Source organism: Micromonospora sp. CPCC 206171 (assembly GCF_036906755.1).
Taxonomy (GTDB): Bacteria; Actinomycetota; Actinomycetes; order Mycobacteriales; family Micromonosporaceae; genus Micromonospora; species Micromonospora purpureochromogenes.
On record NZ_JBAKHT010000039.1, the window covers coordinates 1 to 45,018 of the forward strand.

General features: G+C 74.0%; 45 protein-coding genes, 1 other RNA gene and 2 pseudogenes. 19 read left to right on the forward strand and 29 right to left on the reverse strand.

Features of this window, described 5'->3' with window-relative positions:
• Positions 1-130 precede the first annotated feature (130 nt).
• Positions 131-1,612 carry a polyprenol phosphomannose-dependent alpha 1,6 mannosyltransferase MptB gene (mptB, locus tag V6U89_RS27920; RefSeq protein ID WP_334575544.1) on the reverse strand — a complete coding sequence of 494 codons (1,482 nt, stop codon included), beginning with the start codon at positions 1,610-1,612 and terminating at the stop codon, positions 131-133.
• A 14-nt stretch (positions 1,613-1,626) separates the two neighbouring features.
• Positions 1,627-3,036, reverse strand: a complete 1,410-nt coding sequence (gene mptB / locus V6U89_RS27925) for a polyprenol phosphomannose-dependent alpha 1,6 mannosyltransferase MptB (RefSeq protein ID WP_442933997.1) — start codon at positions 3,034-3,036, stop codon at positions 1,627-1,629.
• A gap of 35 nt (positions 3,037-3,071) precedes the next feature.
• On the opposite strand from mptB (V6U89_RS27925), the gene V6U89_RS27930 reads away from it, so the two are divergent.
• Positions 3,072-4,664 (forward strand): hypothetical protein, encoded by a 1,593-nt coding sequence (locus V6U89_RS27930; RefSeq protein WP_334575548.1) that lies wholly within the window; start codon positions 3,072-3,074, stop codon positions 4,662-4,664.
• Positions 4,665-4,839: 175 nt separating this feature from the next.
• Here the strand turns inward: V6U89_RS27930 and V6U89_RS27935 are convergent, their stop codons facing one another.
• Entirely contained in the window at positions 4,840-5,463 is a 624-nt protein-coding gene (locus V6U89_RS27935) for a helix-turn-helix domain-containing protein (RefSeq protein ID WP_334575552.1), read from the reverse strand.
• An 86-nt stretch (positions 5,464-5,549) separates the two neighbouring features.
• Here V6U89_RS27935 and V6U89_RS27940 point away from each other — a divergent pair.
• Positions 5,550-6,575, forward strand: a pseudogene (locus V6U89_RS27940) (NAD(P)/FAD-dependent oxidoreductase); the annotation flags it as partial.
• Between the two features lie 51 nt (positions 6,576-6,626).
• Positions 6,627-7,247, forward strand: coding sequence for a class I SAM-dependent methyltransferase (locus tag V6U89_RS27945; protein ID WP_334575688.1), 621 nt, complete (start codon positions 6,627-6,629; stop codon positions 7,245-7,247).
• 6 nt (positions 7,248-7,253) lie between these two features.
• Here V6U89_RS27945 and V6U89_RS27950 read toward each other — a convergent pair whose 3' ends face one another.
• The gene (locus V6U89_RS27950) at positions 7,254-10,265 is read right to left on the reverse strand and encodes a bifunctional [glutamine synthetase] adenylyltransferase/[glutamine synthetase]-adenylyl-L-tyrosine phosphorylase (protein ID WP_334575556.1); all 3,012 of its coding nucleotides are present in this window, start codon (positions 10,263-10,265) and stop codon (positions 7,254-7,256) included.
• Between the two features lies 1 nt (position 10,266).
• Positions 10,267-11,034, reverse strand: a complete 768-nt coding sequence (locus V6U89_RS27955) for a type 1 glutamine amidotransferase (RefSeq protein ID WP_334575559.1) — start codon at positions 11,032-11,034, stop codon at positions 10,267-10,269.
• A 78-nt stretch (positions 11,035-11,112) separates the two neighbouring features.
• Between V6U89_RS27955 and V6U89_RS27960 the strand changes: the two genes are divergently transcribed.
• Entirely contained in the window at positions 11,113-12,042 is a 930-nt protein-coding gene (locus V6U89_RS27960) for a S66 peptidase family protein (RefSeq protein WP_334575563.1), read from the forward strand.
• 107 nt (positions 12,043-12,149) lie between these two features.
• Positions 12,150-12,608 carry a hypothetical protein gene (locus V6U89_RS27965; RefSeq protein WP_334575567.1) on the forward strand — a complete coding sequence of 153 codons (459 nt, stop codon included), beginning with the start codon at positions 12,150-12,152 and terminating at the stop codon, positions 12,606-12,608.
• A gap of 169 nt (positions 12,609-12,777) precedes the next feature.
• Here the strand turns inward: V6U89_RS27965 and V6U89_RS27970 are convergent, their stop codons facing one another.
• The 4 genes from V6U89_RS27970 to glnA form a co-directional block, all read right to left on the reverse strand.
• A complete protein-coding gene (locus tag V6U89_RS27970) occupies positions 12,778-13,158 on the reverse strand; it encodes a VOC family protein (protein WP_334575572.1) in 381 nt (126 codons plus the stop codon).
• 114 nt (positions 13,159-13,272) lie between these two features.
• On the reverse strand, positions 13,273-13,965 hold the full coding sequence (locus V6U89_RS27975; protein WP_334575576.1) for a helix-turn-helix transcriptional regulator: 693 nt from the start codon (positions 13,963-13,965) through the stop codon (positions 13,273-13,275).
• A gap of 35 nt (positions 13,966-14,000) precedes the next feature.
• Positions 14,001-14,426 carry a DUF350 domain-containing protein gene (locus V6U89_RS27980; protein WP_334575579.1) on the reverse strand — a complete coding sequence of 142 codons (426 nt, stop codon included), beginning with the start codon at positions 14,424-14,426 and terminating at the stop codon, positions 14,001-14,003.
• 80 nt (positions 14,427-14,506) lie between these two features.
• Positions 14,507-15,856 (reverse strand): type I glutamate--ammonia ligase, encoded by a 1,350-nt coding sequence (glnA, locus tag V6U89_RS27985; protein ID WP_334575581.1) that lies wholly within the window; start codon positions 15,854-15,856, stop codon positions 14,507-14,509.
• A gap of 215 nt (positions 15,857-16,071) precedes the next feature.
• Here glnA and V6U89_RS27990 point away from each other — a divergent pair, with 215 nt between their 5' ends.
• Together V6U89_RS27990 and panB are read left to right on the forward strand one after the other, a co-directional pair.
• The gene (locus tag V6U89_RS27990; RefSeq protein WP_334575583.1) at positions 16,072-17,832 is read left to right on the forward strand and encodes an NAD+ synthase; all 1,761 of its coding nucleotides are present in this window, start codon (positions 16,072-16,074) and stop codon (positions 17,830-17,832) included.
• A gap of 163 nt (positions 17,833-17,995) precedes the next feature.
• Positions 17,996-18,841, forward strand: coding sequence for a 3-methyl-2-oxobutanoate hydroxymethyltransferase (panB, locus tag V6U89_RS27995; protein ID WP_334575586.1), 846 nt, complete (start codon positions 17,996-17,998; stop codon positions 18,839-18,841).
• A gap of 454 nt (positions 18,842-19,295) precedes the next feature.
• Here the strand turns inward: panB and npdG are convergent, their stop codons facing one another.
• The 4 genes from npdG to V6U89_RS28015 all read right to left on the reverse strand — a co-directional run bounded on the left by npdG (position 19,296) and on the right by V6U89_RS28015 (position 23,003).
• Positions 19,296-19,994, reverse strand: a complete 699-nt coding sequence (gene npdG / locus V6U89_RS28000) for an NADPH-dependent F420 reductase (protein WP_334575589.1) — start codon at positions 19,992-19,994, stop codon at positions 19,296-19,298.
• A 310-nt stretch (positions 19,995-20,304) separates the two neighbouring features.
• Positions 20,305-21,738 (reverse strand): RNB domain-containing ribonuclease, encoded by a 1,434-nt coding sequence (locus tag V6U89_RS28005; RefSeq protein WP_334575592.1) that lies wholly within the window; start codon positions 21,736-21,738, stop codon positions 20,305-20,307.
• A 65-nt stretch (positions 21,739-21,803) separates the two neighbouring features.
• Complete coding sequence (locus V6U89_RS28010; RefSeq protein ID WP_334575597.1) at positions 21,804-22,715, reverse strand: hypothetical protein; 912 nt, start codon at positions 22,713-22,715, stop codon at positions 21,804-21,806.
• Between the two features lie 84 nt (positions 22,716-22,799).
• Positions 22,800-23,003, reverse strand: a complete 204-nt coding sequence (locus tag V6U89_RS28015; RefSeq protein ID WP_280841559.1) for a hypothetical protein — start codon at positions 23,001-23,003, stop codon at positions 22,800-22,802.
• 166 nt (positions 23,004-23,169) lie between these two features.
• Here V6U89_RS28015 and V6U89_RS28020 point away from each other — a divergent pair, with 166 nt between their 5' ends.
• Entirely contained in the window at positions 23,170-23,613 is a 444-nt protein-coding gene (locus V6U89_RS28020) for a hypothetical protein (protein WP_334575602.1), read from the forward strand.
• Between the two features lie 142 nt (positions 23,614-23,755).
• On the forward strand, positions 23,756-24,259 hold the full coding sequence (locus tag V6U89_RS28025; protein WP_334575607.1) for an NUDIX hydrolase: 504 nt from the start codon (positions 23,756-23,758) through the stop codon (positions 24,257-24,259).
• 136 nt (positions 24,260-24,395) lie between these two features.
• Here V6U89_RS28025 and V6U89_RS28030 read toward each other — a convergent pair whose 3' ends face one another.
• Entirely contained in the window at positions 24,396-25,169 is a 774-nt protein-coding gene (locus V6U89_RS28030) for a PH domain-containing protein (protein WP_334575611.1), read from the reverse strand.
• A 43-nt stretch (positions 25,170-25,212) separates the two neighbouring features.
• Positions 25,213-25,785 (reverse strand): GNAT family N-acetyltransferase, encoded by a 573-nt coding sequence (locus V6U89_RS28035; protein WP_334575613.1) that lies wholly within the window; start codon positions 25,783-25,785, stop codon positions 25,213-25,215.
• 99 nt (positions 25,786-25,884) lie between these two features.
• Here V6U89_RS28035 and V6U89_RS28040 point away from each other — a divergent pair, with 99 nt between their 5' ends.
• Together V6U89_RS28040 and V6U89_RS28045 are read left to right on the forward strand one after the other, a co-directional pair.
• Positions 25,885-26,229 carry a hypothetical protein gene (locus tag V6U89_RS28040; protein WP_334575617.1) on the forward strand — a complete coding sequence of 115 codons (345 nt, stop codon included), beginning with the start codon at positions 25,885-25,887 and terminating at the stop codon, positions 26,227-26,229.
• Positions 26,230-26,284: 55 nt separating this feature from the next.
• Complete coding sequence (locus tag V6U89_RS28045) at positions 26,285-26,764, forward strand: hypothetical protein (protein ID WP_334575621.1); 480 nt, start codon at positions 26,285-26,287, stop codon at positions 26,762-26,764.
• Between the two features lie 18 nt (positions 26,765-26,782).
• Here V6U89_RS28045 and V6U89_RS28050 read toward each other — a convergent pair.
• The 4 genes and pseudogenes from V6U89_RS28050 to rnpB all read right to left on the reverse strand — a co-directional run.
• A pseudogene (locus V6U89_RS28050) lies at positions 26,783-27,157 on the reverse strand (MFS transporter); the annotation flags it as partial.
• A gap of 426 nt (positions 27,158-27,583) precedes the next feature.
• Positions 27,584-28,459, reverse strand: coding sequence for a hypothetical protein (locus V6U89_RS28055; protein WP_334575624.1), 876 nt, complete (start codon positions 28,457-28,459; stop codon positions 27,584-27,586).
• Positions 28,460-28,656: 197 nt separating this feature from the next.
• Positions 28,657-29,511: a hypothetical protein gene (locus V6U89_RS28060; RefSeq protein ID WP_334575626.1), complete on the reverse strand. Its 855-nt coding sequence runs from the start codon at positions 29,509-29,511 to the stop codon at positions 28,657-28,659.
• 777 nt (positions 29,512-30,288) lie between these two features.
• Positions 30,289-30,704: RNase P RNA component class A (rnpB, locus tag V6U89_RS28070), an RNA gene on the reverse strand.
• A gap of 218 nt (positions 30,705-30,922) precedes the next feature.
• On the opposite strand from rnpB, the gene V6U89_RS28075 reads away from it, so the two are divergent.
• On the forward strand, positions 30,923-31,684 hold the full coding sequence (locus tag V6U89_RS28075) for a sulfite exporter TauE/SafE family protein (RefSeq protein WP_334575628.1): 762 nt from the start codon (positions 30,923-30,925) through the stop codon (positions 31,682-31,684).
• Here the strand turns inward: V6U89_RS28075 and V6U89_RS28080 are convergent, their stop codons facing one another.
• Positions 31,685-32,917, reverse strand: a complete 1,233-nt coding sequence (locus V6U89_RS28080; RefSeq protein ID WP_334575630.1) for an MFS transporter — start codon at positions 32,915-32,917, stop codon at positions 31,685-31,687. It abuts the gene before it with no gap.
• A 54-nt stretch (positions 32,918-32,971) separates the two neighbouring features.
• On the opposite strand from V6U89_RS28080, the gene V6U89_RS28085 reads away from it, so the two are divergent.
• Positions 32,972-33,448: a MarR family winged helix-turn-helix transcriptional regulator gene (locus tag V6U89_RS28085; protein WP_334575635.1), complete on the forward strand. Its 477-nt coding sequence runs from the start codon at positions 32,972-32,974 to the stop codon at positions 33,446-33,448.
• 192 nt (positions 33,449-33,640) lie between these two features.
• On the opposite strand, the gene mctP is transcribed toward V6U89_RS28085, so the two are convergent.
• Positions 33,641-35,296, reverse strand: a complete 1,656-nt coding sequence (mctP, locus tag V6U89_RS28090) for a monocarboxylate uptake permease MctP (protein ID WP_334575637.1) — start codon at positions 35,294-35,296, stop codon at positions 33,641-33,643.
• Positions 35,296-35,562: a DUF3311 domain-containing protein gene (locus V6U89_RS28095; RefSeq protein WP_334575639.1), complete on the reverse strand. Its 267-nt coding sequence runs from the start codon at positions 35,560-35,562 to the stop codon at positions 35,296-35,298. Before V6U89_RS28095 ends, mctP begins: the two co-directional genes overlap by 1 nt.
• A 204-nt stretch (positions 35,563-35,766) precedes the next feature.
• Here V6U89_RS28095 and V6U89_RS28100 point away from each other — a divergent pair, with 204 nt between their 5' ends.
• The 5 genes from V6U89_RS28100 to V6U89_RS28120 are packed head-to-tail and all read left to right on the forward strand — an operon-like array spanning position 35,767 to position 37,798.
• Complete coding sequence (locus V6U89_RS28100; protein ID WP_334575641.1) at positions 35,767-36,069, forward strand: hypothetical protein; 303 nt, start codon at positions 35,767-35,769, stop codon at positions 36,067-36,069.
• A 13-nt stretch (positions 36,070-36,082) separates the two neighbouring features.
• On the forward strand, positions 36,083-36,817 hold the full coding sequence (locus V6U89_RS28105; protein ID WP_334575643.1) for a hypothetical protein: 735 nt from the start codon (positions 36,083-36,085) through the stop codon (positions 36,815-36,817).
• Positions 36,814-37,227 (forward strand): YbaB/EbfC family nucleoid-associated protein, encoded by a 414-nt coding sequence (locus tag V6U89_RS28110; protein WP_334575645.1) that lies wholly within the window; start codon positions 36,814-36,816, stop codon positions 37,225-37,227. Before V6U89_RS28105 ends, V6U89_RS28110 begins: the two co-directional genes overlap by 4 nt.
• Positions 37,227-37,598: a YbaB/EbfC family nucleoid-associated protein gene (locus tag V6U89_RS28115; protein WP_334575647.1), complete on the forward strand. Its 372-nt coding sequence runs from the start codon at positions 37,227-37,229 to the stop codon at positions 37,596-37,598. Before V6U89_RS28110 ends, V6U89_RS28115 begins: the two co-directional genes overlap by 1 nt.
• Positions 37,595-37,798 (forward strand): hypothetical protein, encoded by a 204-nt coding sequence (locus V6U89_RS28120; RefSeq protein WP_334575649.1) that lies wholly within the window; start codon positions 37,595-37,597, stop codon positions 37,796-37,798. The genes V6U89_RS28115 and V6U89_RS28120 overlap by 4 nt, the downstream gene beginning before the upstream one ends.
• Before the next feature lie 19 nt (positions 37,799-37,817).
• Here the strand turns inward: V6U89_RS28120 and V6U89_RS28125 are convergent, their stop codons facing one another.
• From V6U89_RS28125 to V6U89_RS28145, 5 genes are all read right to left on the reverse strand, one after another.
• Positions 37,818-39,017 carry a bifunctional RNase H/acid phosphatase gene (locus tag V6U89_RS28125; RefSeq protein ID WP_334575653.1) on the reverse strand — a complete coding sequence of 400 codons (1,200 nt, stop codon included), beginning with the start codon at positions 39,015-39,017 and terminating at the stop codon, positions 37,818-37,820.
• Between the two features lie 3 nt (positions 39,018-39,020).
• Positions 39,021-39,758 carry a zinc ribbon domain-containing protein gene (locus tag V6U89_RS28130; RefSeq protein WP_334575657.1) on the reverse strand — a complete coding sequence of 246 codons (738 nt, stop codon included), beginning with the start codon at positions 39,756-39,758 and terminating at the stop codon, positions 39,021-39,023.
• Positions 39,755-40,621, reverse strand: coding sequence for a Nif3-like dinuclear metal center hexameric protein (locus V6U89_RS28135; RefSeq protein ID WP_334575661.1), 867 nt, complete (start codon positions 40,619-40,621; stop codon positions 39,755-39,757). The genes V6U89_RS28130 and V6U89_RS28135 overlap by 4 nt, the downstream gene beginning before the upstream one ends.
• Before the next feature lie 164 nt (positions 40,622-40,785).
• Positions 40,786-41,364 (reverse strand): flavoprotein, encoded by a 579-nt coding sequence (locus tag V6U89_RS28140; RefSeq protein WP_334575664.1) that lies wholly within the window; start codon positions 41,362-41,364, stop codon positions 40,786-40,788.
• A 16-nt stretch (positions 41,365-41,380) separates the two neighbouring features.
• Entirely contained in the window at positions 41,381-42,607 is a 1,227-nt protein-coding gene (locus tag V6U89_RS28145; RefSeq protein ID WP_154942682.1) for a helix-turn-helix domain-containing protein, read from the reverse strand.
• Between the two features lie 250 nt (positions 42,608-42,857).
• Here V6U89_RS28145 and V6U89_RS28150 point away from each other — a divergent pair, with 250 nt between their 5' ends.
• On the forward strand, positions 42,858-43,529 hold the full coding sequence (locus V6U89_RS28150) for a bifunctional DNA primase/polymerase (protein ID WP_334575670.1): 672 nt from the start codon (positions 42,858-42,860) through the stop codon (positions 43,527-43,529).
• Positions 43,530-43,813: 284 nt separating this feature from the next.
• Here V6U89_RS28150 and V6U89_RS28155 read toward each other — a convergent pair whose 3' ends face one another.
• The gene (locus V6U89_RS28155; protein WP_334575674.1) at positions 43,814-44,536 is read right to left on the reverse strand and encodes an FAD:protein FMN transferase; all 723 of its coding nucleotides are present in this window, start codon (positions 44,534-44,536) and stop codon (positions 43,814-43,816) included.
• A gap of 49 nt (positions 44,537-44,585) precedes the next feature.
• Positions 44,586-45,018, reverse strand: a 433-nt coding sequence (locus V6U89_RS28160) for an FMN-binding protein (protein ID WP_334575678.1), incomplete at its 5' end; no start/stop codon positions are given.

Sequence of the window (45,018 nt, forward strand, 5' to 3'; positions counted from 1 at the left end):
TCCGCCTGCGCCCCACCCCGCACGAGTTCGCCATGTACTTCGACTGCTGAGCAGTCGACCGACACCGGCCGGGCCGGCTCCGCGATTCGCGGAGCCGGCCCGTTCCGTCGTACGGCCCCTTGATCGACGGTCAGGGTCGAACGGCGGGTGGGGCGGGGCGGGCGAGGCGCCACCGGCGCCAGGCCCGTGCCGTGAGCGCCACCACCAGGACGGTCATGGCGATCGCGCCGGGCGCCTTGGTGTACCGGGCCAGGGACGTGCCGTCCGGCAGCGCCAGGAAGGTGGCCACCGCGGCGGGCAGCACGAACCAGCCGGTCCGGCTCGCCGACACGGCGAGCAGCAGCAGCGGCCAGGTCGCGTACCAGGGATGGAAGACCGGGGCGAGCACCACCGTGGCGGCCAGCGCGACGCCGGCGGCGTGCAGGGTCACCCGGGGGCGGGCCGCCGCCAGCCGGCGTACCCGCTGCCGGACGTCGTTGAGGGCCCGCAGCGCCGTCCAGGCCCGCCACCAGAGCACCACCAGCAGCACCGCGAGCAGGACCAGCGCCACCGCCCGGGTGACCGGCACCGCGGCCGGCTCCCGCCCGGCCCACTCGCCGAGGTAGTCCACGACGACCCCCACCGCGGTGGGCGGGGAGGTCCACTGCTCGGTGTCGCCGCTGCGGGCCAGACCGGCGAGCCAGCCCAGGCCGAGCCCGGACAGCGCCGAGGTGGCGGCCAGCGCGGCCAGCACGCCGCCGGCCAGCCAGCCCCCGTCCCGCAGCAGCGCGCGCGGGGTGTACCGGCCGAGCACCGCCGCGAGGGCCGCGAACGGCAGCACCACCACGGCGGTCGCCTTCACCGTCACCGCCAGGCCCAGCAGCACCCCGGCGGCCAGCAGCGCCGTCGGCTTGCCGGGCAGCCGGACCAGCACCAGCAGGCCGAGCAGGAGCAGCCCGAGCATCACCGCGTCGTTGTGCGCCCCCGCCACCAGGTGCACCCCGACCAGCGGGCAGGCCAGCGCCAGCCAGGCCGCCCGGGCGGTGGGCACCCCGGCGGCCCGGGCCAGCCCGGGCAGGCAGAGCGCGGCCAGCAGCACGCCGGTCAGCGCGACCAGCCGCAGCAGCAGGACGGTGCCGACCAGGCCGCCGCCGAGGGCCGCGGCCAGCGCGGCGAGCAGCACGAAGAACGGGCCGTACGGCGCGGGAGTGTCCCGCCAGATCGGCGCCACCGACTCGACCCAGGGGCAGCCGGCCGCCGCCACCCCCAGCTCGTACGGGTCGTGGCCGGCGGCGTAGGCCCAGCCCTGGCAGGCGTACGAGTAGACGTCCCGGCTGCCCAGCGGCGGCGCGGCCAGCAGCGGAAGCAGCCACAGCCCGGCGGTCAGGTACGCCCACCGGGTCGACGGGGCGCCCCGGCGCAGCGACCACCAGGCCCCGACCAGCAGCGCCGTGCCGAGCAGCCAGCAGCCCAGGGCCCAGGGGGCGGCTCCGGCGCGCCAGGGGCCGGCGGGCGGGATGTCGGGCAGTGCCCCGCCCAGCCACCCGGCGACGGTGAGCAGCACCGCGCCGAGCAGGCCGGCGTACCGGGCGGACCGGGGCCGGCCGGCGGGCGCTGGCCCCGCGTCGGTCACCGGCGAACCTCTCCTCAGCCTGCGGGGGCCGGCCGGCGGGCCGCCCGAGCCGACCGTACCAACCGGACGGCCACCACGATCACCAACAGCGTCATCAGCGGGGCACCGGGCATCTTGGTGAACCGGGCCAGGCCGGTGCCGTCGGCCAGCACCAGGAACGACGACACCAGCGCGACCAGCGAGAACCATCCGGTACGCCGCGCGGTGGCGGCCAGCACGGTCAGCGGCCAGATCCAGTACCAGGGGTGGAAGAGCGGGGACAGCGCCACCGTGGCGGCCAGTGCCAGCCCGGCGTGCCAGAGCGGGTCCCGGGTGCGGGCCCGCCACCACAGCCACACCAGCAGCACGGCGAGCACCAGCACGCCGATCGTCCTGGTCACCGGCAGCGCGTCGACGTGCGCCCCGAAGAGCGCCGCGACGTACCCGACGGTCTGCCCGACCGCGGTGGACGGCGAGGTCCAGGCGATCACCAGGCTCCCCTGCTCCAGCCCGCTGATCCAGCCGAAGCCCAGGCCCGACGCGAAGGTCGCCGCGACCGTCGCGGCGAGCGCCCCGCCGACCACCGGGCCGCCGTCGGAGATCAGCGTCCGGATCCGGTACGGCCCGGCCATCGCGGCCAGCGCGGCGAACGGCACCACCACCAACGCGGTGATCTTCACGGCGGCGGCGAGCCCGAGCAGCACTCCCCCGGCCAGCAGCGCCCAGCGGCGACCGGGCCGGGACGCCACCACCGCCAGCCCGGCGACCATCAAACCGACCATCAGCGCGTCGTTGTGCGCGCCGGAGATCAGGTGCACGCCGACCAGGGGGGACGCCAGCGCCAGCCAGAGCGCCCGCGGCACCGGCACCCCGCAGCGGCGGGCCAGCACCGGCAGGCACCAGGCGGTCAGCGCCACCCCGGCCAGCGCCAGCAGCCGGAACAGCGCGGCGGCGGCGGTGAGCGAGCCGGTGGCCTTGACGATCGCGCCGGAGATCATGACGAACAGCGGCCCGTACGGCGCGGGGGTGTCCCGCCAGATGTACGAGATGGTGTCCAACCATGGGCAGGGGAGCGCGGAGACGCCCTGCTCGTACGGGCTGATCCCGGCCGCGTAGCTCGCGCCCTGGCAGGCGTACGCGTAGACGTCCCGGCTGCCCAGCGGCGGCGCGACCAGCAGCGGGACCAGCCAGAGCCCGGCGGTGACCAGCGCCCAGCGGGCGGACGGCACCCGGTCGCGCAGCGACCACCAGGCCCACGCCATCAGCGCGGTGCCGGCCAGCCAGAGGCCGATGACCAGCGGCCCGTGCCGGCCCTGCCAGATGCTGACCGGGGTGGGGCGCAGGTCTCCGTCGGGCAGCGCGCCGCCCAGGTACGCGGCGACGGCGAGCAGCGTCGAGCCGGCCAGACCGATCCAGCGCGAGAGGTGGTGAGGCACGTCCGACATGCTGCCAGTACGGTGGTCGCGGACCGGAGGTGGGCATGCGGCGCAGCAGGGTGGTGGGGCTCTCCGCCGGCTGCGCCGCCGTGGCCGGCGCGGTGTGGCTGGCCCTGCCGCCGATGGGTTCGGACCTCTCCGCCCAGGTGGCCCGGGCCGACTTCGTCACCGCGCACGGCACCGCCCTGGTGGACCTGCGCTGGTACGCCGGCATCCACCCGCTCGGCTACAGCCTGGTCACGCCGCCGCTGATGGCCACCCTCGGGGTGGGCGTCACCGGCGTCCTCGCCCTGGTCGCGGCGGCCACCGCGTTCGCGGCGCTGCTGGTGCGCACGCCGGTGCCCCGCCCCCTGCTCGGCAGCCTGGTCGGGGTGCTCACCATCACCGGCAACCTGGTCTCCGGCCGGGTCACCTACGCCCTCGGCGTGGCGTTCGGGTTGGCCGCGCTGCTGGCGCTGACCCTGCCGACGCACGGCCCGCCGGGCCGTCGCTGGGCGCGCCCCGTGCTGGTCGCGGCCGGCGCGCTGCTGGCCTCGGCGACCAGCCCGGTGGCCGGCCTCTTCGTCGGCCTGGCCGGCGCGGCGCTGCTGCTCACCCGCCGGTACGCCGACGGGCTGCTGCTCGGCGTCGCCGCCGCGCTGCCGCTGGGGGTGACCGGGCTGCTCTTCGGCGAGGGCGGCTGGATGAACATCAGCCGCACCGACACGCTGCGGGCGGTGCTGACCAGTCTGCTGGTGGCGGCGCTGGTGGCGTACCGGCCGGTGCGGGTGGGGGCGCTGCTGTCGGCGGCGGGGGTGCTGGCGGCGGCGCTGGTGCACACGCCGGTCGGGTTGAACGCCACCCGGCTGGCGGTGATGTTCGCGCTGCCGGTGCTGGCCGCCGCCGCCCGGCCGCCCCGCTGGCTGACCGCCCGGCCGGCGAGCGGGATGGGCCGGTGGGGTCGGGCGGCGGGCGGGGTGGCGCTGGCCGTGCTGCTGGCCGCGGTCTGCGCGTGGCAGCCGCCGGTGGTCGCCGCCGACCTGCGCAGCCTCGATGACCCGACCGCCGCCCGGTCGTTCTTCGCGCCGCTGCGGGCCGAGCTGGCGCGGCGCGGGCTCACCGGCCGGGTGGAGGTCCCGCCGACCCGCAGCTACTGGGAGGCCGCCCGGCTGGGCGAGGTGTCGCTGGCCCGGGGCTGGCTGCGGCAGGCGGACATCGCCCGCAACCCGCTCTTCTTCACCGCCGTGCCGGGGGCCGCGGGCACGGGCGTGCCGCTGACCGCCGACAGCTACCGGGCCTGGCTCGACGAGTTCGCCGTGCAGTACGTGGCGGTGCCCGACGCGCCGCTGTCCTGGGTCGGCCGGGCCGAGGCCGAGTTGGTCTCCGCCGGCCTGCCGTACCTGACGGAGGTCTGGTCGGACGGGCGGTGGCGGCTCTACGCGGTGGCCGACCCGACGCCGATCGTGGGCGCTCCCGGCGAGTTCGTCGGGCAGGACGGGGCGTCGTTGACGTTCCGCACGTCCGCCGCCGGCACGGTCCCGGTCCGGGTGTGGCACACCCGCTGGCTGACCGCCTCCGGCGGCGCCACCGTCGCCGCCGACGGGGACTGGACGACGGTCAGGGTGCCGCGCGCCGGCACCTACACCCTGCGCGGGTGACGGGCCGCCGGCCGGCGGACGCTGCCGGTCTCCACGCCCTTTCGAACTGATGTCGTGGACGAATCACCGGCGCTGGCAGCGGATGCGTAGGGCGGCGGCGAAGGCCGACTGACTCGTTTGCGTCATCAGCTCGACAGGACGCCACCGCCGGCCCGGTCGGGACGGGTCAGGCCGGTCAGCCGGGGTCGCGGCGTACCGGGGAGGGGCGGGCGCGGACGTGCAGCCGCTCCCCCTGCGGCCCGAAGAGGCTGAGGATCTCCAGCGGGCTGTCGTACGGGTTGCCGAACCAGTGCGGCGTACGGGTGTCGAACTCGGCGACCTCCCCCGCCTCCAGGGTCAGCTCGTGGCTGCCGAGCAGCAGCCGGCACCGCCCGGAGAGCACGTAGAGCCACTCGTACCCCTCGTGCACCTGCTGCTCGGGCTCCCCCGGCCGACCGCCGGGCGGGTAGATCATCTTGTAGGTCTGCACCCCGCCGGGGCGGCGGGTCAGCGGCACGATGGTGACCCCGTTGCGGACCACCGACCGGAGCCGGACCCGGGGGTCCCCGGTCTCCGGCGCGCCGACCAGGTCGTCGAGCGGCACCCGGTGGAACCGGGCCAGCGGGAGCAGCAGCTCCAGGGTGGGCCGGCGGCCACCGGACTCCAGCCGGGACAGGGTGCTCACCGAGATGCCGGTGGCGGCGGAGAGCTGGGCCAGCGTCACGGCGCGCTGCTGGCGCAGGGCCCGCAGGCGCGGCCCGACCGCCGTCAGCACCTCGCCCGGGGCCGCGGTGTCGTCCGCCATCCGTTCGTTTGCCATCTCGGCAACGATACTTGTCGGCGCGGGAAGGAGCGCGGACGATCCGGGGCATGGGCGGGACGGACCCGCCCGAAGGGGGAACGAGGATGCGGGAGCACCGGATCTACGACGTGGTGGTGGTCGGCGGCGGCGCGGCGGGGCTCAGCGGCGCGCTCACCCTGGGCCGGTCCCGCCGGTCGGTGCTGGTGATCGACGGCGGGGCGCCGCGCAACGCCCCCGCCGGGAACGTGCACAACTACCTCACCAGCGAGGGAGTCGCCCCCGCCGAGCTGTACGCGACGGGCCGGGCCGAGGTCGCCGGGTACGGCGTCGAGGTCGTCGACGGCACGGTCACCAAGGCGCACCGGGTCGAGGGGCACGACCGGGCCCGGTTCGAGGTGGAGCTGGCCGACGGAGAGCTGGTGCGGGCGCGGCGACTGCTGGTCACCACGGGGTTGGTCGACGAGCTGCCCGCGATCCCCGGGCTGGCCGAGCGCTGGGGCCGGGACGTGCTGCACTGCCCGTACTGCCACGGCTGGGAGGTGCGGGACCAGGCCGTGGGCGTGCTGGCCACCGGGCCGATGACCACCCACCACGCGCTGCTGTTCCGCCAGCTCACCGACGACGTGGTGGTGTTCACGCACACCGGCCCCCCGCTGGCCCGGGAGCAGGCCGAGCAGCTCGCCGCCCGCGGCGTACGGGTGGTCGAGGGCGGGGTGACGGCGGTGGAGGTGACCGACGACCGGCTCACCGGCGTACGGCTGCGCTCCGGGGAACTCGTCGCCCGGCAGGCGCTGGTGGTCGGGCCCCGGTTCGCCGCGCGGGCCGACCTGCTGGCCGGGCTCGGCCTGACGACCAGCGAGTTCGTCGTCGGCGGGCACGTCTTCGGCGACCACGTGGCCGCCGACGCCAGCGGGGCGACCGCGGTGCCGGGGGTCTGGGTGGCCGGCAACGTGACCGACCCGCAGGCCACCGTGATCGCCGCCGCGGCGGCGGGGATGAAGGCCGGCGCGGCGCTCAACGCCGACCTGATCGCCGAGGAGACCGACCGGGCGGTCGCCCTGCGCGCCCGCGCGGGCGCGCACCAGCACGCCGCAACCGGCGCACCCGATCACGGCGGAACCGGCACGCACGACCACGCCGGACGCGGCGTGCACGATCACGCCGGGAGCGGGACGGATGCCGTGGACGCCGAGACGGCGCGGCACTGGGACGAGCTCTACCAGCGGCGGGAGCGGATCTGGAGCGGGCGGGCCAACCCGCACCTGGTCGACGTCGTCGACCCGCTGCCGGCGGGCACCGCGCTGGACCTCGGCTGCGGCGAGGGCGCCGACGCGATCTGGCTGGCCGGCCGGGGCTGGCGGGTGACCGCGGTGGACGTCTCCGCCACCGCCCTGGACCGGGCGGCGGCCGAGGCGGCCACGGCCGGGGTGGCGGACCGGATCGACTTCCAGCGGCACGACCTGACCCGCACCTTCCCGGCAGGGGTGTTCGACCTGGTCTCCGCCCAGTTCCTCCAGTCGCCGCTGGAGTTCCCCCGGACCGAGGTGCTCCGGGCGGCGGCGCGGGCGGTGGCGCCCGGCGGGCGGCTCCTGATCGTCGAGCACGGCGAGGTCCCGCCGTGGTCCCGACTGGCCCACCCGGACGTGCGCTTCCCCACCCCGGAGGAGACCCTGGCCGAGCTGGACCTGGACCCGGACGGGTGGCGCACCGAGCGGCTGGACGCGCCCCGGCGCGCGGTCACCGACCCGGACGGGCAGCCGGCCACCCTGGTCGACCACCTGGTGCTGGTCCGCCGCCGCTGACGGCGCTCAGGCCTCCAGCACGCGTTCCATGGCCGCCCGGGACCGGCGGGCGGTGCGCAGGTACTCGTCGAGGAACTCGCCGGGGTCGTCGCGGCCGAGCAGCCGGACGACCCCGGCCAGCTCCACGCCGTGCCGGGGCAACTGGTCGCCGGCGCGGCCCCGGACCAGCATGAGCGCGTTGCGGACCTGCGCGGCGAGCGTCCAGCCGGCGGCCATCCCGGCGGCGTCCGCCGGGTCGACCAGGCCGGCCTCCCGGGCCGCCGCCAGCGCGTCGAGGGTCCGGGTGCCCCGCAGTCGCGGGTACGCCCCCGCGTGCCGGAGCTGGAGCAACTGCACCGCCCACTCGACGTCGGCCAGGCCACCCCGCCCCAGCTTGGTGTGGGTGGCCGGGTCGGCGCCCCGGGGCAGCCGCTCGTTCTCCACCCGGGCCTTGATCCGGCGGATCTCCACCACCTGCTCCCGGCTCAGCCCGTCGGCCGGCCAGCGGACCGGGTCGATCAGCGCCTCGAACTCCGTACCCAGGTCGGCGTCGCCGCAGACGAACCGGGCGCGCAGCAGCGCCTGCGCCTCCCACACCTTCGACCAGCGGGCGTAGTACTGCGCGTACGCGGCGAGGCTGCGCACCAGCGGGCCCTGCCGGCCCTCCGGGCGCAGGTCGGCGTCGACGCCGAGCGGCGGGTCGGGGGCGGGCACGCCGAGCAGTCGGCGCAGCTCCTCGGCGATGCCGTGGGCGGCGGCACTGGCGGCCTGCTCGTCCGCCCCGGCCGGTGAGTCGTAGACGAAGAGCACGTCGGCGTCGGAGAGGTAGTTCGACTCGTACCCGCCGAGCCGGCCCATGCCGATCACGGCGAACCGCAGTCCGGGCGGGCCCGGCTTGGCGGCCCGCGCGGTGCGCAGCGCGGCGGTGAGCGTGGCGTCGGTGACGTCGGAGAGCGCGGTGCCGACCCCGGTGACGTCGGCCAGGGGCGCGGCCGGCGAGCCCCGCTCCGGGCGCGGGGCGAGCCCGCCGGCCCGGCTGAGCAGGTCGGCGCAGGCGATCCGGACCAGCTCCCGCCGGCGCAGCGCGCGGACCGCCCGGATCGCCTGCTCCGGGTCGGCGTACCGGCCCGCGGCGGCGGCGAAGCCCTCGCAGAGCACCTCCCGGGTACGCGGGGCCAGCTCGCTCTCCTCCGCCAGCAGGCGCAGCGCCTCGGGCTCCCGGGCCAGCAGGTCGGCGGCGTACCGGGAGGAGGAGAGCACCCGGGCCAGCCGGCGGGCCACCGGGCCGGAGTCGCGCAGCAGCCGCAGGTACCAGGGGGTGCTGCCGAGCTTGTCCGAGACCTGCCGGTAGTTGAGCAGGCCGCGGTCCGGCTCGGGGGCGTCGGCGAACTCGCTGAGCAGCACCGGCAGCAGGGTGCGTTGGATGGCGGCGGTGCGGCTGACCCCGCCGGTGAGGGCCTGGAGGTGGCGCAGCGCCCCGGCGGGGTCGGCGAAGCCGAGGATCTCCAGCCGGTGCCGGGCCGCCTCCGGGGTGAGCCGCAGCCCGTCGGCGGGTACCCGGGCCACCGACTCCAGCAGCGGCCGGTAGAGCAGCTTGGCGTGCAGCCGGCGTACCTCGGTGGCGTGGGCGACCCACTCGGCGCGGAAGCTCTCCACGGCGCTGCGGCCCGGCGTGGCGGTGCAGCCGAGCGCGGCGGCGAGCCAGCGCAGCGCGGCCGGATCGGTCGGCACGGTGTGGGTGCGGCGCAGGCCCTGGAGCTGGAGCCGGTGCTCGACGGCGCGCAGGAAGCGGTACCCGCGCAGCAGCGCCTCGCCGTCGGCGCGGCCGACGTAGCCGCCGGTGACGAGCGCGCGCAGCGCCGGGATGGTGCCGGGCACCCGCAACGACTCGTCGCCGCGGCCGTGCACCAGTTGCAGCAGCTGGACGGCGAACTCGATGTCGCGCAGCCCGCCCGGCCCGCGCTTGATCTCGCGCTCCAGCTCCTTCGGCGGGACGTTGTCGATGATCCTGCGGCGCATGGCCCGGACGTCGGAGACCGCCTCGGGCCGCTCGGCGGCGGTCCAGACCAGCGGGGCGAGCGCCTCGATCCACTCCCGCGCCAGGGCCAGGTCGCCGGCGGCCGGGCGGGCCTTGAGCAGTGCCTGGAACTCCCAGGTCCGGGCCCAGCGCTGGTAGTAGGCCAGGTGGCTGGCGAGGGTGCGCACCAGCGGCCCCCGGTTGCCCTCGGGGCGCAGCGCGGCGTCCACCGGCCAGGCGACCAGCCCGCAGACGCCGATCAGCCGGGCGGCGACCGTGGTGGCGACGGTCAGGTCCGCGTCGTCGGCGGCCACGAAGATCACGTCGACGTCGGAGACGTAGTTCAGCTCGTCGCCGCCGCACTTGCCCATGGCGACCACCGCGAGCCGGGGCCGGAGGGTGCCCGCGGGCAGCTCGTCGACGGCGATCTCGTACGCCGCCGCCAGGGTCGCGTCGGCCAGCGCGGAGAGCGCGGCCATGGTCTGCTCCAGGCCGCGCCCACCGGTCAGGTCGGCCGCCGCGATCCGCAGCAGCGCCAACCGGTACGCCTGCCGCAGCACCGCCACCGGCGCGGTGGCGGTGGTCAGCCGCCCGGCGGCGGCGAGGTCCAGCCGGCCGTCGGCGGTGGGGGCGAGCCCGTCCGGGGCGGTGGCCAGTACCGTCCACTGCTCCGGGTTGGCGACCAGGTGGTCGCCGAGCGCCGACGAGGCGCCGAGCACGGCGACCAGCCGGCGGCGCAGCCCCGGGTCGGCGTGCACCGCGTCGAGCAGCACGGGCGGCTCGACGGCTCGGCGCTCCGCCTCGACCAGCCGGTGCAGCTGGCGCAGGGCCAGGTCCGGGTCGGCGGCCCGGCCGAGCGCGGCCAGCAGCTCGGCGGCCGGCTCGTCGACCGGCTCCTGCTCCTCGACCCGCCACAGCCCGAGACCGTCCGGGCCGAGCAGGTCGGCCGCGCGGGAGCCGCCGTCGGACTGCGCGGTGCCGAAGCCGTACCGGGCGAGCCGCCCCCTGGCCGGTCTGGTCATCTCACTGCCCGAGCAGCGGCAGGCTTCGCCGGGTGGGGTCGTCGCCCAGCTCGCCGAGGGCCAGCGCGGCGAAGCGGATCGCGAACGGCTGCCAGACCTCCTCCACGTCGGCCATCACCCGGTCGCAGGCGGCTACCACCAGCTCCGGGTCGTAGCCCAGCTCGGCGAGCACGTCGGAGTCGCGGGCCCAGTCGGCGATCATCGCGGTGTCGCACTCGATGTGGAACTGCAGCCCCCACGCCCGGTCCCCGAGGCGGAACGCCTGGTGCGGGTAGCGGGTCGAGGCGGCCAGCAGGGTGGCGCCCCGGGGCAGCTCGGTGATCTCGTCGGTGTGCCACTGGAGCACGTCCGGGATCAGCGGCACGTACCGGAACAGCGGGTCGGCGTCGGCGGCGTCCCGCTTGCCCACCACGCCGGGGCCGATCTCCGGCCCGGACGGGCTCCGCTCGACCAGGCCGGCGTGCGCGGTGGCGAGCAGTTGCCCGCCGAGGCAGACGCCGAGGGTCGGCACCCGGTACCGGACCGCCTTGCGCAGCAGCCCCTCCAGCGCCGGGAACCAGGGCGCGCCGGGGCTGCCGTCGGGCAGCGGGTACGCCTGCTGCTCACCGCCGAGCACCACCAGCGCGACGTACCCCTCCAGGTCGGCGGGGAGCGCGTCGCCGGCGTGCGGGCGGAGCACCCGCAGGTCGAGGCCCCCCTCGGTCAGCCACTCCCCCAGCCGGCGGAGGTCGTCGGTCGGGTCATTCTCGATCACCAGCGCGGTCGCCACGGTGTCGAGGCTATCGGGTGCGCCGGCGCCGACCCGGAACGGCTCGGCCGCTCCCGGCGCCGACTAGGCTCGGCCGCTGTGATCACCGACGACTGCCTGCGCCCGCCGGTCCTGTGCCCCGGTGACACGGTGATGCTCGTGTCGCCGTCCGGCCCGACCCGGCCCGAGCGGGTGGCCCGCGGCGTCGAGCTGCTGACCGGTTGGGGGCTGCGCCCGGTGCTGGCGCCGAACGCGTACGCCCGGCGGGGCTACCTGGCCGGCGACGACGCGCTGCGCGCCGCCGACCTGAACATCGCCTTCGCCGACCCCGAGGTGCGCGGGGTGATCTGCACCCGGGGCGGCTACGGCGCGCAGCGGGTGGTCGACCTGCTCGACATGGCCGCCGTACGCCGGGACCCGAAGGTGGTCGCCGGCTTCTCGGACATCACCGCGTTGCAGTTCGCGCTCTGGCGGGGCGCCCGGCTGGCCGGCGTGCACGGCCCCGGGGCGGCCTGGCTGGACGAGCGGACCCCGCTGCGCTCGGCGGAGTCGCTGCACGCCGCGCTGATGACCACCGAGCCGGTGACCGTCGCCGCCACGCCGGACGAGGAGACCTTCGCCGTCCGGGTGCCCGGCCGGGCGGTCGGTCCGCTGCTCGGCGGCAACCTCTGCCTGATCACCGCCTCCATCGGCACCCCGGACATGCCCGACCTGACCGGCGCGGTGCTGCTGATCGAGGAGGTGCAGGAGCCGCCGTACAAGGTCGACCGGATGCTGACCCACCTGCGCCGGGCGGGCGTGCTGGACGGCGTGGCCGGGGTGGCGGTCGGCCAGTTCACCGAGTGCGCCGACGGCTGGGACACCACCGTCACCGACGTGCTCACCGAGTGCCTGGGCGAGCTCGGCGTCCCGGTCCTCGGCGGCCTCCCGGTCGGCCACGGCGTCGGCCAGCTCACCGTCCCGGTCGGCACCCGCGCCACCCTCGACGCCGACGCCGGCACCCTCACGGTGGCCCCCGCCGTCCGCTGACCGGGTGGGATTTTCAGCTGGGTGACAGGGTCGGCACGGGTGCGGCCCAGGTTTGGTGGTCACTGTCGGTGAGGTCATCGCACCAACCACCGATCACTGGAGGATTGATGTCCCGCACGATCTCGAAGAAGCACCTGTTGGCCGGGCTCGCCGCCGCCGGAGTGCTCGGCGTGGGGATCGCCGCCCCGACGGTGGCCTTCGCCGAGGACGCCACCCCGTCGCCCAGCGCCAGCAGCAGCGCCGACCAGGGCACCGACCGGCAGCAGCAGAAGGCCGACCGCCAGGGCGAGTTCGCCGAGGCGCTGGCCAAGGAGCTCGGCGTGCCCACCGAGAAGGTGACCGCCGCGCTGGACAAGCTGCGCGAGCAGCGCAAGGCCGACCGCCCGGAGCGCCCGTCCGCCGAGGACCGGCAGGCGGCGCTCAAGGACCGGCTGGCCCAGGCGGTCGAGGACGGCAAGCTCACCCAGGAGCAGGCCGACGCCATCACCAAGGCCGCCGAGGCCGGCGTCTTCCCGGGCCCGGGCGGCCGTGGCCACCACGGCGGCATGGGTACGCCCGGCAGGTGACCCGGGTGGGCAACGGTTGATCAACTCCATTCCGGCGATGTGGCGGCTTCTCCGCGAGCCACAGACCGCCACGTCGGCGAAACGGAGTCGATCACGCCTGGCGCGACCCGCCCTCGGGCCGGTCCCGCCCCGGCAGCGTCGCCGGGGCGGGACCCGCCAGGCGGTGGGCTCAGGCTCCGGCGGGCGGCGGCGCGAAGACGCCGAAGTGGTTGCCGGCCGGGTCGAGCAGGTGGGCGAAGGTCAGGCCGTTGTCGTTCGACTTCAGCGGGACCAGCACCTTGCCGCCGGCCGCCTCGGCCCGCCGGCAGGTGTCGGCCACGTCGGCCACCTGCACGTAGAACACCGCGTAGTTCGGGCCGGCCCCGCCGGTGGCCCGGATCGCGCCCTGGATCGACCCCTCCGGCCCCGGCTCCACCACCCGGTACGACGTCTCCGGGTTGCCCTGTTCGGTGAACGCCCAACCGAACACGTCGGTGTAGAACCGCCCGGTCTCCTCGGGCCGGTCGGTGCCGACCTCGAACCAGCTGACCGCGTTGGTGATCGTGGACATGTGTGTCGCCTCCCGTCGCCGGCACCGGCCGGTCGGCCGGGCTCGTCAGGAGTCAGCCTCGGGGTCGTCCGCGACACCGTCCTGTCGGTGTTTCCGGATCAGTCAGCCGGGCGCTCAGACCAGGCTCAGCGCGCGGACCCGCTCGTGCGGGATGTCCAGGTCGTCGAGGCGCAGCTCGCGGGTGACCACCTCGGGCAGCGCCTGCACCCCGAGGATCCGATCGGTGCGGAAGCAGCGCAGCCCGTCGCGCAGCCGGCACCAGGCGAGCAGGTACCAGTGTCGGGGGTTGCCGAGGTAGCCGAGCGGTTCGACCTCGCGCGCAGACGCTGCCCCGGCGCGGTCGGCGTACCGCAGGCGCAGCACGCGCCGCGCGGAGACCGCGTCGGCGACGACGGCCGGGACGGGCGTGGCCGGCCCCTCGCCGATCAGGTGCACCCGGCCGGCGAGCCGGTGCGCCTCGGCCGCGTCGGCAGCCGGCATGACCGCCAGCAGCTTGCGCAGGGCGGTGGCGCCCGCCCCGGCGAACGGCGTGCCGCCGAGCCGGTGCAGCGCGACGGCCATCGCGACCGCCTCGGCGGCGGTCAGGTTGACCGGTGGCAGGGTGTGCGCCCGGTCGACCACGTAGCCGCCGGTGCGGCCGGGCTCGGCCCAGATCGGCACGCCGGAGCCCTGCAACGCGCTGATGTCCCGCTCGATGGTGCGGGTGCTCACCTCGAAGCGCCCGGCCAGCCAGCGGGCGCTGCGCGGCCGGGGCGACACCGCCCGCAACTCCTCCACCAGGCCGTAGAGACGGTCGGTCCGGTTCACCCCCGCAACCTAGGCCCGGGGTACGACAGCGGCGCTCAGGCGATGCAGGCGCAGACGATCAGCGCGGCGCCGAAGTGGGTGGCGGCGCTGACCCGGGCCGCCGGGTGCGGCTCGTCGGAGCAGATGATCTCGCCCAGCTTGCCCGGGGTGAGCAGGTCGAGCACGAAGAAGGCCAGCGCCATGATGGCCAGCCCGATCAGCCCGAAGATCACCGTGGAGGCGAGCCCCTTGGCGAAGTCGCTGTAGCTGGTCAGGATCGCGGTGAAGACGATCCCGGCGATGCCGAGCTGGTTGGCGGCGAGCAGCAGCGCGGCGTTGTTGTTGCGCCGTACCCAGATCAGCTCGCGCAGCCTCCCCGGGGTCAGCACGTCGACCAGCAGGAAGCCGGCCGCCATCAGGCCCACCCCGACGACCCCGAAAACCACGCTCTGCCACGCCCCGCTGAGCAGATCCTCCAGCACCGACTGCCTCCCGGCCTCCTACGCCCGGCGAGGGTGCCGGCGCGGTGATCGAGACGATAGCGGCACCGCGCCACCGCGATCTAGAGCGACAGATACCGCTGCCGCTCGTACGGGGTGACCTCGCGGCGGTACTGCTCCCACTCGGCGCGCTTGTTGCGCAGGAAGAAGTCGAAGACGTGCTCGCCGAGCACCTCGGCGATCAGCTCCGAGCCGGCCATCACGTCGATCGCCTCGGCGAGGTTCTCCGGCAGCGCCTCGTACCCCATCGCCCGCCGCTCGGCGCTGGTCAGCGACCAGACGTCGTCCTCGGCGCCCGGCGGCAGCTCGTAGCCCTCCTCGATGCCCTTGAGGCCGGCGCCGAGCAGCACCGCGAAGGCGAGGTACGGGTTGGTCGCCGAGTCCAGCGAGCGGACCTCCACCCGGGCCGAGTTCGGCTTGCCGTACGCGGGCACCCGGACCAGCGCCGACCGGTTCAGGTGGCCCCAGCAGACGTACGCCGGGCTCTCGGTGATCCGGTCCGGCAGCGCCAGCGGGAAGAGCCGCTTGTACGAGTTGACCCACTGGTTGGTGACCGCGGTGTACTCGCGGGCGTGCATCAGCAGGCCGGCGATGAACGACTTGGCCACCTTGGAGAGCTTCATCGGGTCCCCGGCGTCGTGGAACGCGTTGCGCTCGCCCTCGAACAGCGACAGGTGGGTGTGCATGCCGCTGCCCGGCTGGTCGGTGAAGGGCTTCGGCATGAAGGTGGCCTGCACGCCGGTCGAGAGCGCCACCTCCTTGACCACGTGCCGGAAGGTCATGATGTTGTCGGCGGTGGTCAGCGCGTCGGCGTAGCGCAGGTCGATCTCCTGCTGGCCGGGGGCCACCTCGTGGTGGCTGAACTCCACCGAGATGCCGATCCGTTCCAGGGCCAGCACGGCCTGGCGGCGGAAGTCCCGCGCCACGGCGTGCGTGGTGTGCTCGAAGTAGCCGCCGCTGTCCACGGGCACCGGCAGGGAGCCGTCCTGGGGGCCGTTCTCCAGCAGGAAGAACTCGATCTCCGGGTGGGTGTAGAAGGTGAAGCCCTTCTCGGCGGCCTTGGACAGCATCCGGCGCAGCACGTGCCGCGGGTCCGCCCAGGAGGGACCGCCGTCGGGGAGCAGGATGTCGCAGAACATCCGGGCGCTCTCGCCGCTGACCCCGCCCTCGAAGGGGAAGACCTGGAAGGTGGTCGGGTCCGGCATGGCGACCATGTCGGACTCGAAGACCCGGGCGAAGCCCTCGATCGCGGAGCCGTCGAACCCGATGCCCTCCTCGAAGGCGGCCTCCAGCTCGGCGGGGGCGACCGACACGCTCTTGAGCGTGCCGAGCACGTCGGTGAACCACAGCCGGACGAACCGGATGTCCCGCTCTTCCAGCGTACGGAGGACGAACTCCTGCTGACGGTCCACTTCCCCAACCCCTCGCGACACTCTTTGTCCGCCTTCGACCGGGCTGCGCCCGACCTGACCGCCCAGTCTCCCCGGGCCTCGTTACGCCGACGTTACGCGAAGCACCGCCGCCCCGTCCCGTCGTGTCCCGCCCGCCGGTGGCCGTTCGGTAGGGGTGGCCGCCGTCTCGTCCCGGCCACCGCGTCGGTACGCCGGGGCTGGGGCAAGATGAGGGCATGCCCACCCTGCGTCTCGCCCTGTCACAGGTCAACCCGACCGTCGGCGACCTCGCCGGCAACGCCGAGCTGGTCCGCACGTGGAGCCGCCGCGCCGCCGACGCCGGCGCCCAGCTCGTCGCCTTCCCGGAGATGATGCTGACCGGCTACCCGGTCGAGGACCTGGTCTTCCGCCGCTCCTTCGTGGCGGCCTCGAAGGCCGCGCTGGAGCAGCTCGCGGCCGACCTGGCCGCGGACGGGCTCGGCGACCTGCCGGTCGTGGTCGGCTACCTGGACGCGGACGGCCCACCGCAGGTCAGCGGGGACGCCCAGCCGGGCCGGGGGGCCCGCAACGCCGCCGCGCTGCTGCACTCCGGCGGCGTCGTGGCCACCTACTTCAAGCACCACCTGCCCAACTACGGCGTCTTCGACGAGGACCGCTACTTCCTTCCCGGCGACGCCCTCACCGTCGTGCGGATCGGCGGGGTGGACGTGGCGCTGACCATCTGCGAGGACCTCTGGCAGGCCGGCGGCCCGTTCGCGGTGGCCCGGCAGGCCGGCGTGGGGCTGGTGGTCAACATCAACGGCTCGCCGTACGAGCTGAACAAGGACGACATCCGGCTGCCGCTGGTCCGCCGCCGGGCCGCCGAGGCCGGCGCGACCATCGCGTACGTCAACATGATCGGCGGCCAGGACGAACTGGTCTTCGAGGGCGACTCGATGATCGTGGCGGCCGACGGCACCCTGCTCACCCGCGCCCCGCAGTTCGTCGAGCACCTGCTGGTGCACGACGTCGAGCTGCCCGAGGCGGGCGAGCGCGGCGCGGACACCGAGGAACTGGCCGACGGGATGCGGGTGGTCCGCCGTACCGTCGGAGCCGTCCCGCCGGCCCCGACGGGCCCGGCGGCCGCCGGCGGGGTGATGGAACCGGTCGCGGACGAGGCCGAGGTGTGGCAGGCGCTGGTGCTCGGCCTGCGCGACTACGTCAACAAGAACCGCTTCCCGTCGGTGGTGCTGGGCCTGTCCGGCGGCATCGACTCGGCGGTGGTGGCCGCGCTCGCCGTCGACGCGCTAGGGCCGCAGCGGGTGGTCGGGGTGTCGCTGCCCAGCCAGCACTCCTCGGAGCACTCCCGGGCCGACGCGGAGGACCTGGGCAAGCGGACCGGCCTGGACTACCGGGTCGAGCCGATCCAGCCGATGGTGGACACCTTCCTGGCCAACATGTCGCTGTCCGGGGTGACGGTGGAGAACCTCCAGGCGCGGGTCCGGGGCGTGATCCTGATGGCGCTGTCGAACCAGGAGGGCCACCTGGTCCTCACCACCGGCAACAAGAGCGAGCTGGCGGTGGGCTACTCGACCCTGTACGGCGACTCGGTCGGCGGCTTCAACCCGGTCAAGGACGTCTGGAAGACGCTGATCTGGCGGCTGGCGAAGTGGCGCAACGCCGACGCGGCCAGCCGGGGCGAGACCCCGCCGATCCCGGAGAGCTCGATCGGCAAGCCGCCGTCGGCCGAGCTGAGCCCGGGCCAGCTGGACAGCGACACCCTGCCCGACTACGACGCGCTCGACCCGATCCTGATCGGCTACGTCGACGGCGACCTGGGCCGCCACGGGCTGGTGGAGTCCGGCCACGACCCGGCGGTCGTCGACCGGGTGCTCCGGATGGTGGACACCGCCGAGTACAAGCGCCGGCAGTCCGCCCCGGGCACGAAGATCTCCATCAAGGCGTTCGGCCGGGACCGCCGGCTGCCGATCACCAACCGCTGGCGCGAGCAGGGCTGAGCGGAACTGTTCCCGGCGCGGCCGCGACCGGTCCCGGTCCCGCCGCGCCGGTCGGCGCCGAGTGAAATCCTGCACTGTGCCCTGCCGTGAGGCGGTCGTCCGGTGCGACGATCGCGGCGGAACCCGGGGACCGCGACGGCGGCCTCGAGGAAAGGAGACAGTCATGGTGGAGTCCACCCCGACCGAGGTGACCGCCCTCTACGGCGGCCCGGCCACCCGGCGGGTACGCACCCGCGACCTGATCGCCGCCAAGGAGCGCGGCGACCGCTGGGCGATGCTCACCTCGTACGACCAGTACACCGCCTCGATCTTCGACGCCGCCGGCATCCCCGTGCTGCTGGTCGGCGACTCGGCAGCGAACAACGTGTTCGGCTACGAGACCACCCTGCCGGTGACCGCCGAGGAGCTGCTGCCGCTGGTCCGGGCCGTGGTCCGGGCGACGAAGCACTCGCTGATCGTCGGTGACCTGCCCTTCGGCTCGTACGAGGAGGGCCCGACCCAGGCGCTGCGCACGGCGGTGCGGTTCATGAAGGAGGGCGGCTGCCACGCGGTGAAGCTGGAGGGTGGCCGGCGCTGCGCCGACCAGATCGCCGCGATCGTCGGCGCCGGCATCCCGGTGATGGCGCACATCGGCTTCACCCCGCAGAGCGAGCACACCCTGGGCGGCTACCGGGTCCAGGGGCGGGGCGACGCCGCCGACGAGGTGCTCGCCGACGCCCGGGCGGTGGCCGAGGCCGGCGCGTTCGCGGTGGTGCTGGAGATGGTGCCGGGCGAGGTGGCCAAGCGGATCACCGCGGAGCTGCCGATCCCGACGGTGGGCATCGGCGCCGGCCCGGACACCGACGCCCAGGTGCTGGTCTGGCAGGACATGGCCGGCCTGCGTACCGGCCGGGCGCCGCGGTTCGTCAAGCGCTACGCCGACCTGGCCGGGACGCTGACGGAGGCGACCCGGCGCTTCGCCGACGAGGTACGCGGCGGCGAGTTCCCCGCCGCCGAGCACACCTTCTAGGACGAGGGGGCGGTGGGGGTCGTCCGCACCTCCACCGCCCCGCTCGCCGGGTCCACAGTCACCCGAGGCGGGTCATGTCCGATCCGGTCGTGCCTGTCCGGTCGCGCCGTTCCGGGGCATGACACCACCGCGAGCGTGATACCTCAGTGGCATCAAGATGACTCTGAGGTATCACGCTCGTTCGGTGACGGCCGGGCCGGCAAGACACCCGCGTGGCGGCGCGGGACAGCGGTGCGGCGTCCTGCGCCCATCAAGCGAGGGACGCGGGGTGTCGCGGGTGCTGCGGTTCGGTACGCGAGGGACGCGGGGCGTCGCGGTGCCGCGGTTGGCACGCGGGGGCGGCGGGGCGTCGCGGTGCCGCGGTTGGCACGCGGGAGCGGCGGGGCGTCGCGGTGCCGCGGTTGGCACGCGGGGGCGAGCCCCCGCCGTGACCGGGTGCCGGACGGCGTCGGCGTCAGAGGTCGGTGACGCGGATGCCGGCGTGCGCCTTGTAGCGCTTGTTGATGGCGATCAGGTTGGCGGTGAACGCTTCGATCTGGTGGGCGTTGCGCAGCCGGCCGGCGTAGATGCCCCGCATGCCGGGGATCCGGGCCGCCAGCGCGCCGACGATGTCGACCAGTTCCCGCTCCTCGGTGCAGATCAGCACGTCGAGGTCGATCCGGTCGATCTCCGGGTCGGCCAGCAGTGGCGCGCTGACGTGGTTGAACGCCGCGCAGACCCGGGAGTCCGGCAGCAGGGCGGCGGCCTGCTGCACCGCGCTGCCCTCGGGCACCGGGAGGGCGTACGGGCCCTGCTTGTCGAAGCCGAGCGGGTTGACGCAGTCGACCACGATCTTGCCGGCGAGCGGCTCGGCGAGGGCGGCGACGATGGCGGCGTGCCCGTCCCACGGCACCGCGATGATCACCACGTCGCTGCGACGGGCCACCTCGTCGTTGTCGGCCCCGGCGACGTCCACTCCGGCCGGTACGCCGGGCAGCGCCGCGATCTCGGCGGCGGCCGCCGCGGCCCGCTCGGCGGAACGGGAACCGATCAGCACGGTCTGCCCGGCCCGGGCGAGCCGGTAGGCGAGGCCCCGCCCCTGGTCGCCGGTGCCACCGATGATGCCGACGGTCAGCCCGGAGACGTCGGGCAGCGTGGTCGCGTCGTAAGCCATGCGGTCATCCTCGCAAACCGCCCCCGCCCCCAGCACCGCCCACCGCTGTGACAATCCCCGCTACCACCCCGCCACCCTCCGATCCCGCCGCCCTTCGACGCCGCGCCGCCCTTCGCTGCGGCCACTTTCAGAGAAAGCGTGGCTATTCGGGCCGCCAAGGCCACGCTTTCTCTGAAAGTGCAGGGGGGGTCGGGGCGCGGGTGGGTGCGGCGGTGGACGCATGGGGGGCCTGGGCCGGCGGGGCGGGGCGCCGGCGGGGCGGGGGGCGGGCGGGGTGGGCCGCTCGGTCAGCGACGACACCCGCAGGCGGTCAGGCGCGTTCGAAGACGACCTTGCGGGCCACCGGGTCGGCGGTGACCAGGCGGACCTGGATCCGCTCGCCGAGCGGCAGCTCGCCGGTGCAGCGGGCGCGTACCGGCGGGGCGTCCAGCGCCACCGTGCCGCCGGGCGGGCGGCCGGGCTTCGACTGGCCGTTCGGCGGGGCGTCCACGTCCAGCACCGCGGCCTCGAAGACCTCCCCCACCCGGTGCTCCAGCAGCACCGCCTCGGCCAGCTCGATGGCGCCCCGGGTGGCCGCGCCCGCCGTCCGGTCGGTCGCCGCCATCACCTCGGGCAGCTTCGGCAGCGCCGCGCGGGCCCAGTCCGGCACCGGCCGCTGCTCGTGCAGGGCCAGGCAGACCTCCGTCGCGTACCGGTCGGCCAGCCGGCGCAGCGGGGCCGTGACATGGGCGTACGCGGCCGCGACCCCGCCGTGCTCCGGCTGGTCGGGCAGCTCGCCGTCGAACGCCGTGTACCCGGCGCCCCGCATCAACTCCGCCGCCTGGTCCACGAAGGCGGCGGCCCGAGGCTGCGAGGCATCCAGCCCGGCGAGCACCTCGCCCACGCCGACGCCGTCGGGCCACGGCACGCCCAGCGGGGCGGCGGCGGCGCGGAGTCGGGCCACCGCCTCGGGCTTCGGCGGCGGCATGGTGCGCAGCAGCCCGATCCGGCCGGTTAGCATGATGTCGGCCGCGGCCATTCCGGTCAGCAGGGAGATCTGCGCGTTGTGGTCCTCCATCGGGACCGGACCGCGCAGCACCAGCCGCCAGCCGTCACCGTCCGGCTCGACGTCCTGCTCGGGCAGGGGCAGGTTGACCGCGCCCCGGCGCAGGCCCCGGGCGGTGAGCAGCGCGCCGATCTCGGGCAGCAGGGCGACCGGTTCGGGCAGCCGCCCGGCGTCCGCGGCGGCCTGCACCCCCTCGTAGTCGAGCTTGGCCCGGCTGCGGACCCGGGCCCGTTCCAGGGCGACGCCGGTGGTCGCACCGTCGGCGTCGAGATCGATGGTCCACACCACCGCGGCCCGGTCGACGTCGGGCAGCAGGCTGGCCGCGCCCTCGCTGAGGGTGTGCGGGTGCAGCGGCACGTTGCCGTCGGGCAGGTAGACGGTCTGCCCGCGGCGCCAGGTCTCCTCCTCCAGCGCGCCGCCGGGGCGTACGTGGGCGGCGACGTCGGCGATGGCGTACCGCACGCGGTAGCCGCCGCCGGGTCGGCGGGCGAGGTGCATCGCCTGGTCGAGGTCGCGCGACGCCGCCGGGTCGATCGTGACGAACGGGACGTCGGTACGGTCGACCCCGGTGGCCGGCGGTGCGGCGGCGGCCTGGTCCGCCTCGCGCTGCGCCGCGTCCGGGAAGCCCTCGGGCAGTCCCAGTTCGCGGCGCAGCGCGCCGAAGTCGATACGGGGCGCCAGTACGCGTCGAATGACCACGGGTCAATCCTGGCAGTCCGGCGCGTGATCCGCCCTCCGGCGATGCGACGGCGGTCGCCGTACGGTCAGCCGGTGGCCTTGCGGGCGCGGGACCGGGCGCTGGTGGGCGCGGTGGCCCGGGCGGCGGCCGGGCGGGCCGGCGCCTTGCGGGCGGTGACCTTCTTGGCGGCCGTGGTCTTCGTCGCCGGCGCCTTCTTCACGGTCGCCTTGCGGGTGGCGGTCGACGAGGTGGCGGTCGTCTTTCGCGCCGGCGCCTTCTTGGCGGTGGTCTTCGTCGCCGGCGCCGTCCTGGCGGTGGTCTTCTTCGCCGGTGCCTTCTTCGCCGCCGTGGTCTTCTTCGCCGCGCCGGTGGTCTTCTTGGCCGCGGCGCCGGTGGTCTTCTTCGCCGCGCCGGTGGTCTTCTTGACCGTGGCTGTCGCCTTCCGACCCGTGGAGGTGACCTTGCGGGCAGCGGTCGAGGCCTTCGCGGCCGTGGTCTTCTTCGCGGCGGTGGTGGTCTTCTTCGCCGCGGGCGCCGTCTTCCTCGCGGCGGCGGTGGTGGTCTTCTTCGCCGCGGGCGCCGTCTTCCTCGCGGCAGCGGTGGTGGTCTTCTTCGCCGCGGTCGTGGTCTTCGGGGCGGCCTTGCGGGCGGGGGCCTTCGTCGCCTTCGACGCGGCGGTCTTCTTCGCCGTGGTCTTCACGGCGGGGGCCTTCTTGGCGGTGGTCTTGGTGGCGGGGGCCTTCTTGGCGGTGGTCTTCGAAGCGGGGGCCTTCTTGGCCGCCGTCTTCTTCGCGGCGGTCGCCGTGGTGGTCGGGGTCCGTCCCGCCCCGGCGCCCGCCGCGCTCGTCGCCGCCCGGCCGACCGGCGCCTTCCGGGCCGCCGCGGTGGTCGTGGTGGACCGGCGTGCCGCGGTGCTGCGGGTGGCGCCCGCCGTCCGCGTGGCCGCGGCGGACTTCTTGGCGGCCGGGCGGGTGGTGGCCTGTTGTGCTTCGGCCATCTCGGTTCCCTCCTTGGGGACATGCGCTCGCGCGCCCCCGGTGCGGAGGCACGGAGTTCCTCGACACGGGCCGTCCCGCGCCGTTTAGCTGCCCTCCCCGGCCCAGCGGGCGTCCTCGGCCTCCCACGCCTCGTTGCGCTCCCGCACCGTCTGCAGGGCGTTCTCGGCGTCGGCGGACGAGGCGTACGGTCCGAGAACGTGCTTCGCAGGGCACACGTCGGCATCGGTCTCGACCCGGTGGTGTCGGGTGCACCAGTAGTAGTGCCCACCACTTCCGCTGTCGTTCATGAGATCACTGTGCACCGGGAGCAGCCCGGCCGCCACCGGATCGCGCAAATAGTCGCGACGACCTCCACAGTAGACGTGCTGGTGGGGGCCGCGGGGTGGAATGCGGGAAGCCGTACCCGGACGGACGGGGCAGCCGGAAGGGCGGTCGGTGGCGGAGAATTCCCCGGTGCGTTTCGGGGGCAGAACATCGGCACGGGTACGCCGCGGCCTGCTCGCCGCGGCCGTGGTCACGGTCTTCACGGTGACGGCGGTGGCGGTGGCGGCACCGCTGCTGCGGGACCGGTCGCAGCAGCGGCTGGAGCGGCGGGCCGAGCGGGAGGTGACCGCCATCGCGCAGCGGGCACGGGGCGAACTGCTGGCCGACCCGACGGCCGCAGAGGCGGACCTGCGCCGCGCCGCGGAGCGGGTCGACGGCGTCGAGGTGGTGGCCGTGGAGGGTGGCGCGCAGCGCCGGGAGGCCGGGGTGCGCCTGCTCTTCCGGGTACGCGTGGCGAAGACCGCAGCCAGCGTCTTCGGGTGGCAGCGGGCCACCACCGAGCGGTGCTTCGCGCAGCTGGTGCGCCCCGGCACCGGTCCGGCCGCGCTGGAGCGGGTGCCCTGCCCGGCGTGACCGGAACGGTCGCGTTGAACGATCGACGCGGAGCTGGACCGCCCCTACCGACAGGTGAGCCAGGCGGTGGCCTGGTCCGGCTGATGCCGGCGGTGCGGCCTTCGGTCGGCACGGGCGGGGCCGTGCCGGTTAGGGTCGCCGGATGGGCGTACCGGACTACATCCTGCGGATGCGCGAACACGTCGGCCACGACCTGCTCTGGCTGCCGAGCGTCAGCGCGGTGGTCCGCAACGACGCCGGCGAGCTGCTGTTGGGGCGACGCTCCGACGACGGCCGCTGGTCGGTGGTGAGCGGCTTCGTCGAGCCGGGCGAGCAGCCGGCCACCGCCGTGGTGCGCGAGGTCGAGGAGGAGACCGGCCTGCGCGTCGAGCCGGTACGCCTCAGCAGCGTCGTGTCGCACCCGCACACCTACCCGAACGGGGACCGCTGCGAGTACCTCAACCTCGGCTTCCACTGCCGACTCGTCTCCGGTACGGCCCGGGTCAACGACGACGAGTCGGTGGCGGTCGAGTGGTTCGGGCCGGACCGGCTGCCCGAACTGGACGCGCACGCCCGGCTGGTGATCGCGCGGGCGCTCGCCGACGACCCGGCCGCCTGGTACCTGCCGGCGGGCGCGACCTGGGACGAGTTCTCCGGCGCGCGCTGACCCGCAGGGCGGGCCGCCGCCCACGGGGGCGTGAGCGTTCGCGACGTCGCCGTAGTGGCGGTGTCGGATCGGCGTGGAAACCGCCATCTCGGCGAAACGGTGTGGGCCGAAGCGTCGACCGTGCGCGGGCCGCCGGTCAGGCGTCCGGCGTAGCGCCGAGGGTGGCGCGCAGGCTCGCCAGTTCCGCGGCGGTGCCGATGGCGGACCGCCGCTCCGGGTGCGCGACGTAGTGGCGGACGCTGCCGGCGAGGAAGTCGCGGTCCACGTGCACCGGCCCGATCCGCAGCGACCGCGGCACCGGCGGGCGGTCCGGCGTGGCGGGACGTTCGGCGAGCACCAGCTCGGCGCGGCCCTTCCCCGCCGGCCCGGGCGGTCCGCCCACGAGCAGCCGGCCCCAGCGGAGCGTCCGGCCCCGCACCAGGCCCCGCACCGTGATGCCGGCCTCGTCCAGCGTCAGGCGGGGCCGCTCGTCTGAGAGCACCAGCCCTACGACCAGCAGGACGGCCAGCACCGCGAGCACGTTCCACACCAGGGCCTCGCCGGACTCGAAGAACCGGACCCGGTCCTCGCCCGGCACCCGCTCGGTGATCAGCAGCCCGCCCGCCAGCCAGCTCGTGAGGATCGACCACGGGCCGGCCCAGGCCGGTGCGGCCGGTGCGGTGAAGCGCGGCCCGGCGGGGTCTACCTGGAAGGTGGCCGGCCGACGGCGCACCGCGCGGGTGAGCAGCAGGTAGCCCGCCACCGGCACCAGGACGCTGCCAGCCGTGCCCGCCGCCCAGCCGAGCAGGGCCACGGCAGTGGAGTCGATCCGCCAGGTGAGCGGCTTCAGCCAGAACTCGACGCCGATCCGCAGCAGGAACGCGGCCAGGGCGAAGGGCAGGGCGAGCAGGCGCGCCGTCCGGGGGGTCACCGGCGGGAGTGCAGGCCGATGGATCAAGGAGGGCAGCCGGGCCTCAGGCGTCGGTGCGCAGGCGGGCGTGCAGGTGCATGTCGTGCCAGCCGTCGGCGTGCAGCCCCTCGCCGCGCTTCGTACCCTCGGCGGTGAAGCCGGCGCGGCGCGCCACCCGGCAGGACGCCTCGTTCGCCGTGGAGTGGCACACCTCGACCCGGTGCAGCCGGAGGGTGTCGAAGCACCAGGCGGACAGCGCGGCGAGCGCCCGCGGGGCGACCCGGCGGCCCCGCGCGGCCGGCAGCACCCAGTAGGACACCTCGGCCAGCCCGTCGGCGAGGACGACCCGGCGCAGGCTGATCTGCCCGACGACCACCCCGGCGGCGCACACCGCCCACCCGGCGCCGGTTTCCCCCCGCCACCGGCCCGGCCAGGCGGCGATCCAGTCGGCGGCCTCGTCGTCGGTCATCGACCGGCAGTGCCAACGCCGGATCGCGGCGTCGGCGTACGCGGCCACCACCACCGCCCGGTCCGCCGGCAGCCACGGACGCAGGTGTACGCCCTCGGCGCGCAGGTCCGGCTGCGCCAGCGCGGCCATCGATCCGGGCGGTACGGCGGGTGCGGCGAGCATCGGCACGAGTGGACTGTAGGCGGTGCTCCTGCCCGACGTGGGGCCCGCGGCGGCCGCCGGCACGCCGTAGGCTGCGCGAGGTTCCGGCCCGACAGGAGGACGACGATGGACACCCGCACCGACCCGGTCGAGATCCTTGCTCGGGTGAGCGAGCAGGACGGTCGCCAGCGGGCGTTCGAGGTGTGGGTGCACAAGGCGACCAGGGCGGGCTGGGCGGTGACGGTGGAGTCGACCGCCGACCGGCCCGGGCCCGAGTGCGGTGTGGTGGAGATCGAAGGACTGCGGTACCGGATCCTGCACGCCGAACGGGTCCGCCAGCGGGTGGCCATCGTGCCGGCCGGCGAACACCTGATCGCCGCGTCCGTCCGGCTGTCCAGGGGCGACGCGGAGGGCATCTCCTGGGCCTGGGAGTTCGGGCACGCCGCCTGGGCGGAACCGATCGTGTCGTAGCGGTGCGGCCGACCTATGCTCACCGCCTGAAGATCGAAGAGTCTGGGGTGTGCCGGTGGGTCGGGTCGGCGTTTTCCGCACCGCGGTCGTGCTGGCCGCGTTGGCACTGAGTCTCGGCGGGTGCGGCCGGTTGGGCGACGCCATATCGGGGGACCTCTCCGACCGCGCGTGCCACCCCGACCCGGAGACGGTCGCCGCACTGCGCCAGGAGCCGGTGTTGACCCGGACACCACCCGGCGCCCCCGCCAGGCCGGCGACCGAGACCGTCAGTTGCGGCGATGAGCCGCCCAGCTTCGGAATGCTCGACCGCGAGGTCACCGGGGCCGGTGCCGCCGACGACGTGGCGGGCTTCTACGCGGACCTCGGCCGCTCCAGTGGCTGGGAGGCGTTCGACCATGGCGTCCATGTCTACGACGCCGGCAAGCCGGACGACACCAGGTGCACGTGGCGGCTTCAGGTGGTCAGCACCGCCGAGGGGACCTACCACGTGCAGATCTTCTACACCCCTCGAGATCTCCGGCCGACCTGCCTCTGACCGAACGACTTCGGCGGATCATGACGATTGAGCCGAAGGGACAAGCGCCTCTGCGCCGTGGTGGGCCGCGGGCCGGGGCGTCACCGGGTAGCGGCCGAGGGCCAGCAGCGAAAGGGTCAGTGCGGCGAGGCCGAGCGCCGCTACCGCGAGCATCGCGCCCCGCGGGCCCGTCGCCGACCCCCCCAGTCCGATGTAGACCGGCCCCAGCAGGAACCCGAGGTAGGACACGACCGTCACGATCGAGGTCGCACGTCCGCGCGAGGACTCGACGACGTTGCACGAGACGAGGCTCAGCAGCGCCGGGAACAGTCCGGCGGTTCCGGCAGCGTGGAGGACGAGTCCGGCCAGGGCGACGGGCACGGACGGGGCGCGGGCGACGACCGCCACGACGGACCCGAGGACGAGAACCGTGAGCGGGGTTCAGTGTGCTGACCACGAAGCGGGTGGTCGCTACGACGGCGGCGAACGCCGCAGGCGCGATCGCGCTGAGCCCCGGTCCGGTGGCCAGGACGTCCTCCAGGAAGACCGCACCCCCGCTCTGGTGGGCGTACTCGCTGGCGAACGCGAGCGCGCCGAGCACCCCGACGAGGGGCACCGGCACGACCGGCATCCGAATGCCGCTCGCGCCGCCCGGCCCGGCAGGCTCGGGGCCCGACATGGCGGCGGGCAGGGCACGGTGAACAGCGGCGCCGCCCAGGACCGACAGGAGCAGCACGACGGCGAACGGGACCCAGGTGGGTGCCCCGAGGGCGATCGCCGCGCCGGTGCCGAGGCTGGCCACGACGACCATGGTGGAGACCGCGCCGGGTCCGAGGGCGCCTAACGAACCTCGCCCACGCTGCCGTCGGAAGTGGCCGTCTGCCCGTCCGGTTGGATCGGCACGGGACTCTGTGATTGCACTCGGTCCCCACCACCGTCACTGTCTGGCAGCCTGGGCGGATGACTGGGCGGAAGCGCCATAAGTTGTGCAACTACCGCGATCGTTGGGATCGTCAACGACAGCAACGTCGATGACGCAACAATTAGTGCGGGTGTGGCGGGTTCCCATCCATCGATCGGACGACTTAGTAACGTCCCCGACATGACGGCAACGACAATAACCCAACCCACTGACAAATAAGCTGCACGGACGGCCCAAATGTCGAGCCTCTTGTCGACCGTTTCGTCGTCTGCCTGCTCCGCCTCCGGTCCGAGCGCCTGCCTTGATGAAGCTTTCCCAGCCAGCCATCGGGCGAGCGGAAACAACAAGATGATCAGGATGATTAGCCACGCGTATAGGGCAACTACACGGAAAAGCCAACTTGGTGGACTGTTCAAGCCCGATTCACGCATATCGACGAGATAGCTTCCCGCAGTCACCTGCAGGTGATACGCGACCACAAGCGCCACTACGTAGGTAATGAAGTTGGCCAACCTCGTCACGCGGGCGTGGTGGTCATCGTAGGCGTTGAACAGCCAGCTGATGCCGCCAAAAATTCCGAGAGCGCCCAGGCCCAGCAAGCCTGCCGCAGGCATTGTCTCGCTCCAAGCCTTTGCGCACACCTGCTCCCCAGCGATGACGCCGAAAATGAAGCTGTCCAGGGCAAGCGCGAGTAGCGCACCGGTGAACAAGACTAGCGCCCGCGTTTTTTGGCGGCTCGGGTTTCGGTCACTGAACAACACGACGATGCCCGCGAAGACTAGACCGGCCAGCACCCCAGCCAGCTGGGAGTGAGCCGACGCGGAGCTTATGGGGTTCCATTCCAACTTCGTGCAATCCATTTGCTCAGCACCCCCATCTCAATGGGACCCACGTATATTGGCCAGCCCACGTCTCGTTTCGATTCCATCGCTCTCGAATGCAGTTCCAGTGAAGTCGCGGCAGGCTGCCTGCGGTTAGCCAAGCGATCCGTCTAACTGGGCACCTTGGCTCCCGCAGGGTCAGGGGGTGAGTCGTGCGACGTCGGTCCCAGGGGTACGTGTGGGGAGGATTGGTAGTGGCTGGCGGAATAGGCGGTCGCAACGCAGAAGACCGCGACCAGCACCAGTGCCGAAATCGGAACGGCATCCGAGATCGTGGTTTCGGCGGTAGTGAACGTTATTAGAATCGTCGATCCTGCTAACGACAGGAACGCCAGTAGAGCGGCGGCGTTAGCAAGTACGGCCGCCTGCCTACCCAAATCGCTCGATGGTCGGAAGGATCGGAAGGACCTGACTCTGAAGCCAACGACGGCAACGAGGGTGACCCCGAAGACTCCCAATGCGATCCAATCGGCGAGGACGAATTCGCTGTACGCCCCGTACTTCTGACCCAAATGATCCCGCAACCCGCCCCACATGAGCATCACAAGTAAAGGCGGCAAGATCAGGACGGACGTGTTGCCGAGTAGCTGAATGGCCGCCGACCCGACGTGGTGGCGCAGATCCGAGAGCAGCACCAAAATCGAGAACACCAGCATGATCCCAGCGATGCTGAAACCCATGCCAGCGATCGTCTGGAGTGACGCCACCCGTGGTGTTCCCGCCAGTTCTCCTGTCACGATCGCGTAATCAAGGCTTGAGGCAACGAGTGCGATGAAGGCACTAGTCAAAGGTGCCACGCTGTGCCGAATTGGAACTTCCACATCGTCAATTCCACGCCGGGCGGTCACCAATGCGACTAGGCCGGCGAACGAAAAACCAGCCAATACTCCGGCGAGCTGCGAGTAGTATCCGGCGAGCTGGGGGAGATTGGGCGGTCCTGAACTTACGATCGTGAACGGGACCATCGCCGTAACCCTTCGGGTCGTGATTCCTGGGCTTCGAGTGACGGAAGGTTGGAAACCGAATGAGGCAGAAGGCGCGCCTTGTGTGCGAAGACTAGCGACGACGCCCCGGACGGCATAGCCATCGCAGTGCGAATTAACGCATCAGCGTCGATGCATGGGACAGAAGGACCATCAGGTTATCGCCCTGAAGGTTGAACTGCACGGCAAACGGGAGTGCCTTGGCGCCGTTAGTGAGCGTCTGCCGAGCAGAGCGGCCAGGCGTCGCCGACGAACGTCAGTTGCCGGACGGCATACCGGACTGGCGTAACGGATGGGATTGGTGACTTCTGCCGGGGTGGGCCGTCGACAGCAACGGTGACAGCTGCGAGCCGCACCGCGCTCGTGATCAACCAATCGGGGGTTCGGGTGCGCTGGCTGTGGCGAACGCGCACGTTCACGCGGGAGCAGGTTCGCGGGTTCCGCACCGACCCCGATTGGCTGGTCCCGGAGCGGCTCTGGTTGCAGCTCAGCGATGGCACCAAGGTTCCGACGCCTGTTCGGAGACGCTGCGCCACCGCGTACCGCGTTGGCGACGGCGGCACGGTTCTCGCCTATGAGCTACGAGGAGTTCCTCGCCGATCTCAAGCGCTGGACAGCATGTGTTCCTCGCTGAGAGCCGGCCCCGGCCAGTTTCGGAGTCCGTACAGCCCCGGTTTACAGCACCCGACACGACCGACCGCAGCAGCCGAAGAAGCAGCAGGTCAGCCGCGATGCAACTGCGGCTGACCTGGTGGGCGACGGACGAGTCGACCTGTACGCCGGATTCTGTGCGCGGCGCGTACCCCTCGCGGGGTACGTGCCGGCGGCGGCCATCCATCTCGGCCTGCCGTCGCCGACAGGCTCATGCGGCCTACCCGCAGACATCGGGCGGGCAGCCCTCAAGCGTCTGCGCCGGGTCGTCATCTTGCGGTGACGGCCCTTTCTTGGCCTTGCTCCGGGTGGGGTTTACCGAGCCACCCCGGTCACCCGGGGTGCTGGTGGGCTCTTACCCCACCGTTTCACCCTTACCGACCCGATGGGCCGGCGGTCTGTTTTCTGTGGCACTGTCCCGCGGGTCACCCCGGGTTGCCGTTAACAACCACCCTGCCCTGTGGAGTCCGGACGTTCCTCGGCGGCGGGCCGGAGCCCGCCGACGCGACCGCCCGGTCGACTCGTCCGTCGCACCCTCATCCTAACGACGCCGGGTCCCCGCCCATTTCCGCCCCGGACGGCCACCCGGGGAGTCCCCGCCGCCCGGTTTGCGGCGTGTCGCGGTGTCCGGGGGCCGGGACACCCCGACACGCCGCAAGACGGCACCCGCCGCGCAGGCCGCGCGGACGGGGGGCGCGGTGGCCGCGCGGGGTGCAGCGGGGCGTACTAGCCTCGGGTCACCATGGATCTCTCCGACGCCGCGCTCCTGCTCGCCGCCGGTCTCGCCGCGGGCACGGTCAACGCGGTGGCCGGGGGCGGTTCGCTGATCACCTTCCCGGCGCTGCTGGCGGTGGGCCTGCCGCCGGTGCCGGCGAACGTCACCAACTCGGTCTCGGTCTGCCCGGGGTACCTGGCCAGTGTGGCGGGCAGCCGAGTCGACCTGCCGTCGACGCGTTCGCTGGCGGCGCTGGTGCCCACCACGGTCGTCGGCACGATCTTGGGTTGCCTGCTGCTGCTGGCCACCCCGGCCCGGACGTTCGAGGTGGTCGTACCGTTCCTGGTCCTCGGCGCGACGGCGGTGCTCGCCTTCCAGGATCCGCTGCGCGCGCTGGTCGGGCATCCGCGCGACCTGGCGCCGCGCCGCCGTACCGTCACGGTGCAGGCCATGGTCGGGCTCGGCGCGGTGTACGGCGGCTATTTCGGCGCGGCCCTGGGGGTGATGCTGGTCGCCGGGTTGGCCCTGGTGCTGGACGCGACGCTGGCCCGGGTCACCGCGATCAAGAACCTGCTCTCGGCGGTGGTCGGGCTGACCACGGTGGTGATGTTCTCGCTCTTCGGGCCGGTCAACTGGGCGGCGGTCGCCGTGGTCGCGCCGGCCACGCTGGTCGGCGGGTACGCCGGGGCCCGGCTGGTCCGCCGGTTGCCGCCGGTGCTCCTCAAGATGTTGATCGTGGCCTTCGGCACGGTGATCGGCCTCTACCTGCTGTGGCGGGCGCTGCGCTGATCAGTACGCCTCGCCGACCGGTTCCTCGGTGGCGCGCTCCGCGCGGCGGGCGGCCCGGTTCCAGCGGGACCAGAGCACCCGCTCGCCGCAGCCGGCGGCCATCAGGTGCGCGAAGGCCAGGTAGACCAGCACGCCGACGGCGAGGACGCCGAAACCCACCCAGAACGGCAACGCCAGGCCGTGCTCGGCGAGCTTGCCCGAGATGATCGGGGCGGGCGCGGCGGCCCCCCAGCGGACCAGGTTGAACGCGCCGGTGGCGACCCGCCGGTCGGCGGAGCCGAGGCCGAGCGCGAGGTCGGTGAGGTTGGCGTTGGCCAGGCCCATGCAGAGGCCGGCGAGGACCAGCACCACCAGCGACTCGGCGGTGCTGCCGGAGGTGGCGAAGCCGACCATGCAGAGCAGCAGGCCGGCGAGGGCGACGCCGACGGTCTGCACGGCGCCGATCCGGTGCGCGAGGCGGTGACCGATCACCAGGATGCCGGCGGCCAGGCCGAGACCCCAGCCGGTGAAGGCCAGCCCCAGCGGGACGACGTCCAGGCCGAGGAAGAGCGGCGTGTAGCCGAGCACCACGAAGAAGACGAAGTTGTAGGCGGCGGTGACCACGCAGAGCGTGACGAACGCCGGCCGGCGGTAGGTGGCGAAGATCTGACCCACGCGTACGGGCGCCTGCCGGTTGGTCGGCTCCCGGAGCCGGCGCGACGCCACGGCCAGCGCGAACACCATGAACACGCCGCAGACGAAGAACGGCAGCCGCCAGCTGACCTGGCCGAGCAGGCCGCCGAGCAGCGGGCCGACGGCGAAGCCCAGGCCGAGCGCGGTCTCGAAGAGGCCGACCACCCATTCCCGGTCGTTGGCGAGGTTGACCAGCACCACCATGGCGGTGGCGAAGAACATCGCGTTGCCGAGTCCCCAGACGCCGCGCAGCACCGACAGCTGGACGATGTCGTTGCTGAACGAGGCTCCGATGGCGGCCAGGCCGACGACGGAGACGCCGGTGACGAGCACCGGCTTGAAGCCGAACCGCCCGCTGGCCAGGGTGGCCGGGATCATGCCGACGGCCATCACCGCGATGTACGCGGTGAAGAGCAGTTCGACCTGCCAGGCGGTGACTCCGATGGCCTCGCCGATGGCGGGCAGGATCGGGTCGACCACGGCGATGCCGGCGATGGCGAGGAAGGCCACCAGCGTGGTGGCGTAGATGGCACTGCGGTTCGGTTCGGCACGCCGATCCACTCGAACTCCCAGATAGCTGTATCGTACAGATAGTTTTGTTTGTATCATACAGCTATGAGTGACGACCAGCGGACCGGAGCGGACGACCAGGCCACCCTCGGCCGGATCGAGACCGAGGTGGCCCTGCTGATGCGCCTGGGCGAGGCGACCCGCCGGGCCACCGGCACCGCCGAGCACCGGGTGCTGGACCGGGCGGCGTACGTGATCCTGCGGCACCTGGACGCGGCCGGTCCGCAGAACGTCTCCGCGCTCGCGGCGCAGCTCAACCTGGACGGCTCGACGGTCACCCGGCAGGTCTCGGCCCTGCAACGCGACGGGCTGATCACCCGCGCCCCCGACCCGGCGGACGGGCGCGGCACGGTGGTCTCCCCCACCGCGGCCGGCCTGCAACGGATGGCAGCGGTGCGGGCGGCGCGTACCCGGCTCTACGGCGACATCCTCGGCGACTGGGACGCCGAGGACCGGGACACCCTGGCGCGGTTGCTGGGCCGGCTCAACGAGGCGTTGAGCGCCCGCAACCGCCGCGGCTGACCGAAGCCCCACCCCTCGCCCTGCACGGCCGGGGACCTGCGGCGGACAGTACGGAGCTGATGACGTGAACGACTCAGCGGCCGGGCGTCGGCACCGATCCGTTCACGTCATCAGCTCCGTAGCGTCTCGGCACCGCGGCCGGCCGCGGGACCCCGGGCGCCCACCGCAGCGGGCACCCGGGGGGGCCGACCTTTACGCCACCGGCTCGCGGGCCGAGTCGGCGTCGCGCTCGGGGCCCGGAGTGACCCGGGGGTCGCCCTCGTCGGCGAAGTAGTCGTCCGGCGTGGTGTGGTCCACCCCGTCGGTGACCTTCGTGGCCCGCAGGACCAGGGTCAGCAGCGCGGCCACCACCAGGTTGACCAGCACCGCCACGATGCCCACGTAGATCGTCTTCTTGGTGTCGAAGCCGAACTCGGACAGCGGGAAGGCCGAGCCGGCGAAGTGCTTCTTCCCGGTCGCCGGGTTGGCGACCTGGTAGAGCATCCACATGCCCATGCCCATGCCGGCCGCCCAGCCGGCGATCAGCGCGGTGCGGTGGAACCAGCGGGTGTACAGGCCCAGCGCCACCGCCGGCAGCGTCTGGAGGATGATCACGCCGCCGATGAGCTGGAGGTCGATGGAGAACTGCGGGTCGAGGAAGATGATGAACGCCAGCGCGCCCACCTTGACCAGCAGCGAGGTCACCTTCGAGACCTGCGCCTCCTGCGCCGGGGAGGCGTCCCGCTTCAGGTACTCCTTGTAGATGTTGCGGGTGAACAGGTTCGCCGCCGCGATCGACATGATCGCCGCCGGCACCAGCGCGCCGATACCGATGGCCGCGTACGCGACCCCGGCGAACCAGTCGGGGAACTGCTGGTCGAACAGGACCGGCACCACCGTGTTGCTGTCCACGCTCCCCGCCGTCGCCCCGGGCAGCGGCTTCACCCCGGCCGCGATGGCCATGAAGCCGAGCAGCGCGATCAGCCCGAGCAGCAGGCTGTACGCCGGCAGCGCGGACATGTTCCGCTTGATCACGTCACGGTTCCGGCTGGCCAGCACGCCGGTGATGCTGTGCGGGTAGAGGAAGAGCGCCAGCGCCGAGCCGAACGCCAGCGTGATGTACTGGAGCTGGTTGTTGGCGTTGAGCAGGATGCCGTCGCCCGGCGCCGGTGACGCCTTGAACTTCGCGTCGGCCGCGTTGAAGATCTCGCCCCAGCCGCCGAGCTTGTAGGGCAGGTACAGCACCGCCACCAGGATCACGATGTAGATCAGCGTGTCCTTGACGAAGGCGATCAGCGCCGGCGCCCGCAGCCCGGACTGGTACGTGTACGCGGCCAGGATGGCGAAGGCGATGATGATCGGCAGGTGTCGGGCCAGGGTGCTCTCCCCGGTCACCCCCATCGTCTTCAGCACCGCCTCGATGCCGACCAGTTGCAGCGCGATGTAGGGCATCGTGGCGACGATGCCGGTGATCGCGACCAGCAGTGCCAGCACCGGCGAGTCGAACCGGTTCCGGACGAAGTCGGCCGGGGTGACGAAGCCGTGCCGGTGCGAGACCGACCAGAGCCGGCAGAGCACCAGGAACACCAGCGGGTAGATGACGATGGTGTACGGCACGGCGAAGAAGCCCATCGCGCCCGCGCCGAAGATCAGCGCCGGTACCGCGACGAACGTGTAGGCGGTGTAGAGGTCACCGCCGACCAGGAACCAGGTGATCCAGCCGCCGAAGTTGCGCCCGCCCAGCCCCCACTCGTCGAGGTGGGCCATGTCCCGCGGCGCCCGCCAGCGGGCCGCGATGAAGCCCATCGCGCTGACCAGCAGGAAGAGCACCGTGAAGACGATGATCTCGGTCAAATGGTCGCGCCACATCACCGACCACCCCGCTTCTTCGTCATCTGGTAAACCACGGTCGTGGTGGCCACGCCGAGCAGGATGTAGGCCAGCTGCAGCCAGTAGAAGCGCGGGAAGCCGAAGAGCCGGGGCGAGTCCGCGTTGAAGAAGGCCGGGATCAGTGGCACCAGGATCGGGATGAAGAGCAGCCAGTTCCAGGGACTGTGGTCCTTGGCCCTGGACGACGCCGTGCTTCCCGCGGGATCCGGTCCCGGCTCGGCCGGCGGTGTTCCGGGATCACTCATCTGCGTCTCCGAAGGGTCGTGGATCGGTCTGATCGCGCGGAGGCTAACCAGGCTGTGAGCGTGGTCACGCCACTCGCCGACGTGCCCTGCGCCGAGCGGCAAGTCCGCTGCGCCGAATGACGTGCCCGGCCCTGGACGGGGCAGCCGGGCGGGCCGCGTGCCGCTAGCCTGGGGCCTCACGCACTGACACGGGGGTGGTGCAGGGTGTCGCTGTACGCGACCGAGGCGATGCGGGCGTTGGGCTCCTCCTTCTCCACCTACGCCGACGACATCGACCAGCAGACCCGCCCGACGCTGGCCGGGCTGGAGCTGCCGCAGGGGGCCTTCCCGCTCTTCGCGATGTCCGCGGCGGACGACTACGCGCAGTCCCTGGCCGCGGTGGGCGCGGTGACCACCGCGCTGCGCGACACCTTCGACGCGATCGGCACGGCGCTGCACCGGGTCGCCGGCCACTACGAGCAGTTGGAGGCCGACCAGGCGGCCGGCTTCCAGCGCACCCACGACTGACCGAGGGGGACGGATGCCGGCGGGCTGGGACGAGGGCGGCTGGACCGACACCGACAGCGACGCGTTCGACACACTGCTGATCCGGGGGCTGGTGGTCGCCGCCACCAGCGGCCTGATCGTCGCGCTGGAGCCCTCCGGGGCCGGCATGGCGGCGGCCGCCCTGACCGGGCTGCTGGTGATGCCGAACGTCGTCGACCCTGAGCCGTGGATCAGCAACTCCGGCACCTGGGGCGAGCTGAAGAACGCGTACGACAGCATGCACGCCCAACTGCTCAGCCAGATCGAGAAGGTCGACGGGTTCTGGCAGGACTCGGCGGCCACCCAGTTCCACGCGTTCGCCACCGGCGACCTGCTGCCCGCCCTGGAGCGACTGGCGCAGACCTGCTCCCTGATGGACTCGTACTGCGCGCAGTTGGCGGCGGGCGTGATCACCACCCTCGGCGCGTTCCTGGTCGCCACGGTCAGCGCCGCCGTCGCCGCCGTGGCCGCCAACGCCGCCGGCCCGGTCTCGCCGGCCGTCAAGATCGGCATCTTCGCCTCCTGGGCGGCCTTCGCGGTCGCCGTGATCGGCCTGCTGGCCGGCTTCGTGATGACGGTCTGGCTCTCCGCCAAGACCCTCGGCGACGCCAACGACGAGCTGGCCAACAAGTTCGCCGACCGGAGCGGGCGGATCGACACGGCCAGCATCCGGCTGCCCGAGTCACTGAAGATCGCCATCGGCGATCCGGCCGAGTGGGTGCAGCGGTGAACGCGGACGCGGAGGCCATCGCGGCGGCCGCGGACGAGGCGCGCCGCCAGGGCTACACCGACCCCTCGTTGCGCGCCGTCCGGGAGCGGGTGGACGGCCTCGCCGCCCGGATCGCCGCGCTGCGGGAGGAGAGCGTCGAGGCCACCGACGCCACCGGCACGGTGACCGCCCGGGTGACCGGCGACGGCGAGGTGGCCGAGGTCTACCTCAGCCCGCAGGCCGTCCGGGACCTCGACGCCGACCAACTCGGGGCCGCCTGCCTGGAGGCGGTACGCCAGGCCCAGACCCGGCTGTCGACCACCCTCACCGACCGGATCCGAAAGATCACCGGCAACGACGGCGTCGACCAGCCGCCCGCACCCCGGCAGGCGCTCGACGAGTTCCGCCGCGGCACCGGGGCGGTGGGCTGATGCAACGACCGGACCTGAGCGCCCTGGCCCGGCAGATGACCTCGGCGATGACCGCCGCCGTCGAGTTCGCCGAGGGGGCCGCCGACCGGCGGCACGTCGTCTCCTCGCCCGACGGCGAGGTCACCGTGGAGATGTCCGGGGCGCGGGAGCTGCTGGACATCCGCATCGACCCCCGGGCCCGGCGGACCGTCGACAACCTGACCCTCGGCGAGCTGGTCACCGAGACGATCCGGGCGGCCGGCCGGCAGGTGGACGAGGCCCGCCAGGAGCTGCTCGACTCGCTGCGGGTCGGCGACCACGCCGTCGGTGACGTGCTGCGCGACCCCCTGCGGCTGGTGTCGCGGCTGACCGAAGGGACGCCCCGCCCGTGACCCGGCCACCCCGCTCGCCGCGCCGCAACGCGGCCATCCTCGGCTACCTGCTCGTCGTCGCCACCATCGGCCTGGGCTTCCTCGCCCTCCAGCCGGGGCTGCCGGGCCTGGTCCGGCTCGCCGTGGCCCTGATGTGGCTGGCGGTCGCGCTGCCGTGCCTCTACCTCATCCGCTGGCTGCTGCGCTCCGGACGCGGCTGACCGGCCGGTCCCCCGTCGGTCAGCGCGCGGCGAGGTGGGCGGTGTCGTTGACGCTGCGCACCGCCACCCCGCCGTCGGGCCACATGTCCAGCACCGAGATGCCGGCCGCGTCCAGGTAGAGCCGGTGCAGGAAGGCGTCGCCGGCCGCCAGGGCGTCGCGCAACGCCAGCTTGATCGGCGAGACGTGCGAGACCACCACCACGGTCTCCCCCGGGTACGCCTCGCACAGCGCCGCCACCGCCCGGTCGACCCGCTCGGCGACGACGGTGAACGACTCCCCGCCGGGCGGCGCGATCCGGGTCGAGGCGAGCCAGGCGTCCAGTTCCCCCGGCCACTGGTCGCGTACCTCGGCGAAGGTCTTCCCGTCCCAGTCGCCGAAGTCGCACTCGATCCAGTCGTCCTGCGGGCGTACCGGGATGCCGCCGAGCGCCCCGGCGATCGCCTCGGCGGTCGCCGTACACCGGGACAGCGGTGAACTGAGCACGGCGGCGACGGACGGGGCCAGCTCGGCCACCCGCGCGGCGGTGGCCCGGGCCTGGGCCCGGCCCTGGTCGGAGAGCGGGACGTCGGCGCGGCCGGCGTAGCGGTGCTGCACGGTCCACTCGGTCTCGCCGTGGCGGACCAGGATCAGCCGGGTGGCGGTGAAGGTGGGCCGCGGCTCCCAGGAGGGCCTGGTGGTCGCCGGGTCGGTGCCGGCGGTACGGGTGGCGGCGCGGGCGGCGACCTCGCGGGCCTGCGCCCGGGCCGCCGAGTCGGCGGCGGCCACCTCGCGCGGCTCGGCGGCGGCGGGGCGCTTCGGCGGCTTGCCGGCGGCGGCGTCCATCGCCGCGTTGGCCAGCGCGTCGGCGTGCCGGTTGCGCTCGCGGGGGATCCAGCTGAACCGGACCGACTCGAAGCGGTCGACCAGCGCGGCGGCCTGCGCGGCGAGCGGGCGCAGCCCCGGGTGCTTGATCTGCCAGCGGCCGCACATCTGCTCGACCACCAGCTTGGAGTCCATCCGGGCCTCGACCTCGGCCGCGCCCAGCTCGGCGGCGGCCTCCAGACCGGCGATCAGCCCCCGGTACTCGGCGACGTTGTTGGTGGAGACCCCGATCGCCTCGGAGCGCTCCAGCAGCACCTCCCCGGAGTCCGGGTCGCGGACCACCGCGCCGTAGCCGGCCGGGCCCGGATTGCCCCGGGACCCGCCGTCGGCCTCGACGACGACCGCGCGCACCGCCACCGGCTACAGACCCGACTCGTTGGTGCGGACCATGATCCGGCGGCACTCCTCGCAGCGGACCACCTCGTCCGGCGCCGCCTTGCGGATCCGGGACAGGTCGGCGCCGGAGAGCTCCAGCCGGCAGCCGCCGCAGCGCCCGGCGGTGAGCAGCGCCGCGCCCAGGCCGGTGTCCTCGCGGACCTTGTCGTAGAGGGTGACCAGATCGGCCGGGAGGTCGCCGGCGAGCGGCTTGCGGGCCGCCTTCCTGAACTCCTCCTCCTTGGCGATCTCGGCCAGCGTGTCGTCCCGCCGCTGCTCGGCCGCCGCCCGGCGCTCGCGCGCCTCGGCCATCCGGGCCTCGATGCCGTCGAGCACGCCCTGCGCGGTCTCCCGCTGCTCCATCAGCTCCAGCTCGGCGTCCTCCAGGTCGCCCTGCCGCCGGTTGAGCGAGACCAGCTCGTGCTGGAGCGCCTCCAGCTCGCGGGCCGGGCCGGAGCCGGCGGCCAGCCGCGCCTCGTCCTTGCTCTTGCGGGCGCGGACCTGGTCGATGTCCTTCTCCAGCCGGGCGATGTCCCGGTCCAGGTCGTCCACGGCGACCTGGGCGCGGACCCGCTCGTCCTCCAGCGCGGACAGCTCCCGGGCCAGCCCCTCCAGCTCGGCCCGCTCGGGCAGGGTGCGGCGGCGGTGGGCCAGCTGGGCGAGGGCGGTGTCGATGGCCTGCAGATCGAGCAGGCGGCGCTGGACCTGGGGTTCAGCCTTCACGGTCGGGGCTCCTTGTCGTCCAGTACGGGCGCGGCGGCGTGCACGGTCCACGGGTCGGTGTCCAGGTCGGACACCACGGTCTCGACGCCGAGGTCGTCCCGCAGGTGGGCGGCCAGGTCGTCCAACCAGGGTCGTTCGGTCGCCCAGTGGGCGGCGTCGAGCAGGGCGGGCCCACCCGCGGCGAGGTGCTCGCCCGCCGGGTGGTGCCGCAGGTCGGCGGTGAGGAAGGCGTCCACCCCGGCGGCGGTCGCCTCGGCCAGAAAGGCGTCGCCGGAGCCGCCGCTGACCGCGAGGGTACGCACGATACGCGCGGGATCGCCCGCGGCGCGAACTCCCCAGGCGGTGGCGGGCAGCACGGCGGCGGCGTGCCGGGTCAGCTCGGCCAGGGTCAGCGGGGCGGGCAGCTCCCCGATCCGGCCGACGCCCCGGCCCGGACCGTCGGCCGGGGAGCCGGGCGACGGGCGGTGCAGCGGGCGCAGCCCGGTCAGCCCGAACCGGGCGGCCAGCGCGTCGGAGACGCCCGGGGCCGCCACGTCGGCGTTGGTGTGCGCGACGTACAGGGCGACGCCGGCCCGGATCAGGTCGTGCACGATCCGCCCCTTGTACGTCGTCGGGGCGACCGAGGAGACGCCGCGCAGCAGCAGCGGATGGTGGGCGACGATCATGTCGGCCCCGGCGGCACGCGCCTCGGCGACCGTCTCGGGCACCACGTCGACCACGCAGGCGACCCGGCGGACGGCGGCGGTGGGCTCACCGAGCACCAGGCCGACCCGGTCCCACTCCTCGGCCCAGGAGGGCGGATACCGGCGCTCCAGGACCGCCACCACGTCGGCGACGGTCGGTGGGGCTGCGGTTGTGCTCACGGCCGGTCAGCTTACCGGCGGGGACGGGTCGCCACGGCCTCGCCCGCCGCCCGTGTCCCCCCGGCACAGCCGGGATGATCGACTCCAGGTCGGCGATGTGGCGGGGTACGCGGTGGTCGGAAACCACCATGTCGGCGACACGGTGTGGATCAGCCCAGGGACCGTCAGGCGGCCGAGGTGATGCGGGAGCGGTTGCGCAGGGCGACGAGCCCGACCTCCCACGGGAAGGCGTGGAGGTGCCGCTCCCCCGTGCCCGGGGCGTGCAGGGGGAAGACGTGGTCGCCGAAGAGCACCGTGGTGCCCCACTCGCGCAGCCGGGCCAGGCCGGCCCGGAAGGCCGGGTGGGCGGCCATCGCGGCGTTGGTGAACGGCACCGCCACCACCGGCAGCCCCATGCCCTGCCCCTCCACCAGCAGGCCGAGGGCGAGGGTGTCGGTGATCCCCGCCGCCCACTTGTTGACCGTGTTGACCGTGGCCGGGCAGACGATCATGGCGTCGGCCGGGGGCAGCAGGTCGGGGTCGCCGGCGTTCTTGTAGTGGGTGCGTACCGGGTGGCCGGTCTGCCGGGCCAGCGCGGCCCGGTCGACGAACTTCGCCCCGTCGGGCGTGGTCACCAGGCAGACCTCCCAGCCGTCCTGCTGGGCCAGGTCGACCAGGCGCCCGACGTGCCGGGCCAGCGGCGAACCGCAGGCGATGACGTAGAGCACCTCGCGGCGCTCGCTGCTCGGGTGCGGGCCGCTCATCCGGCCGGCACCGTGTTCATACTCCGACTCCCATGTGCTCAGCCAACTCCGCTATCGGCGGAGGCGGCGCACCACGTGTGCGACGCAGCACGTCCGACATCACCTCGTGGGCGATCGGCCGGCAGCGGATCTCCGAGGGCGCCAGCCGGTCGCCGCGCAGCAGCATCTCGCCGGCGTTGGCCACGTCGCCGATCTGGGCGAAGCCCCGGGCGATGTCGAGCAGGTGGTGCGCCCGGCGTTCGGGCAGCAGCGCGTTGAACGCGGGCTCCGGCAGGCGCTGGTGGATCTCCACCGCCCGGCCGCCGTCGCCCAGCTCGACCGCGGCGGCGGCGCGGTGCAGCTCCAGGTTGGTCGGGCCGAACGAGGTCCAGTAGTGGTTCTGGTCGCTGCCGAGCAGGGTGGCCGCCTCGTGGGCGCCGTTGAGCAGGTCGTCCACGGTGGCCGAGTCGCCGATCCGGGCGGCCGCCATCGCGCCCTGGAGGAGCAGCATGCCGTAGACGGAGAGCCGGTCCGGGGAGGCGTCGTTGCTCCCGCCGGGGGCGAGCCGGTTGGCGATGGTGACGTTCAGCTCCAGCGCGGGCCGGGCCCGGCCCATGGCGACCAGGGCGTTGCAGACCCGGGTGGTGGCGACGCCGGCCAGCAGCTGGTCGTCGGCCCGCTGGGCGACCGCCATCGACCGGTCGGCGGCCAGCCAGGCCAGGTCGCACTCGCCCAGCTTGCGCAGCACCGAGGAGGCGATCTGGTAGACCTGCCCGAGCAGGTGGGCCGCCTCGCACGCCTGGTCGCCGCGGTAGCCCGCGTCGGCCGCCTGGGCGTCGCGCAGCAGCTTCGGCAGCGCCCGGGTCAGCATCCCGTAGCGGCCGTACTGGTAGGTGAGCCAGGCGTGGTTGACGGCCTTGCGCATGTCGGCCAGCGGCGGCGGGTACGGCGCGGCGTCGAAGTAGGCGCTCATCGAGTCGTACCGCTCCAGGGCGGCCCGGATCTCCTGTACCTCGATCTGGTCGATGCAGTTGAGCGCGTCGGTACGCCGCTCCGGGTCCTTGCCGAGCAGCAGCTGCACGTCGACCTGGAGGATGTCGGCGATCTCGTAGAGGACGGAGAACTTGTCGAGCCGACGTACCCCGCGCTCGACCTTGTCGACCCAGCTCTTGGACTTGCCCAGCCGGTCGGCGAAGACCTGTTGCGACATCTTGCGCCGGCCTCGCCAGTAGGCGACCCGCCGGCCTATGGGCAGCTCGTCCATCCTCTTGCTCCTCCCCCTCGTCGCCCGTCCGGCGGATCCCCGGACGGGTCCCCCGCGGGTGCGGCGCTCCGTCCGTCTCAGGTTTTCGCTGGTCGCACAGGTTGTACGTCGGCCATACGGCCAGTCCTCGTAGTTTTCGTGCAAGTTGCACGGGGCCGTTCGACAGCTCAACGATCGTGGGTTACGGCAGTGACGGTGTTCGACACGTGCCTGACGGGTGTCCGGTCGGGGCGAGGGGAGATCACGGATTATGTGGGGGAACGTCGGACCTCGGGTCGTCCAGCTGTCGCCGATCGAGCGGGTCCGGCTGCGCCGGATCGCCGTCCGGTACGCCATGCACGGCTGGGAGGTCACCCCGGGCGCCTGCCTGGCGCGCAGCCGCTTCGTCTGCGGTCGGGCCGGCTGCCCCACCGTCGGCTGCCACCCCGCCCTGGAGGACTGGGAGCACGCGGCGAGCGCCGACCCGGCCCGGGTGGCCGCCTGGTGGCACAGCCGGCCGCACGCGGTGCTGCTGCCCACCGGGCGGGCCTTCGACGTGCTGGAGGTGCCGGCCCACCTCGGCCGGCGGGTACTCGACACGCTCCCGACCCACCCGGCCGGCCCCGCGGTCCGGGGTCCGGTGCTGGTGACCCCGACCGGCCGCTGGATGTTCCTCGTCCGCCCCGGCGACCCGCTGCGGCCGGAGCTGGAGCACTGCTTCCACGTGGTGCGCCACGGGCCCGGCTCGTGGATCGCGGCGCCGCCGACCCGGCTGCCGGAGGGCCCGGTGCGCTGGGCGGTCGCCCCGGAGCAGGCGCGCTGGCAGCTACCCGACTCGTACCTGTTGCAGAACACCCTGGTCGACGCGCTGCGGGCCACCGGGGTGACGCTCGCCCCGGAGCTGCTCCCCGGCCAGCTCCCGCTCCCCCGACGGGGGCACTGACCCGCGAATCGGGTGACCGGCAGCGTCCCCACCGGTGCCGGGGTCGTTGAACCGGTGACGGCGCGGACGCGCCGGGAGCAGGGGTACGTGATGGCCAGGGACGACGCGACGGGGCCCGCCGGCGGCGCCGAGCCACCGCCGTATCACCGGCGGCCGTACCGCCGGTCGGGCACGCGGCCGGGCGGCTCCCGACCGGAACGCGCCCGCCCCGCCGGCTCCCGTCCGGCCGGCACCCCCCGCCCGGCCCGCTGACCCCGCCCGCTGGCCCGGGGCCGGTCAGTCGGTCAGTCGGTCAGCGGGAGGCGGGTGGAGTGCAGCAGGCGGCCGTCGTCGGTGACGACCGCGTGCAGGTGGTCGGGGAGGCGGTCCAGCCAGCCGATGCCGGCCTCGCCCATGGCCACCGCCGCGGTGGCGTACGCGTCGGCGACGCCCAGGTCCGCGCCGACCACGGTGACCGAGCGCAGGCCCCGGGCCGGCTCGCCCCGGCGCGGGTCCCGCACGTGCTGGCCCCGGTGCTGCACGCCCGAGGTGGCGACGGCCAGGTCACTGGCGGCGAGGACCAGGCAGGTGGCCATCGGGTTCCACGGGTGGGCGACGCCGATCCGCCACGCCTGGCGGGTCGGTGACAGTCCCCGGACCACCACGTCACCCCCGGCGTTGAGGCAGTGGTTGGCCGCCCCGGCGGCGACCAGCCGGTCCGAGGCGACCTGCGCCGACCAGCCCTTGACGTACCCGGACGGGTCGAGCCGGCCGGTGGCGTACGCGTCGAAGTAGCCGTCGGTGGCGGCCCACAGGTCGGCGCAGCGCGCCAGCACGGCCCGCAGGTCCCCCGACGCGTCGGCCAGCCGCAGCTCGCCCCGGTCCAGCCGGCACACCTCGCTGTCGTCCCGATAGGTGCTGAACCGGGCGTCGACCTCGCGCAGCCAGCCGAAGGTCTCCTCGGCGAGGTCGTGCAGGGTCGCGGCGGGCAGGTCGTCGGCCAGGTCGAGGCTGATCGCCGTACCCATGACGTGCTCGACCCGGCGCAGACCGGGACGGGCCGGCGAGACCGGCACCTCAGCCGGCCCGGTCGATCGCCGCCTGGAGCGACTGCTGGTACGCGTCGCTGGTGGCGGTGGCGTCGCTGACGGTGTTCAGGTCGGCGCTCTGCTTCTGCACCACCTCGCCGCTGGTGCCGCTGTAGGTGCGCTGCACGTCGTCGCTGCGCTGGCCCGACTGTCCGCTCTGCGGCAGGCCGATCCCGGTGACGTTGACGATCCGGCTGCCGGAGAGGGTGATCTGCACCGACAGGGAACCGTACTCGTAGTCGACGGTCGGGCCGCTCACCGTACGCAGCGCCGGTTTCGGCGCCGCGGTGGTGGCCCGCGGCGCGGCGGGAGCCCGGGTGCCGGTGGTGGACCGCGCGGCCGGGGTGCGGGACGCGCCGGTGGTGGGGCGCGCCGCCGGGGCGCGGCCGGAGGCGGAGGGGCGCGGCGCCGGGCGGACCCCG

Bases quoted from the DNA above. Each gene is read 5' to 3' on its own strand.
- mptB (WP_442933997.1), bottom strand. From the start codon at position 3,036: ATGTCGGACGTGCCTCACCACCTCTCGCGCTGGATCGGTCTGGCCGGC.
- V6U89_RS27930 (WP_334575548.1), top strand. From the start codon at position 3,072: ATGCGGCGCAGCAGGGTGGTGGGGCTCTCCGCCGGCTGCGCCGCCGTG.
- V6U89_RS27935 (WP_334575552.1), bottom strand. From the start codon at position 5,463: ATGGCAAACGAACGGATGGCGGACGACACCGCGGCCCCGGGCGAGGTG.
- V6U89_RS27950 (WP_334575556.1), bottom strand. From the start codon at position 10,265: ATGACCAGACCGGCCAGGGGGCGGCTCGCCCGGTACGGCTTCGGCACC.
- V6U89_RS27965 (WP_334575567.1), top strand. From the start codon at position 12,150: ATGTCCCGCACGATCTCGAAGAAGCACCTGTTGGCCGGGCTCGCCGCC.
- V6U89_RS27970 (WP_334575572.1), bottom strand. From the start codon at position 13,158: ATGTCCACGATCACCAACGCGGTCAGCTGGTTCGAGGTCGGCACCGAC.
- V6U89_RS27990 (WP_334575583.1), top strand. From the start codon at position 16,072: ATGCCCACCCTGCGTCTCGCCCTGTCACAGGTCAACCCGACCGTCGGC.
- panB (WP_334575586.1), top strand. From the start codon at position 17,996: ATGGTGGAGTCCACCCCGACCGAGGTGACCGCCCTCTACGGCGGCCCG.
- npdG (WP_334575589.1), bottom strand. From the start codon at position 19,994: ATGGCTTACGACGCGACCACGCTGCCCGACGTCTCCGGGCTGACCGTC.
- V6U89_RS28010 (WP_334575597.1), bottom strand. From the start codon at position 22,715: ATGGCCGAAGCACAACAGGCCACCACCCGCCCGGCCGCCAAGAAGTCC.
- V6U89_RS28015 (WP_280841559.1), bottom strand. From the start codon at position 23,003: ATGAACGACAGCGGAAGTGGTGGGCACTACTACTGGTGCACCCGACAC.
- V6U89_RS28025 (WP_334575607.1), top strand. From the start codon at position 23,756: ATGGGCGTACCGGACTACATCCTGCGGATGCGCGAACACGTCGGCCAC.
- V6U89_RS28040 (WP_334575617.1), top strand. From the start codon at position 25,885: ATGGACACCCGCACCGACCCGGTCGAGATCCTTGCTCGGGTGAGCGAG.
- V6U89_RS28060 (WP_334575626.1), bottom strand. From the start codon at position 29,511: ATGGTCCCGTTCACGATCGTAAGTTCAGGACCGCCCAATCTCCCCCAG.
- V6U89_RS28075 (WP_334575628.1), top strand. From the start codon at position 30,923: ATGGATCTCTCCGACGCCGCGCTCCTGCTCGCCGCCGGTCTCGCCGCG.
- V6U89_RS28085 (WP_334575635.1), top strand. From the start codon at position 32,972: ATGAGTGACGACCAGCGGACCGGAGCGGACGACCAGGCCACCCTCGGC.
- mctP (WP_334575637.1), bottom strand. From the start codon at position 35,296: ATGTGGCGCGACCATTTGACCGAGATCATCGTCTTCACGGTGCTCTTC.
- V6U89_RS28095 (WP_334575639.1), bottom strand. From the start codon at position 35,562: ATGAGTGATCCCGGAACACCGCCGGCCGAGCCGGGACCGGATCCCGCG.
- V6U89_RS28105 (WP_334575643.1), top strand. From the start codon at position 36,083: ATGCCGGCGGGCTGGGACGAGGGCGGCTGGACCGACACCGACAGCGAC.
- V6U89_RS28115 (WP_334575647.1), top strand. From the start codon at position 37,227: ATGCAACGACCGGACCTGAGCGCCCTGGCCCGGCAGATGACCTCGGCG.
- V6U89_RS28140 (WP_334575664.1), bottom strand. From the start codon at position 41,364: ATGAGCGGCCCGCACCCGAGCAGCGAGCGCCGCGAGGTGCTCTACGTC.
- V6U89_RS28145 (WP_154942682.1), bottom strand. From the start codon at position 42,607: ATGGACGAGCTGCCCATAGGCCGGCGGGTCGCCTACTGGCGAGGCCGG.
- V6U89_RS28150 (WP_334575670.1), top strand. From the start codon at position 42,858: ATGTGGGGGAACGTCGGACCTCGGGTCGTCCAGCTGTCGCCGATCGAG.
- V6U89_RS28155 (WP_334575674.1), bottom strand. From the start codon at position 44,536: ATGGGTACGGCGATCAGCCTCGACCTGGCCGACGACCTGCCCGCCGCG.